Genomic DNA, 54,297 nt, shown 5'->3' with positions numbered 1-54,297 from the left:
TACCTGGTGATGCCGATCCTCGGTGTCCTGATGGCCGGCGTCTACCGCTATTACCGCGACGTCGAGAAGGAGATCGAGGTCGACCCGACCACGACCTTCGGCGCCAACGGCGACCACGCGATCGTGCTGGTGGGCCGGATGAACAAGCCCACGCTGAAGGCTCTCGACTACGCCATCGCGGCGCGGCACGAGACGCTGGAGGCGGTGCACTCCTCCATCGACGACGCGCAGACCGCGCAGCTGAAGGCCGACTGGGCGCAGATGGACATCGAGGTGCCGCTGCGCTGCGTGGCCTCGCCCTACCGCGACATCTCGTACCCGCTGATCAAGTACATCAAGGCCCACCGCCTCGAGCACGGCTCCGAGATCACCACCGTCTACATGCCGCAGTACATCGTCGGGCACTGGTGGGAGGCGTTCCTCCACAACCACAAGTCGCGGCGGATCCGCCAGAAGCTCCTGCTGGTGCACGGAGTGACGGTGGCGCTGGTGCCGTGGCTGCTCGACTCGTCCGAGCTGATCTACGGACGCCGCTCCCGGCCGATCCCCGGCCAGACGCGCCGCGGCGAGCCGGTGCGCCCGGTGACCCGCCGCCCGATCCCGCCCGCGTCCTCGCTCCCCCAGGGAGCCGCCGGCGAGGGCGCTCCGCGCATCCCGCAGCGCCCGGCCGCGCAGAACCGGCCGCGCTCGAAGCGGCGCTGAGGCGGCGGGAGCTCCCGGCCGGCGGGGGCCCGGAAACGGGTAGAGGGCCCGCGGCGTGTGCCGCGAGCCCCCGATTTCCCCTTAGTGCCTTCCCCCGAAGGCGGCCCGCCCCAACGGGCCGTGTCCGACGCTATCGGTGGGCTATGCACCGGCGCATCCTCCTCGCGACGGATGCCCGTGCTCCCTTGAGACGACAGGCTCGTCCTCCGTCGTCTCAGACGACGGCCCCGCGCACCCCTCGGCCGGTCAGCCACCAGACCGCCGCGACGGCGACCGCGGCTGCCGCGCCGCCGCCCACGAGCAGGATCGCCGCCCGCACCACGTGCGCCCGGTAGGCGGCGTCGAGCGGATCGATGCCCGCCCCCGCCAGCACGATCCCGGCGGGAACCACCGCGGCCGCGAGCACCACGGCCGCGGCCGCGATGCGCACCGGCTGCCGGCCGTCGGAGCGGAGCTTCCGGGGACGGCGGCCGACGTACCAGACCACCGCGCCGATCCCGAGCCCGAGCAGCCCGAGCACGCCGCTCGCGTACTGCGCCCATCGGAAGCCGGGGAAGGGCCCGAGCTCCTGCTGCAGCAGGGGGATCGCCGAGACGAAGAGGCCGCCCCGGTGGGTGAAGCCGTCCCACATCACGTGGCTGGCGGCTCCGATCGCGATGCCGGCGGCCGCGAAGACGAGCACGCGGATCCATGCGGCGGCCCCGCGGGGCGGCGAGCGCCGGGGACGCAGGCGCGAGCGGACCAGCGCGGGCGCGAGGTCGCGCCAGGCCGGAGCGACGACCGCGCTCCACAGCGCGAGGCCGAGCATTCCGAGCAGCAGGTCGACGGTGACGACGCCGAGGAGGGAGTGGGTGGACTCGCGGGCGACGGCGATCGGGAGGTACATGCCGATGTCCGGGACCATCGCGCCGATGGCCACGGCCGCGGCGGGGATCCGGCCGTTCGAGAACGCGAGCGCGACGACGGCGTGGCTCGGCGTGAAGGGCATGACACGCACGCTATCCCGGCAACGCGGCCGGCGAGTGTCCGCGTCGCGAAGCGCGCGTCACCGATCGCGGTCCGGCTCCTGGGCTCCGCTCCGGCTCGTCGGCCTCCCGGGGCCGGCGGTCAGCCCGAGGAACGTGATCCCCAGGACGAGGAACACCGGCCAGACCGGATTCCCGAGGACCGCGAAGACCGCTCCCGCCGCGAGGAACAGCGGACCCGTGACCGCGTTCCAGCGTCGGGACGCCTCCTCCGACGACATCCGACCCGAACCCTTCCCGTCCTGTGCGCGCGCCATCACTCCACGCTAGATTGCCTCCGCGGGGCCCGCCTCCCCCGCTCGGTGGAGCCGCGCGCTCGGGGAGCTCCGAGCGCGGCGACCGTAGAATCGTCCGGAAGTCCGGCCCTCCGGGCCCAGCGGCGACGGATCGGAGCGGGTGTGCGGAAGGCGTTCGCGATCCTCCGCCTGGCCCTCGCCGGGCTGGGCGCGGTCGGACTCGTCGGCGACTTCTTCTACACGCTGGGCTTCCGCGCGTTCCAGATCGACAACTTCTTCGCCTACTTCACGACGCAGTCGAACATGGCCGGGGTCGTGGTGCTGGGCCTGTCCGGCCTGGTCGCCCTCGCGCGCGAGCGGGAGCCGCGCTGGCTCAGCACCGTGCGGGCGCTCGTGCTCACCTACATGGTCGTGTCGGGGATCGTCTTCGGGCTGATCGCGGTCGAGGCCGACAACCGCGGCGTGCGGGTCGACGTGCCCTGGTCGAGCGCGCTCCTGCACTTCGTGATCCCGACGCTCGCGATCCTCGACTGGATCCTCGGACCCGGCCGCCGCCCGGTCGCCTGGCGCGGGGCACTGACCGTGCTCGGCTTCCCGATCGTCTGGGGCGTCATCACCCTGGTCCGCGGGGCCCTCATCGGCTGGTACCCGTACTTCTTCCTCGACCCCGGCCAGGTCGACGGACCCGTGATGTTCGTGCTCTACGACGTGATCGTGCTGAGCCTGATCTCCGGCATCGCGGCGTTCGTCCTCGCGCTCAGCCGGGTGCGGCCGCTCGGGGCGGCGCACGCGTCTGAGTGGCGGGGGCCGCTGGCGCGGCTCCGCGAGCTCGTCAGCCGGGGACGACGGCGAACGGCTCGAGCGCCGTCTGCGCGAGGGTGACCAGCTCGTCGTCGCTGAGGTCCTGCAGCGAGAGGGCCTGATCCGCTCCGACCAGCCCGACGAGCACCGCCTCGCCGGTCGACGGCTGAAGATTGAGCCACTCGGTGATGCCCGCCTCGGAGCCGACGAGCGACCAGCGCGCGGGGGCGTCGGCCTCCCAGAACGCCTCGTCGAAGCGCAGCCACAGCGTCTCGACGACACCGGAGCCGAGGGCCGCGACGGCCGCGCGCTGCGCGAACGGGAGCGGCGGGTCGAAGGCGATCGCGTCCGTCTGGAGCACCCCGATCGGCACGGTGACCAGCACCCGGTCGGCTGTGAACGACTCGCCGGTGCCCAGCCGGATGCTGACCCCGGTGTCCGTGTAGCCGATCCCGCTCACCACGGCGCGCAGCGAGACCTCGACGTCGGCGAGCAAGGTGTCGACCAGCGGCGCGAGCCCGTCGGTCAGCAGCGCGTCGCCGGAGTCGTCGCTCAGCTCCTCCGCGGTCGTGGCGGCGGAGGCGTCGCCCAGTCCGTACCAGGAGGAGAGCTCCTCGGGAGCGGCGCCGGTGCGCAGCGCGGTCGTCCCGGCGAGGTGCGCCGCCACGCGGGCGGCGTCGCCGTCGCCGGAGCCCGGCTCGGCCTCGGCGGGATCGGGCGCTCCGGAGCCGGCGAACGACTCGGCGAGCGCCAGATCCTCCGGCTGCTCCGCTCCCCACTCGAGAGCACGGGTCAGGGCGTCGGCACCCGTGGTGCCGGTGTCGAGAGCCGCGCCGTCGGCGTCGCTCGAGCGGACGTCGGCGAGGTCGACCGCGGTCGTGACCACGCCCGCGTCCGCGATGCTCTCGCGCAGGGCGGCTCCCGCGCCGGTGAGGGCCCAGGCTCCGGTCTCGACGGCGATCGGCCAGCCGTCCGGAGTCGCGGTGGCGATGCGGCCGCCGGTGCGCTCGCGCGCCTCGACCACGGTGACGTCGAAGCCCGCGTCGGACAGGCGCCGCGCGGCGACCGCTCCGGCGAGACCGGCCCCGACGATCGCGATCCGCTCGCCCTCGTCGGCGACGGCGCTGATCTCGGCGGCCGCGCGGACCCCGGAGCTCCAGGCGCCCTGGAGCGTGCCGGGCGCCTCCGTGTCGGTGGCCTCGCCCGCGAGGAAGACGCGGTCGAGGACCGCGGTGCCCAGGTCGGTGCGGTGCTGCGGCGTCGCGCCGACGGGCAGGTAGGAGACGGAGCCGAGCGCGTACGGATCCTCGGCCCAGGCGGAGCGCACGAAGGCGGCCGGCGCGGGGACGGCGGTGGTGCTCGGCGTGGGCACGGGGGCCTTCGTGACCGAGCGGGTCGGCGTCGGACGCGACGGCGTGCAGCCCGCGAGGGCCAGGAGCCCGACTCCCGTGGCGGCTCCCGAGAGGAAGAGGCGGCGTCCGATCGTCATCCCGGACATCCTACGTTCTCGGCGTTCGGCCGGGGCGGCGCGGTGCTGACGCCACCCGGGCACGCGGCCCGCTTCGAGGTGCGGGGTGACGGCGGGACGGCGAGCGGATAGCGTCGGGGCAGCGCGGACCGGACCGCGGCTACGGGGGACGCGGCATGGACACGACTCGGACGCGGACCGCGACGACGACGGCCGGTGCCCCTCCCCGCAGTCACCTCCACGCGGTGCTGCTCGGCGCGCTGGGCATGATCGTGGTCCCGCTGCTCATCGTCCTCGCGACCACGGCCTGGTCCTCCCCCGGTCCCGAGGAGTACGTCCGCATGGCGCTCGGCTCGGTGGTCGCGGCGTGCGTCTCGGTGGTCGGCGCCTGGTGGCTCGCCTTCGAGCGGCGCAGCGCCGGGGCACCCGGTCGCACCTGGTTCTGGGGAATCGCCTGCCTCGTCACGGTCAGCGCGGTCTCGACCGACGGAGCCGCCGCCGACCACCTCACCGGCCTGATCACGGGCTGAGCAGGTGGACGTCCAGGCGCGGTCACCGCGCTCGCCTCACCCCTCAGCGACCGCGCCGGTGGTCGCGAGTCCCCCCTCGAGCGAGCGGCGGCACCATCGGCGCCGGTGATCGCCCCGACGAGACGACCGAGCGGCTCCGGCTGTTCCGTCCCGCCGAGAGCGATCTGGACGAGCTGTGGCGGCTGTACTCCGACGAGCCGATCGCGGCGGGCGACCCCCTCCTCCGACACGGCTCCGTCGAGCAGACCCGGGCGGTGCTCGCCCGACGGACGGCGCAGTGGGAACGGGACGACCTCAGCAGCTGGGTCGTCCGGCTGCGGAGTCCCGAGGGCGGCGCGGACGGCGCGATCGGGATCGGCGGATGCAGCCTCCTCGCCGACACGGCCTGGAACGTCGCGTTCACCGTCCATCCGGACCACTGGGGCAGGGGGTACGCCCAGGAGGTCGCCTCCGCAGGGATCGCTCGGGCGCGGCGGCTCCGGCCGGAGCTCCCCGTGACCGCGGTCGTCGCGGAACGGAACGAGCGATCGCACCGCGCGGTCGCTCGACTCGGGCTCGACCGGAGGTGGGCGGGCCCCGACGCGCACAGCCCCGACCCCGCGGCTCGCATCGTGCTCTACTCCGACCGCCTCCTCTCCGATGACGAGATCGGCCGCCTCACGAGCTGAGGGGCGCCGCGTGGCGCTGATCGCCGCCGGCAGCAGCGGAGCCGAGACGCCTGTGCGAGACCGCGACGTCTCGTTCCGGTGCGCCTCCTGGCCCCATCTTTCTTCCCGGCGGGCGGCGCTGCGCACGAGTGGGTGGGTGGGCGGCACTCGCGCCGACCCTCCTCACGATCGCGCTCGGTGGCCAGCCGGCGAGTCGGGGCAGGAAGGGCGCGGAGGTACTCGCCGGACCGGGCATCCGAAGCCGGTCGCCGCGAGGGGCGTTAGCGTCGTCGGATGGCGAGCATCACGTACCCCGCGCCCCTTCGCGTCGGAGGCCGGGTGGAGGTGCCCGCGCCCTCGATGGGAGTCCCCGCGCACCTGCACGACCGGCTGCAGGACGCCGCGCGCCGACTCGGCTCGGCGGGATACGACGTCCGGGTCCGGCCGCACGCCCTCCTCGGCGGACTCGCTCCGGCGTCCGCCGCGGATCGGGCGGCCGACCTGCACGACGCCTTCCGGAGCGGGGACGCGGTCCTTCCTCCATGGGGCGGCGAGCTCGCCGTCGAGCTGCTGGAGAGGCTCGACTGGCACGCCCTCGCGGAGGCCCGGCCCTGGTTCGTCGGCTGGTCGGACGTCTCGACGCTGCTCCTGCCCCTGACGACGACGACCGGGCTCGCGACGATCCACGGCGCCAATCTGATGGACGAGCCGTGGGAGCTGCCGGTCGGGTTCCACCGCTGGACGGAGGTCGCCGGCCTCGAGCCCGGAGCCGCGTTCACGCAGCACGCCGCGCCGCGACGCCGGAGCCGTCCGTGGGGTGCGTGGGCGGACGAGCCGCTCGACCGCGATCGGGCCTACGAGGAGCCGACCCGCTGGCGCTCGCTCGACGGGGCAGCGGACGCGGCGATGTCCGGCCGCTTGATCGGCGGATGCCTCGAGACGGTGTCCCTGCTCGCGGGCACGCCCTACGGCGACGTGCCGGGCTTCGCTCGCCGGCACGCGCCGGAGGGCACCGTCGTCTACCTGGAGGCGGCCGGGTCCGACTCCGTCTCGGTGCTCCGGATGCTCACCTCTCTCCGACTCGCGGGCTGGTTCAAGCAGGCGACCGGCGTCCTGATCGGCCGGACCGAGGGCGCCTGGCTGCCCGAGCTGAGCCAGGAGGACGCGGTGCGGCGGGCTCTCGGCGATCTCGGCGTGCCGGTGATCCTCGACGTCGACATCGGGCACCAGCCGCCGCAGATGCCCCTGGTCAACGGCGCGCTCGCCGAGATCGCGCTGAGCGGGCCGACGGCCTCGATCACGCAGCGGCTCGTGCCCTGACGGCGCGTGCGGAGAGATCCCGTCGAGCAGTGCCACCTCGCGGCACGGCCGCCGCCGCTCCCGGCCCTCCTCCGCCCGTCGAGCGCAAGGCCGAGCGGCGGGAAGGCGCCGAGTGGTAGACCTGGGGGCATGAGCAACGACATCCGCGCACTCGCCGAGGGCGAGAGCTACCTCGCCTTCTTCCAGGGCGGGCCGTTCGACGGCCAGACCGAGAACCGCGTCAGCACCGAGGGGGGCTACGAGAAGGAGGTCGACGTCTACGCCGCCGTCGACGGCCAGGAGACGCACCTCGTCTACAACGCCGTCTCCGCGAAGGAGGTCGGCGAGGCGGTCCACGTGACCTACTCGATCGACACTCCCGACTCCGACCCGATCGAGGACCCGGAGGACCGTGGCGGCGGATTCCAGTAGTCCGCACCACCCTTCGGATGCCGCTCCGGCGTCGCGCTCAGCGCGGCCGGGGCGGCATCGGCATGTGAGGACGCGCCACTCCGGAGACCACGCCTCCCGCCGCTCCTAGGATGATGGTTCCTCACTGTCTCGGCCGATTCAGGTCCGCGTTCCTCGGGAGCCGCCGTGTCCGATCCGCTGATCCGCCCGATGCCCCTCCGCGGCGACTCCGCCCGGCACTGGCTGCGGGCCCGCCACGCCGAGGCCGGGCCCGACCCCGCGTTCGCCGTCACCGGGCAGGAGGCGGCCGTCGAGGGCGTGCTCCTCCGGCGGATCTGGCACACGGCCGGCACGATCGACTTCCGCCCGAGCCCCCGCGCCGACCCGGGGTCGGTGGTGCTCCTGCTCCCGCTCGAGGGCGCGTTCACCGTCGCCAGTCGGGAGGAGCGCGAGTTCGTCGGCCGCGGCACCCTCGCGGTACTGCCCGCCCGATCGGGAGCGTCGATCAGCACGAGCGCTCCCAGCTCCCGGCTCGTCCTGGTCGTGCGGCCCTCGGGCGACACGGATCCGCCCGTCGGCCTCACCGTGGTCTCCTCCCCCGCGGCACCGGTGCTGGTCGCCGCCGCGAACGCCGTGCTCGACGCCGGGCTGCCCCTGAGCGCTGGGCTGCACGCGGCGCTGCAGGGGCTCGCCGCGGCCGTCGTTGCGGACTGACGGGAGCTGTCAACCCTCCCCGCCCCGGCCATCCGCTCGCAGGGACGTCCTCGAACATCGAGTGACGCCGATCGTCGGCGCCGGAAGGAGCACTCGCCATGGCCGAGATCACCGCCCACCACGGACTCTTCAAGGACACGGACCTGCACGTCGACGACACCGGCGGATCGGGCCGCCCCGTGGTCCTCATCCACGGCTGGCCCCTCTCGGGCGAGTCGTGGAAGGAGCAGGTCCCCGCGTTCGCCGAGGCCGGCTACCGCGTCGTCACCTACGACCGCCGCGGCTTCGGGCGCAGCGACAAGCCGCTCACCGGCTACAGCTACGACACGCTCACCGAGGACCTGCACACCCTCCTCACCGAGCTCGACCTGCAGGACGTCACCCTGGTCGGCTTCTCGATGGGCGGCGGCGAGGTCGCCCGCTACTTCACGAAGTACGGCGCCGATCGCCTGCACAGCGTCGTCTTCGCCTCGGCCGTCCCGCCGTACCTGATGAAGACGGACGACAACCCGGACGGCCCGCTCGAGAAGGCGCAGGCCGCGCAGATGACCGCGGGCCTCACGAAGAGCGAGGACGACTTCTACGACCAGTTCACCACCGACTTCTTCTCGGTCGACGGCGTGCTGAAGGTGACGGAGGAGCAGCGCCAGGAGGCGATCGCTCTGGCGAAGCAGTCGGCCAAGCACGCGGCCCTCGCCTGCATGACGGCGTTCGCGACCACCGACTTCCGCGAGGACCTGCCCAACGTGTCGGTGCCCGCGCTCGTCATCCACGGCGACGGCGACGGCACGGTTCCGTTCGAGGGCTCCGGCGCCCGCACCCACGCGGCGATCCCCGGTTCCGAGCTGCACGTCGTCCACGGCGCCCCGCACGGAGTGACCGTGAGCCACCCGGAGGAGTGGAACCGCGTCGTCCTGGAGTTCCTCGCGAAGTAACGGCGGCACTCCCGCATGCTGGTCGAGCAGCCCCGCAGGGGCGTATCGAGGCCCGTCGCACGGACACGAATCTCGATACGCGCCCTGTGCGCTGCTCGATCAGCAGGAACCGGTCACCCACGCGCGATGCTCGATCAGCAGGAGCCGGAGCCCCCGCGTCAGCCCTTCTCCGCGCCCTCGGTCATGTTCATGATCCGCCGCTGGAAGACGAAGAACAGCACGGCCACCGGGATCGACATCAGCACCGCGGCCGCGAGCTGCAGCGGGTACTGGTTGCCGGCGCCCAGCTGCTGCCCGCTCTGGAGGCGGCGCTGCGCTGGCTCCCCGACGACGGCGACTCCGACGGCGACGGGTTCCTCGAGTACGTCGACACCACGGGGCACGGCCTCGCCAACCAGGGCTGGAAGGACTCGGGCGACTCGATCCAGTGGCGCGACGGCACGCTCGCGGAGGGTCCGATCGCGCTCTGCGAGGTGCAGGCCTACGCCCACGAGGCCATGGTCGGCGGAGCGGCGCTGCTCGAGCACCTCGGCCGCGACGGCTCGGAGTGGCGCGAGGCGGCGTCGACGCTGAAGGCGCGCTTCGCGGAGGCGTTCTGGATCGACGACGCCGACGGCGGCTACCCGGCGATCGCGCTCGACGCGGCCGGGCGCCCGGTCGACACGATCACCAGCAACCTCGGCCACCTCCTCGGCACCGGCATCCTCTCCCCCGAGCACGCCGCCCGGGTCGCCGAGCTGCTGGTCTCCCCCGGGCTCGACTCGGGCTTCGGCCTGCGCACCCTGGACACCGGCTCGGGCGGCTACTGGCCGCTGTCGTACCACGGCGGCTCCGTCTGGGCCCACGACACCGCGATCGCCGTCACCGGGCTCGCCCGGGAGGGCTTCGGGGCGGCGGCGACGACCCTCTCGCGCGGACTGATCGCCGCGGCCGAGGGCTTCGGCTACCGGATGCCCGAGCTGCACTCGGGCGACCCCTCCGCCGAGGTGCACGCGCCGGTGCCGTACCCGGCGGCCTGCCGACCGCAGGCCTGGTCGGCGGCCGCCTCCGTCGCCGTGCTGTCGGCGGCGCTGAGGCTCGCTCCCGGAGGCGACACCCTGGTCGTCGCGCCGCTCTCGCCCGCGCTCGCCGGGCCGATCCGCGTGGACGGGATCCGCTACCGCGGCTCCGTGGTGCCGGTGGACTGGGACGGCAGGATCTGAGGCGCCGCGCCGCTCAGGGCGGACCGGCTCAGATCAGGCCGGCTCAGGGCAGGCGCGCTCAGGGCAGGCGCGCCACGACCGCGCGCGCGATGCGCCGGCCCGAGCGGTTCGCCCCGATGGTCGAGGCCGTCGGGCCGTAGCCGGCGAAGAAGACGCGCGGATCCGTCAGCGAGGCTCCGTCGGCGACCGCGATGCCGCCCTCGCGCTCGCGCAGCCCGAGCGGAGCGAGGTGGCGCAGCTCCGGCCGGAAGCCCGTCGCCCAGATGATCGCGTCGGCGCGCGTGAAGGAGCCGTCCGGCCAGCGCACGCCCTCCTCCTCGATCGACGAGAACATCCCCCGCTCGTGCAGGAGCCCGCGCTCGATCCCGGCGACCACCCGGCGGGTGCGCTGCACGCCCGTGCCGCCGACGATGCTCGGGAGGGGCAGCCCGGCGCGGGCGGCGCGGTCCTGCTCGGCCACCGCCTCCACCGCCGACTCCATCGCCAGCTGCTCGCCGTCGTGGTAGACCACCGGTCGCCGCGTCGCCCACGTCAGCGAGCGCGCCACCCGCTCGAGCTCCAGCAGGAAGCCGATCGCCGAGGTGCCGCCGCCGACCACGAGCACCTGCTTCCCGGCGAAGTCCTCGGCGCGGACGTACTCGGTCGGGTCGATCTGCACGCCGCGGAAGCGGTCGCGCCCGGGGTAGTGCGGGACGAAGGGCGATCCCCAGGTGCCGGTCGCGTTGACGAGCAGGCTCGCGCGCTCGACCGCGCGGTCGGACTCGACGACGAGCGGCGACCCCGTGTCGTGCGGCGTCGCACTCGTGACGCGCCGCACCGACTCCGGACGGCGGATCTCGAGACCGAGCTCCTCCTCGTAGCGCCCGTAGTACTCGCGGACCACGTCCCGTGCCGGTCGCCGGTGATCGGCCGTGCGGAACGAGAGCCCCATCCGCTCCATGCCCGGGAGATCGTGCACGCGGTGCGCCGAGCCGAGCCGCAGGGCCTCCCAGCGGAACTGCCAGGCCCCGCCGGGCTCCGGACCGCGGTCGAGGACGATCAGGTCGCGCCCGGGGACGAGGCCGAGACGGCGCAGGTAGTAGGCCACGGACAGACCCGCCTGGCCCGCGCCGATCACCACGACGGGACGCGGTGGGGCGACGCTGTCCACGGTGCTCCTGACGCGGTCGAGGATGGGCGGCCGTCCGGCAGATCGAGGCCCGGGGTGGCGTGTCCCCCGTCTGCTAAACTACCGCGTAGATTTCAACTTTCCCTGTCTGCTCTTTTCCCCAGCCGGCTCACTGCCCGTCTGGCCTGTCATCGTGAGGGGGTCACCCATGGGGCGCGGCCGTCAGAAGGCGAAGAACACCAAGATCGCCCGTGAGCTGAAGTCGTTCAGCCCGGCGGTCGATTACAGCGCGCTCGAGCGCGAGCTCAGCCACCCGGACGAGCCGGACTACTCGAAGTGGATCGACGCCGAGGACGACGGCGACGACACGGACCTCGTCGAGGAGCCGCACCAGAAGCGTGCGTGACTCCTCCCGTGAATCGGGGCCGCTCCCTCGGGGCGGCCCCGTTTCGCGTGCGGGCGGCGATCCGGCGGGCGAGCGACCCGACCTGGAGCGCGGGACGCTCGGCTGAGCACGTTCTCCCGCTTTCCGCCACTGAGTGCAGAATGTCGGTGCCCCCTGGGACACTGACCGGATGAGCACTTCCCCGCCCGCACGGCTGCCCGTGTGGCAGTCGGAGCGTCGCGGGAACGACCTCGACGAGGCGCGCGACTTCTACGCCGGCTCGTACAACGGCTCCGGCTTCCGGGCCGAGCGCTCGGTCGTGCCGTTCGCGTTCCGCTACACGACGACCGGGCCCGGGCCCGTGAGCCTCCACTCCGCCTCCTTCCTCGGCCGGGTGCGCGGCACGGTGGCCCCGAGCGACGTCTACGTCGCCCTCTGGCTGACCGCGGGGCGCGCCTCCCTCGACCTGGGGCGCGACGAGCACCGCCTCGTCGTCGGGCGCCCGGCCATGTTCCCGAGCGGCCGGCCCTTCGGCTTCGAGGCCCTCGAGTACCGCGACGCGCTCGTGCACTTCGAGGCCGCCCACCTCGAGGCGATCGCCGCCGAGCTGCACGGCACCGAGCCCGGCCCGCTGCGGTTCGCCCCCGTGGCGCGCGACACGACCGCCTGGTGGGCGGCGATCCGCCTCCTGCGCGACACCCTCGCCTCCGCGCACACGCCCACCGCGCTGCAGCGCGACGGCGTCGCCCGCATCGCCGCGCTCGCCGCCCTGCAGACCTTCGCCCACCGCATCGCCCCGCTGCCGGCCGTGCCGCCCTCGGTCAGCGCGCGGCGCCTCCGCCGGGCCGTGGAGTTCGTGCAGGCCAATGCCGACCTGCCCCTCGGAGTGGCCGACATCGCCGACGCGGCCGGGCTCACGGTCCGCGGCGTGCAGCTGGCGTTCCAGCGCGCCTTCGGCGAGACCCCGCGGCACTACCTGCGCGACGTCCGCCTCGAGCGCGCGCACGAGGAGCTCTCGGCCGGATCGATCGGCTCGCTGGTGGTCGGCGACGTCGCCGCACGCTGGGGGTTCATCAGCGGCGGCCGCTTCGCCCAGCACTACGCGACGCGGTTCGGCGAGCTCCCGAGCGAGACCCTCCGGCGCTAGCCCCGCCGATCCCCGACGACGGTTCCGCCGAGGGGCGTTCGGGCGTACTGTCCGAGGACCGCCCGCTGCCCCGCGGGCCGCGTCGATGGAGCCGCGAATGTTCGAACCCGGAGGATCCGCGCGGCCTGTCGCGCGGGTCGGCTACGTCACCGCCGCCCTGCTGGTCGGCGCGATCCTGGTGGGCGGCGCGGTCGGCGCCGCCGTCGCCCTGGTCCTCTACCTGCCCGGCGTCCTCGCCGCCGACGGCCCGCCCGGGCTGGTGAGCTTCGGCCTGCTCATGGGAGCGGCCTCCGGCGCGGGCATCGGAGTCGTCGGAGGCGCGGGAGCGGTCGCCGGCATGGTCGCGGTGCGCGTCGCGAGCCGCCGCGACGGCCCGTTCGTGCTCGGCACCAGCGCGGGCGCCGGTCTCGGCGTGCTGGTCGCCTCCGCGAACCTGCTCGTCAGCCGCGACGCCCCGACCTGGGCGACCGCCCTGCTCGCCACCGCGGCCGCCTGCGCCCTCTGCGCGGCGGGCTCGTGGCTGCTGACCCGGCACGAGCACTCCTGGGAGCGCGCGCACGCCGCACCGCGCTGATCCGCGGCGCCTCCGGGGATCAGCCCGCGTAGGACCCGACCAGGCGGACCGCTCCGCCGTCGACGCCCTTCGCGCCCTGCTCGAAGCCCTCGAACCCGCGCGCGGCGGTCGAGACGCGGCCCGCGACCCACGACGGGACGCCCGAGCGCTCGAGGCGCGCGATCACGCCGTCGGCCGCCTCCGCCGCGACCACGGCGAACATGCCGATGCCGAGGTTCCAGGTGCCCTCGGTGCTCTCGAGCGTCGCGCCGGACATCGCGGCGAGCGCGCGGAACACGTCGGACGGGCTCCAGCTCGCCCGCTCGACCTCGACCCAGGAGCCGCGCGGCAGCACCCGGGCGAGGTTCGCCGCGATCCCGCCGCCGGTGACGTGGCTGATGGAGTGGACGGCCGGGCCGAGCTCGGCGTCGTCGAGCAGGTCGAGGAGGGGCCGGGTGTAGAGGCGGGTCGGCTCCAGCAGCACCTCGCCGACCACGCCGCCCAGCTCCTCGGAGCGGTCGGTGAAGCCGATGCCGCGCTCGGCGAGGATGTGGCGCACGAGCGAGTAGCCGTTCGAGTGCAGTCCGGAGGAGGCCATCGCCACCACGACGTCGCCGTCGCGCACGCGGTCGGCGCCGCGCACCTGGTCGGCCTCGATCGCGCCGACCGCCGCGCCCGCCACGTCGTAGTCGTCGGGTCCGAGCAGGCCCGGGTGCTCGGCCGTCTCGCCGCCGACGAGCGCGGTGCCCGTCTCGGAGCAGGCGCGCGCGATGCCGGCGACGATGTCGGCGATGCGGGCCGGGACGACCTTGCCGCACGCGATGTAGTCGGTCATGAAGAAGGGGCGGGCGCCGACCACGACGATGTCGTCGACGACCATGCCGACGAGGTCCTGCCCGATGGTGTCGTGCTTGTCGATCGCCTGGGCGAGCGCGACCTTGGTGCCGACGCCGTCGGTCGAGGTCGCGAGGAGGGGGGCTCGGAAGTCGCGGAGGAAGGAGACGTCGTAGAGGCCCGCGAAGCCGCCGACCCCGCCGAGGACCCGGCTGTCGTGCGTCGCCGACACCGCCGACTTCATCAGCTCGACGGCGAGGTCCCCCGCCGCCGTGTCGACTCCTGCGCGGGCGTAGCTGCTCGTCTCATCACTCACGCGACGACCCTACCGACTGCCCTCTCCCGCCGCGGCGCGGATCCGGATCCGCCGCACCGGCGGCTCCCGCTCCGCGCCCGCGGTCACGCGTCCCAGGCCACGTAGTGCAGCTCGGCGCGGTCGCGGCTGCGGTGGAGGTCGAGGTAGGACCGGGCGATGACCTCGGCCGCCGCGTCCGGGTGGCCGCCGTCGATGAGCGCGGTGATCGCCACGTGGGCGGCGTAGACGCCCCGGGGCTCGAGCGCGGAGTGGAGGTTGAGGACCCAGTTCCGCAGGCCCCCGACGCAGTCGCCCGCATCGACGCCTGCGACCGCTCGATCGAGCTCGGCCGGGATCTCGTCGAGGCCGCCCACCGCGACGGATCCCTCTCCCCCGACTTCACCCACGACGACCTGATGGCCCTGCTCTGGATGGCGGGCACGACCAGCCGCGAGTCCGCGGCTCCGCAGGGCTGGCGCCGCGTCCTGGACCGCAGCCTCGCCGGCGCCTGGACGGCTCCGAGCAGCTGAGCGGCCGCGCGGCTCCCCGACCGACCGCCCGGCCGATCCGCCGGTCGACGCCGCCCTGAGTACCCCCACGACCACGGATCCGCCCACGGCGAACCATTAGGGGATGAGTCCCCCGCGTGCCAGGATGGACCGTCAAACCCCCCTGCTATCCCCTTGGGAGCCCCTCCGGCATGTGCGGAATCGTTGGGATCGTGTCCTCCGGACCGGTCAACCAGTCCATCTACGACAGCCTCTCCCTCCTGCAGCACCGCGGCCAGGACTCGACCGGCATCGCGACCGCCGACGGCAGCACCCTGCACATCAAGAAGGCCGCGGGACAGGTCCGCGAGGCCTTCCGCACCCGCGACATGCGCTCGCTGCTCGGATCCATGGGCCTCGGCCACGTGCGCTACGCGACGAAGGGCAACGCCGAGCGCGAGGAGGAGGCCCAGCCGTTCTACGTGAACGCGCCGTACGGCATCATCCTCGTCCACAACGGCAACCTCACGAACACGCGCGAGCTCACCGAGGAGCTCTTCCGCATCGACCGCCGCCACCTCAACACCACCTCCGACACGGAGCTGCTGGTCAACGTGCTGGCGAACGAGCTGCAGGCCTCGATGTCGGGCCGCGACCTCGACGCCGACGAGGTGTTCGACGCCGTCGCCCGCGTGCACGAGCGCGTCGAGGGCTCCTACGCCACGATCGCGCTGATCGCCGGCGTCGGGCTGCTGGCGTTCCGCGACCCCTTCGGCATCCGCCCGCTCATCGTCGGCCGCCGCAGCAACACGGGCGCGCCGGACGACTGGGTCGTCGCCTCCGAGTCGCTCGTGCTCGAGGCGCAGGGCTTCGAGATCGTCCGCGACGTCGCTCCCGGCGAGGCGGTCTTCATCACCCCCGACGGCCGGATGGCCAGCCGCCAGTGCGCGAAGGATCCGCGACTCATCCCGTGCTCGTTCGAGTACGTCTACCTCGCCCGCCCCGACTCCGTGATGTCGGGCATCTCGGTCTACGAGGCGCGCCTGCGCCTGGGCGACCGCCTCGCCGACACCATCGCGCAGTACACCCCGGGCGGAGCGATCGACGTCGTCATGCCGATCCCCGACTCCTCCCGCCCCGCCGCGATGCAGGTCGCGCAGAAGCTCGGGATCGAGTACCGCGAGGGCTTCTACAAGAACCGCTACGTCGGCCGGACGTTCATCATGCCCGGGCAGGCGGTCCGCAAGAAGTCGGTGCGGCAGAAGCTCAACGCGATGTCGAGCGAGTTCAAGGGCAAGAACGTCCTGATCGTCGACGACTCGATCGTCCGCGGCACCACCTCCAAGGAGATCGTCGACATGGCCCGCGCGGCCGGCGCGAACACGGTCACCTTCGCATCCGCCGCGCCTCCCGTGCGCTACCCGCACGTGTACGGGATCAACATGCCCTCGCGCCAGGAGCTCGTGGCCCACAACCGCCGCATCCCCGAGATCTCGGAGGCGATCGGCGCCGACCAGCTGATCTACCAGGAGGTCGCCGACATGAAGGCGGCGATCCTCGAGGGCTCGGACGTCACCGACCTCGAGACCAGCTGCTTCACCGGCGAGTACGTCACGGGCACCGTCACCCCGGAGTACCTCGACTGGGTGGAGCGCACGCAGCTGAGCTGAGCTCTGCACAGCGCCGGGCGCGGCGCAACGGGTGCCGCGGATCCGTGCGCCGCTCCATGATCGGAGGGTGCGCGGCCCCGCGCGCATGCACCCGAGGAGTCCCCCGTGATCTACCGAATCCTTCCGTTCCTGCTCACCTTCGTGGCCAAGAAGATCTCGAAGTCGCAGAAGGCCAAGCGCGCCGCCGCCAAGCGCCCGACGTCCAGCGCGAGCAGCAGCCGCCGCTCCTCGTCGCGCCGGGGACGCTGACGCCGCGGTCCCGTCCGCGAGCGCGAGCCGCGGGCGGGACCTTCAGCGCAGGGCGAAGTGCAGCGGCCGCAGGGCGGCCCGCCTCCGCCGGCTAGACCCGGTCGGACCCCGTCTGCGGGTCGTCCTCGTCGGACGTCGTCCGCACGTCGGGCAGGGCCTCTTCGGCCACGGGCTCCTCGGCCGCGTCCTCGCGCTCGACGATCCGCTCGGCGGTGGTCCGGACGACCTTCCGGCCGACGACCCGGTCGAGCAGCACCACGACGAGCCCCGCGAGAGCGCCGAACAGCGTCACGAAGAGCAGCAGGCTGAAGCCGAAGACCTGCCCGCGGGAGAAGCCCTGCGTCTCGGGCAGCGCGAAGGTCAGCACGAAGGCCGCGATCGCTCCGAGCCCGACGCCGAGGGTCAGGATGCGCCAGACGCGCGGGGAGCGGCGGACGTCGACCTCTTCGCGGGTGACCTCGGGGCGGGCGGGATCGCTCATGCCTCCATTCTCCCCCGCGCGGGCGAGGGCACGGCACCGTGATCGCTCAGAGCGCGTGCACGAGCCGGCCCGCCTGCGCGCGCAGCTCGCGGACGACGGTGCGGACCGAGAGCCGCTCCGCCCGGTCCGGCCGCATCAGCGCGACGATGTGCCGCACGGAGTTCACCCCGCGGAGCGGCTTCACCACCACTCCCGCGCCGCCCGCCGTGTAGCGCGGGAGCACCGCGATGCCCAGGCCCGCCGCGACGAACGCCTCCGTCACGCGGGTCGACGCGAAGCGCTGCTCCACCCGCACCGCCTCGCCGGACGCGGTCTCGATGTCCTGCATCACGCGCTCGAACGGGAACCCGTCCGGGACGCCGATCCAGGTCTCGCCGACCAGATCCGCCGCCGACACCGTCGCCCGGTCCGCGAGGCGGTGCCCGGCCGGCAGGCCGATGTCGAGGGGCTCGATCATCAGCTCCGCCATCGCGAGTCCGCGGCCGGCCCAGGCGCTTCTGCCGGTGGGCGAGTGGGCGAGCACGATGTCGAAGTCGGCGGTCAGGTCGGCGAACTCGTCGGTGCCGGGGTCCGCGTCCTCGCACTGCACGACGAGCCCCTCGACGCTCCGGAGCGCCACCAGCGCGTTCGGGAGGAGCATCTGGCCCGCAGTGGGGAAGGTCGCGATGGTGACCTCGCCGATCGGGTTGTTCTTGAACGTCTGCCAGACGGCGTCGGCCCGCTCGAGCGCGATCGCGATCTCGGTGGCGCTCCGGGCGAGCTCGCGTCCCGCCGCCGTGAGCACCACGCCGCGGCCGGAGCGCTCGATCAGCGGCACGCCGGCCTCGCGCTCGAGCACCTTGAGCTGCTGCGAGACCGCGGAGGGCGTGCGGTGCGTCGCCTCCGCCACGGCCGTGATCGAGCGGCGCATCGAGAGCTCGCGGAGAAGTTCCAGCCGTCGCACGTCCATGTAGAGAAACTACACGTCAGGGCAAGAACAGTTCGATTGTCCTACGGAACACGCGGCCGGACACTGGACGTTGTACACAGCATCCCGGCGGATCGATCAGAAGCCGCCGCAACGAAAGGCAGAACACTCATGAGCATCGCAATCCTCGTCGTCCTCAGTGGCCTCGCCGCGTGGGGCACGGTGTCGACGGTGCTCGTCGCCAGCCGCGACGGCTACCGTCAGGTCCCCGCGCAGCACTGAGCCCCGCCGCTCCGCGACAGCACCTCATCGCGTTCCGACGCCGCCTCCCGACCGGGAGGCGGCGTTCTCGCGTCTCCGGGGGCTGCTGCCGCTCCTCGGGGAGCGCCCCCCGCCACGGCTCCCGCGGGTCGACCATCGGCTCGCCCGCACACGACGACGGGCCCCCGACCGGAGTCGAGGGCCCGTCGTGCGCGCGGTGCGGCTACTTCGCGGCGGTGCGGCGGCGCAGGCGCGCGACCGTCATGCCCAGACCGAGCAGCAGAGCGGCGATCCCGGCGGCGAACGCGGGGGTCGCGTCCACTCCGGTCTCGGCGAGGTGGTGCGAGCCGGCGACCGGAGCAGTGGTCGGCGTCGGCGCGGGGCCCGTGGTGGGCGGCGTGGTCGGCGCGGGCGTCGGCTCCGTGGTCGGTCCGGGAGTCGGGGTGCCCGCTCCGGCGCCGGCCGCGACGGCGAAGCCGACGCTGATCTCGGTGCCGGTGGTGTCGAGCACGAACGTCGCGGTGTGCGCGCCGCCCGCCAGACTCTCGTCGATCGGGACCGAGAACGAGGCGCGACCGGTCGAGTCGTCGGTGACGGCCCGGGTCGGGTCGATCGTCGCGGTGCCGACGACGGTGCCGTCGACGCTCGCGGTCACGGTGGTGTCGGCCGCGGCTCCGGTGCTGAACAGGAGCGAGGAGAGGTCGACGGTCATCGTGTCGCCGACCGCGTACTCGCCCGAGTCCGGGACGTTGTCGGTCAGGCCGATCGTGCGCTGCACGGGGTCGGGGCTGACGGTGCCGAGGTCCTGGATGTAGCCGACGAAGGCGTCCAGGTCGATGCGGCCGGAGTCGGCCGTGCCGGTGCCCTCGGTGAAGGTGCTGAAGCCGTCGCCGCCGCTCGCGAGGAAGCTGCTGGTCACGACGGTGAAGGTCGCGGCCGGGTCGATCGGCTCGTTCTGGAAGAACACCTGCGAGATGCGCGAGCCCTCGGGCGCCGTGGCGTCGAAGACGTAGGTGAGGTCCTTCGAGGTGGAGAGGTTCAGCTGCGGGTGGCTGGAGCTGCCCACCCACTGCTCCTCGAGCAGGTCGGAGATCTGCTCGCCGGTCAGCTGCAGGGTCACCAGGGTGTTCGCGAAGGGCTGGGCGTCGGAGGCCTCGGCGTAGGTGACCACGCCGTCCGCGTCGCCGGGCTGGTCCGGAGTCGCGGTGTAGGAGAGGTCGTCGCGCAGGCCGCCCGCGTTCGAGAAGGCGATCTGCGTGCCGAGCTCACGGGTGGCCCACAGCTGGGCGTCCGAGACGAGGTTGCCGAGGGTCGACTCCGAGCCGCGGTTGGTCGTGGTGCCGTCCGGGCGGTAGGCGCGCGAGATGTCCTCGGTGATGGTGCCGACCTTCACGCTGCCCTCGCGGACGGCGACGGCCTGGGCGTCGGCGACGATGGTCTCGACCTCGGGGTCGGGCTCGAAGGCGCCGACGACGATCGTCTTGGCCGGGTCGTCGGAGGTCGGGTCGTCGACGACCTTCGTCAGCGGCACGACCTCGCTGGTGAGCGACGTGAGCTGCTTGGTCGCCGGGTCGACGGTCAGGGACATGCGGCCGATGTTCTCGGCGTAGCTGCCGGTCTGCGACACGACGGTCGGGAAGGCCCGGCCCGCGTCGATGCCCGCGTCGTACTCCTGGTGGCTGTGGCCCGAGACGATCGCGTCGACGTTCGGGGCGACCGCGTTGACGATCGCGCCGAACTTGGGGTCCGCCTCCGGAGTGTTCAGCTCGGCCGCGTCGGCGTCGGCTCCCTCGTGCAGGAGCAGGACGACCACGTCGGCCTCGTCGTTGGCCGCGTCGCCGTCCTGGAGCTGCGCGGCGACCTCGTTGACGTTCTCGGCGATCGGCTCGATGGAGAGCGTCGAGATCGTGGCGGGGCTGACGAGCTTGCCGAGGTCCTCGGTGATCGCGCCGATGAAGGCGACGGAGACGCCGTCCTGCTCGGTGATCACGTACGGGGAGTAGGCGCGCTCGCCGGTCGCGGTGTCGTAGAGGTTCGCGTTCACGTAGGGGAACGCCGAGGCGTCCACGACGCGGCCGTCGACGTCGGCGCGGCCCTGGTCGAACTCGTGGTTGCCCAGGGTGCTGACGTCGAGGCCCATCGCGTTGAGCGAGTCGAGCGTGGGGATGTCGCCCTGCACCTTCGACACGAAGGTCGAGGCGCCGATGTTGTCGCCGGCCGAGACGAACAGCGTGTTCGGGTTGGCGGCGCGGTAGGAGTCGACGGCACCGGCGAGCACGGCGGCTCCGGCGACGGCGCGGTCGGCGGCGAGCCGCCCGTGGAAGTCGTTGATCGAGAGGATGTCGATGGCGACATCGCCCTCGGCCGCCACGGCGGGCGTGGCGCCGAGGAGGGCCGCTCCGGCGACGGCGCCGACGGCGGTCGCGGAGAGGAGTCGGGTGAGGCCGCGTCGGCCCGGGGAAGTACTGCGCATCGTGAAGGGGACTCCAAGCATCGAGCGGTGGATCCGGAGAGGATTCGTGCCGCGTGAGGGGGTTATTCCCAGACAACCCGACGGCGGACCCCAGGTCAAACGATCCGACGACGGCTCGCCGCCGCGTTTACGAGAAGTTAACTCGCCGACGCTCAGCCGACGCGCAGGATGGGGAGGAACGGCGTGAGGTCCGCGCGCACTCCGGAGGCGTGGATCCGCCCGCTCGCGAGACCCTCGCTCCACGGCAGGGAGCCGGTCGCGAGCGGCAGCCAGGTCGCCGCGTCCATCTCGATCACGTTCGGCGGAGTCCCGCGGGTGTGGCCCGGTCCCTCGACGCACTGGGCCGCGCCGAACGGCGGAACGCGCACCTCGACGCTGCGTCCGGGGACGTTCGTCTCGATGATCTGCAGGAGGAACCGCACCGCCGTCGCCGTCGTGTTCCGGTCCGCTCCTCCGGCGAGCGCCGCCCGCACCGCGGACTGCCCGCTCGCCTCGTCGATCCTGCCCTTGGCCATGCATCCATCCTGCCGCCGCCGCTCGCTCCCGGAGGCCTCCCGCCGGCTCCGCCCGGCGTGTCGGCGTCCGCAGCGCCGCCCTGCGGAGGAGGACGTCACAGGGACCAGCCCCGGGGCGGGGCGCCCTATCCTGTCAGGGTGAAGATCCTCGTCCTCGGTTCGGGTGCCCGTGAGCACGCCATCATCACGGCTCTCCTCGCGGAGGAGGAGCACCACGAGATCATCGCGGCGCCCGGCAACGCCGGCATCGCGCGTGACGTCGAGGTCATCCACTTCGACACGAACAGCCCCCGGCTGGTCAGCGACTTCGCGGTGGAGCAGGGCATCGAGCTCGTCGTCATCGGCCCCGAGGCGCCCCTGGTCGCCGGAGTCGCCGACGCGCTCCGCAAGCGCCGCATCCCCACCTTCGGCCCCGACCGGGCCGCCGCCGCACTCGAGGGCTCGAAGACCTTCGCGAAGCGCGTGATGGACATGGCCCGCGTGCCCACCGGCCGCGCGACCCGCGTCTCCACCCTGGTCGACGCCACCCGCGCCATCGACGAGTACGGACTCCCCTCGGTCGTCAAGGCCGACGGCCTCGCCGCGGGCAAGGGCGTCCTGGTGACGGAGTCGCGCAGCGCGGCGATCGCGCACGCCGAGTTCTGGCTGCAGTCCGGCGACGTCCTCATCGAGGAGTTCCTCGCCGGCCAGGAGGTCTCCCTCTTCCTCCTCTCCGACGGCCACGACGTCGTCCCTCTCTCCCCCGCGCAGGACTTCAAGCGCCTGGGCGACGGCGACGAGGGGCCGAACACCGGCGGCATGGGCGCCTACTCCCCGCTCCCCTGGCTCGCCGACCGCTGGGAGAGCGAGCGCGCCTTCGTCGACGAGGTGATCGACACGGTCGCCATCCCGACCATCCGCCAGCTCGAGCGCGAGCGCACCCCCTTCGTCGGACTCCTCTACTGCGGCCTCATCGTGACCGACGCGGGCCTGCGCGTGATCGAGTTCAACGCCCGCTTCGGAGACCCCGAGACCCAGGTCGTCCTCCCCCGCCTCGCCTCCCCGCTGTCCGCGCTGCTGCACGCGGCGGCGACCGGCGCGCTCGCCTCCGTCCCGTGGCCCGCGTTCACGGACGAGGTCGCCGTCACCGTCGTCCTCGCGAGCGAGGGCTACCCCGAGAACGCCGTCACCGGACGGACCATCACCGGACTCGACGCGGCGGCGGACGTCCCCGGCGTCACCATCGCCCACGCGGCGACCCAGCTGGTCGACGGGAGCTTCGTCGCCACCGGCGGCCGCGTGCTCAACGTCGTCGCGCGCGGCGCCGACTTCGCCGAAGCGCGGGAGCGGGCGTACCGCGCGCTCGACCTGATCCACCTCGACGGCGGGCTGTATCGGAGCGACATCGCGGCGAAGGTCGCGCAGTAGCGCGACCTCAGCGTGATGTCGGCCACGCCGCTCCCCGCGCGGCGTGGCGCAGTCAGCTGGGAGAGTGGCCGGGTCTCGGGGAGCGATCGGCGCGTCCGAGACGCTCGGCACGCGTTCCGGTCGACGCCTCGAGGGTGGCCGGGGGTGGAGTGGACCCGCGCTCGGACTCGGACCTCCGCGACGCGGGCTCGCGGCGGAGGTCGGTCGCCTCGCGGGGGGCGGGTCAGGCCAGGGTGCGGAGGGCCTCGGCGAGGTGGGGGTGCGCGAAGGTGAAGCCGGCGTCCTCGAGGCGGGCGGGCACGACCCAGCGGGACTTGAGCAGGAGCTCGGACTCGGTGCGGAGCAGGAGCGTCGCGGGCTCGAGGACGAAGCGCGGAGCCGGCACGCCGATCCGGCGGCCGACGGCGGCGCGGAGCAGCCGGGAGAGCTCGGTGTTGTCGCTCGGATTCGGCGACGCGAGGTTCACCGGCCCGTCGAGGGTCGACTCCTCGAGGAAGCGGATCGACCGGTGGACGTCCTCCACGTGGATCCAGCTGAAGTGCTGACGGCCGCGGGTGCGCCGGTGCTCGTGGTGCACACCGGCCTCGCGGCGCGCGCGCGTCGAGGGCCACGGCCCGTCGAACTGCGGACCGCCGAGGCCGAGCCGCGCCAGCCGCAGCAGGATCGCCGTCGCCGGACCGTCTCCGAGCACGATGGACATCCGCAGCGCCACGCGCCGCACGCCGGGCGTCTCCCCGGCGAAGAACTCCGACTCCCACGCCCGCGCCACGTCGACCGAGAAGCCCTCGCCGAGCACGCCCTCGTCCTCGGTGTTCGCCCGCTCCTCCTCGTGCCGGTAGATCGTGGCCGTGCTCGCGTTCATCCAGACCGGCGGAGGAGTCGCGGCCGCCGCGACCGCCCGGTGCAGCTCCGCGGTGGTCGCCACGCGCGAGCGGAGGATCTCGGCGCGGTTCGCCGCGGTGTACCGGCAGTCGACGCTCTTGCCGGCCAGGTTCACCAGGAGGCGCGCACCGTCGAGCACGCGGGTGATGCCGACGGTGTCGCCCCAGCGCGCGTCCGGCCCGGAGCGGCCGATCCTCCGCACCGTCCAGCCGTCGGCGGTGAAGCGGCGGGCGAGGTCCGTCCCGAGGAATCCGCTCGCACCGGCGAGGACGACGACGGGGTCAGCGGTGCTGCTCATCGCCCCATCGTGCCGCACGGCGCCGGAGTCACGGGGAGGACTCGTCGCAGGCGCGCTGCCGGGACGCGGAGTGGGTGGAGGCGGGCCTCGATCAGCCGCCGAGCGACCCCGCATCGCGGAGGAGACGCGCCGCGGCGAGCGCCCCGGCCAGCCGCTCGGCGAACCCCGGCGGCACCTCGGCGGGCAGCGCGTCGACCGGCCACCAGGCCACGTCGTCGCTCTCGTCGCTGACGGTCACGGGAGCGTCCGGATCGGCGATCGCACCGTAGCCCACGTCCCAGTGGCGGGAGCAGCGGCCGAAGCCGTCGCCGAGCGCGTGCCGGTCGAGGTCGAGGGGCAGGACGCCGAGCGGCTGCAGTCGTGCCGCTCCGCTCTCCTCCTGCGCCTCGCGGAGGGCCGCGTCGGCCGTGGAGTCGTCACCGGGCTCGACGTGACCGCCGAGCTGCACCCAGAACCGGCCCTTGCGGTGGAAGCAGAGCAGCACCTGCGCCAGATTCGGCGAGAGCACGAAGCAGCTCGCCGTGACGTGCTCGGGGCCGCCGTCGCGCTCGAGCGCCGACTCGCCGCGCTGCTCGAGGAACGCCAGGTACTCGTCCCGCAGGTCCGCGAGCGCGCCCGCGTCCCACTCCCGCAGCTCGTCCGCCAGCCGCGTCCCTCGCTCCCCCGTCACGCGATGGACCCTACCTCCCCTCCGCGAGCTGCCACTCCGGTGCGCGACACGGCGTGCGTGGCGTAACGGAGCGGCAGCTTCCGGGGAGGGAGCAGGGACGGGAGCGTCAGACGGAGAGGCCGGAGAGGCCCTCGCGGTCGACGCGGCGGTGGAAGCGCATGCCGGCGAGACCGCCGAGCACGGCGCCGACCAGCGCGACGACCAGGGCGGCGAGCGCCGTCACGACCGCCGCGGCCGTGGCGTCGCCGGCGTCGAGCGGGATCGTCGGGAAGCCGCTCACCGCGGAGAGCGCCTGGCTGCCGCCGGTGATCGCCGAGACGATGCCCACGACGATCGCGACGACGACCGCCCAGGCCCACACTCCGACGCCCTGCTTCGCTCCGCTGAAGCGGGCCATGCGGCCTGCCACGTAGCCGCCGCAGTAGTAGGCGACGAGGAGGATGACCAGCAGTGCGATCGCGCCCGCCCAGCCGAACGCGGCGGGGTCGGCCGCGAGGTCGCCGGTGACGTCCTGGGTGCCGATGACGGCGGCCCCGATCGCGGTGACGAGGGCGGTCAGGAGGACGGCGAGTCCGGTGGCGGCGAGCCAGCCGAAGAAGGCGCAGCCGATCTTGAAGCCGCCGAAGCGGTCGCGCTCGCGCTGGTGGATGTCCTTGCGCGCAGCCGCACGGGCCTGCTTCGCCTCGGCGGAGTCGGGGTCGACGGGCGCGCGGTGCTCGGGGGCCGAGTGCGCCGAGTCGGAGCGGTCCGTCGAGGCGGAGCGGTCCGTCGAGGCGGAGCGGTCCGTCGAGGCGGAGCGGCCCGGAGTCGCGGAGCGGTCCGAGGAGGCGGAGCGGTCCGGAGTCGCGGAGCGGTCCGGAGTCACGGAGCGGTCCGTCGCCGCAGCCGCTCCCGTATCCCCCGCGGAGTCGATGCGCGCCGTGCCGCCCGCCGCCGAGCCCTCTGCCCGTCGCGGCAGTCCGCCGTCAGCCGGATCCCTGTCTGTCGTGCTCATGTCGAACCTCCTGGCCGAGCGCCCCGAAGAAGGGCGACACGCTCAGTCAAGACCCAGGGAGCCCTCGGTGTCGCGGGCTTGACGACACGACGGAGCGGTCCGGGCGTCAACCCCCTGCGCCCCCTCCCTCCCACCCGCTTGCATGGAGGGACCGACCGACGACACGAGAGGGAGAGTCATGACTCCGGAATCCCCCGAGCAGACACCGCCCGGCACCGAGGCCGAGCTGACGCCGAAGGCCGACCACGGCGAGACCAGCTACCGCGGCACCGGCCGCCTCAGCGGCAAGGTCGCCCTCATCACGGGCGGCGACAGCGGCATCGGCAAGGCCGTCGCGATCGCGTTCGCGCGCGAGGGCGCCGACGTCGCGATCTCGTACCTCGACGAGCACGACGACGCCGAGGACACCGCCAAGTGGGTCCGGGAGGCCGGCCGCGAGGCGCTGCTCCTCCCCGGCGACCTGCAGGACCCGGCGCACTGCCGCGCCGTCGTCATCGAGACCGTCGAGCGCTTCGGCCACCTCGAGGTGCTCGTCAGCAACGCCGCCTTCCAGATGAGCCGCGAGAGCGTCACCGACATCCCGGACGAGGAGTGGGACCGCACGATCGCGACGAACATCAGCGCCTACTTCCACCTCGTGAAGTCGGCGCTGCCCCACCTGAAGGAGGGCGCGTCGATCATCGCGACGAGCTCGGTGCAGTCCGACCAGCCGTCGTACCAGCTGCTTCCCTACGCCGCCACGAAGTCGGCGATCCTCAGCCTCACCGCCTCGTTCGCGCAGGCGCTCGGCGAGAAGGGCATCCGCGCCAACTCGGTCGCGCCCGGCCCGATCTGGACGCCGCTGATCCCCTCGACCATGCCGGAGGAGGCCGTCGCCGAGTTCGGCGAGCAGGTCCCGCTGGGCCGCCCCGGGCAGCCGGCCGAGGTGGCCCCCGCCTACGTCCTCCTCGCCTCCGACGAGGCGAGCTACATCAGCGGGTCGACGATCGCCGTCACCGGCGGGAAGCCGATCCTCTGATCACGCTCCAGGGCACCGCTCACCCGCAGGATTCCGCGATAGGTTCCTGCGGGTGAGTGTCCACATCCGCAGCATCGAGACGGCGGTGCCGACCACGGTCCTGCGCCAGTCCGAGGTGCGCGACCTCTTCGCGTCCCAGCCCGCGATGACCCGGCTCGGGTCCCGCCTGATCGGCGCGGCCTTCGACGCGTCCGGGATCGACACCCGCAGCACGGTGGTCGACGAGCTCGACCGGGTCGAGCGGGAGGGTGCGAGCGTCTTCTACGACGCGGGGAGCGGCCTGGTGCTCGACCCGGGGACGGCCGCGCGCAACGCCGTCTACACCGAGCGCGCTCCCGAGCTCTTCACGGAGGCGGCCCGCCGCGCCCTCTCGTCCGCGTCGATGACCCCCGAGGACGTCACCCACGTGGTGACGGTCTCCTGCACCGGCTTCTACGCCCCGGGGCCCGACTACCAGCTGGTCCGCCGCCTCGGCCTCGCGCCCTCGACGCAGCGCTTCCACCTCGGCTTCATGGGCTGCTACGGCGCCTTCCCCGGCCTGCGCGCCGCCCGCCAGTTCTGCGAGGCCGACCCGGAGGCGGTCGTCCTCGTCGTCGCGGTCGAGCTGTGCACCATCCACCTCACGAGCTCCAACGACCCGGAGCAGATCGTCGCGACCTCCGTCTTCGCCGACGGCGGTGCGGCGGCCGTCGTCACCGCCCGCGAGGCCGCGCCCGGCACCTCGGTGCTCGAGCTCGACGCGCTCGCCACGACGCTCACCGACGAGGGCGAGACCGAGATGGCGTGGACGATCGGCGACCACGGCTTCTCGATGCGGCTGAGCACCTACGTGCCCTCGATCATCGGAGCGAACATCGAGGCGGCCGTCGCCCCGCTGCTGGCCGGCGCCGAGGTCGAGCGGAGCGACGTGCAGCGCTGGGCGATCCACCCCGGCGGCCGCAGCATCCTCGACAAGGTGCAGGCCTCGCTCGCCCTCAGCGACGAGCAGCTGGCCCCGTCGCGCGAGGTGCTGCGGACCAACGGCAACATGTCGAGCGCGACCGTCCTCTTCATCCTGCGGCGCCTGCTGCACGGCGAGGCGGCCGACGGCGAGCGGATCGGCGCGATGGCGTTCGGCCCCGGCCTCACCGTCGAGCTCGCGCTGCTCACCAAGCGGGGCGGGGAGTGACTCCGCGAGCCCCTCTCGCGCCGGACCTGCGCCACCGCGAGGTCTCCGAGCAGGAGCTGATGGACGACCCGGACTGCGACCGCACCCTGCTCGACGCCACCTACGCCCGCTTCGGCACCGTGAACCGGCTGGTCTCGGGGTGGCGTGGCCTCTACCGCTCGCGCCTGCGTCCGCTGCTGCGGCCCGACGAGCCGTTCCGCCTGCTCGACATCGGCTCCGGAGGCGGCGACGTCGCCCGCTCCCTCGCCGGCTGGGCCCGCGAGGACGGCCTCCGCCTGGCGATCACCGCCGTCGATCCGGACGAGCGCGCCTCCGCCTTCGCCACGTCGACGCCCGCGCCGCCCGGAGTCGAGTTCCGCCGCGCGAGCAGCGCCGACCTGGTCGCCGAGGGCGAGCACTTCGACCTGGTGACCTCCAACCACGTGCTGCACCACCTGTCGCCGGACTCACTCGCCGACCTGCTCGCCGACAGCGAGCGCCTGGCCCCGCGCGCACTGCACAACGACATCGAGCGCTCGCGGCTGGCCTACACGGCCTACCTGCTGGCCACGCGACCGATCGCGGCCGGCTCGTTCCTCCACTACGACGGGTCGCTGTCGGTGCGGCGCAGCTTCACCGCCGCCGAGCTGCGGGCTGTGGCGCCCGAGGGGTGGCGGGTCGAGCGCGCGGCGCCCTACCGGCTGCTGCTCGCGCGGGGCGAGGTGTGAGGACGCGGCGGAGGGTGAGCGCTTCCGGTCCGCTCTGGCTGCGCGCCGCCGCTGTCAGCTACTCCGCCAACTGCGCCCTCGGCACCGCCGTCGCCACCGGCGCTCTCCGCACGGGCCGCTGGCACTGGATCCATCACGCGCTCTACATCTGCACGTCGACGCTCACCGCTCTGGCCTGGGCGACGCTGCGGCGGTCGGACCCCCGCGCCGCGTCCGCGCTGGCTCCCGCCGCCGTCCCGCTGGCGGTGATCCCCTTCGCGGGGACGCACGGACGCCGGCACCCGGCGATCGCGCTGGCGGCGGCTCCGTTCGTGCTCGCCGCTCTCGGGCGGACGCGGCGGCCGGCGCGGCACCGAGGCGTGCTCCAGCGTCTGAGGGCCGGGTCGGCCCTGCGCTGACGCGCCCCGGCTTCTAGCGCGGGGGCTCGACGTCGCGGTCGGGGTCGGAGCGGTACGAGCGCAGCGCCTGCCAGCCGGCGATCGCGAGGATCAGCGCGCCGCAGAGCATCGTCAGCAGGTTCGGCACCGAGAAGCCGCTGCCCACGACCGAGTTGATGCCCGCGCCGAGCACGAACACACCTCCGAGGAGGTAGAAGATGACCCTCGTCTTCACCGTTCCACCGCTTCCCTCGAGCCTGCACAGGACCCTCGATGCTACCGCGCGCGCCCCGGGCCGCCGCCGCTCCCCCCTCTGCGCGATCGATCGGGGCAGGATCGAGGCATGGAGTTCCTCGATGTCGTCCGGCGCCGGAAGACCACCAACGGCGCGTTCCTGCCCGACCCCGTCTCCGAGGAGCACCAGCGGCTCCTGATGGAGGTGGCCGGCCGGGCGCCCTCGCAGCTCAACAGCCAGCCGTGGCGGTTCGTGCTCGTCGAGGAGCGCGAGACGATCGACCGGATCGCCGCGATCAGCGGCGAGAGCATGACCACCGCGATGTCGAACGGCACGTTCTTCGAGCGCTACAAGCCCTACTTCCGCTTCAGCAGCGAGGAGATGGAGCAGCGGCGCGACGGGATGCTGTTCGACAAGCTGCCGGCTCCGCTCCGCCCCTTCACGAAGCAGGTCTTCACGAAGCGCGGGCAGTTCCTGATGAACTCCCTCCGCGTCCCGCAGACGCTCGGCGAGGAGAACCGCCGGCTCGTCGCGGGATCGCCGCTGCTGCTCGGGGTGATGCTCGACCGCTCCGAGTACCGGCCGGGCGAGCTCTCCTCCTTCTACTCGGTGTTCAGCATGGGCGCCGCGATGGAGAACGTCTGGCTGAGCACGGTCGAGCTGGGGATGGGGATCCAGTTCGTGTCGTTCCCGATGGAGGTGCCGGGAGCGTGGGCGCGGATCGAGTCGCTGCTCGCCGTGCCCGACGAGCTGGAGCTGATGGCGGTGTACCGGCTCGGCTACCTGCCTCCGGATCAGCGTCGGCCGGCGATCGACTGGTCCTCGCACCAGCGGAAGCTTCCGTCGCAGTACGTCTTCCGCGGCACCTGCGCGACTCCGCAGGAGGGGTGGGACGCGCCGGCCGGGCCGTGACGGGATCCTGAGCGGCGCGGCCGGCAGCCGGAGGTGCCCGCGCTCGCTCCCGGGCCGGCCCCGGCCGACGGGAGATCCGCGACGGAACATCGACTCTCGCTACATGCGTCGGCTAACGTGGCGCCCAGCACGCCCGGCAGTGCTACGTCCCGTCCGCGGGACTGTCAATGGGGGTCCGGCGTGTCTTCCGCCCGATTCCCCGCACCGGGGTCCGAGCGGATACCGTCCCCCGAGGAGCCGTCCGCCAGGGCCGGCCCGATGAACGAAGGGGGCCCGTGGCCACGCTCATCTACGGACCGCAGAACCTCGAGATCGAATTCGAGGAGCGCGTCCTCGCGCACCTGAAGGTCGCCGTCCTCTCGAAGCTGCGCCGCAACGAAGCCTTCTCGCTCTCGTGGATGGAGGACGCCTCCACCGGACACGGCCGGAGCTCCGTCTGGCTGCACCCGTCGGTGCCGCTGCACTTCCGCTTCACCGAGGCGCACCAGCCCAAGCTCAACCGCGCGTGGATCGAGCAGATGCTCAGCGTCGCCAGCATGCACGGCGAGCTCTCGGTCCTGCCGGAGCCCGAGGAGCAGCGCCAGGGCTCCTGAGCTCCGCCGCTCCTGGGCCCCGCTGCCCCCTGATCGCACGGCCGTCAACCCCGTCCCCTCTGCGGGGGACGCGAAGTACCGTCGAGAAGACGTCCCCGGAACCATCGGCGGACGTCGACGGACGGAGACGACCATGACGGACACCGCGCGAGCGACCGGCCTGCCCACCCTCACCCCGGTGCGGACCCTCCGCAAGGAGCAGCCGATCGAGCCGCGCCGCGTGCCGGACTCCGTCTCCGTCGGCTCCCAGCCGGTCATCGGCTGCCGGATCGACGTGAGCGGCCGCTCCTTCGTCGTCGAACTCGACATGGCCGGCATCTTCCTGCGCCAGGTGCGCCGGAGCCTGCGCGAGGGCGAGGGCGGCCTCGTGCTGCTGCGCCACGTCGACGGGATCGAGATGATCCCGTTCTCGCGCGCGACGCCGTTCGACGTCTCGGACATCGTCTGCCCCGAGGGCGTCGAGCCCGCGGACGCCCGCTCGGCCCTGGGGCTCCGCGACCGCTGATCCGCGACGGGTGGCGTGCTCCGCCCCGCGCCCGCCCCTGAGCGGGATCAGTTGGGGAGCGACGCCTCGATCAGGTCGACGATCCGCGGGTCGTCGGGCTCGACCGTCGGGCGGAACCGGTGGACCGTGCCGTCGGCCGTGATCAGGAACTTCTCGAAGTTCCACTTCACCCGGCCGGCCTTGCCGTTCTCGTCCTCCGCCTTGGTGAGCTCCGCGTAGAGCGGATGCGCCGAGCGGCCGTTGACGCGGACCTTCTCGAACATCGGGAAGGTGACCCCCCAGGTCGTCGAGCAGTACGCCTTGATCTTGTCCTCGTCGCTCAGCTCCTGGAGGAACTGGTTGCTCGGGAAGCCGAGGACCGTGAATCCGCGCTCCCCGTAGCTCTTCTGCAGGGCCTCGAGCTTCTCGTACTGCGGGGCGAGGCCGCAGCGGGAGGCGACGTTGACGATCAGCCGCACGGGCGGGTAGTCGGCGAGGGTCGACGTGGTGCCGTCGATCGTGGTGAGGGGGATGTCGGCGATCGTGTCGGGCACGGAGGGCTCCTTCGGACGTGGTGCGTCGACGCTACTCCCCGCCGCCGAGGGAACCCCGAGTCGTGGAGGCGGCTCGCTGCGGGTTCCCGCGACGGTCCGGGGTTCCCTCGGCGCGCACCTGCCTCCACCATGGGGGGATGGCCGCCTCGCAGCAGATCGTCTCGGTCGGCGGGCGGAGGCTGCGGCTGACGAACCTCGACAAGGTCGTCTACCCGGAGACGGGCTTCACCAAGGCCGACGTGCTCTCCTACTACGCCTCCGTCGCCTCCGCGATGCTTCCCCATCTCGCGCGCCGCCCGGTCACCCGGAAGCGCTGGGTCGACGGAGTGGGCACCGCCGAGCATCCGGGCGAGGTCTTCTTCGAGAAGAACCTCCCCTCCTCCGCCCCCTACTGGCTGAGCCGGACCCGGCTCGCGCACTCGTCGCGCGACGTCGAGTACCCGCTGGTCGACGACGTCGCCGGGCTCACCTGGCTGGCGCAGCAGGCGGCGCTCGAGCTGCACGTCCCGCAGTGGCGGGTGGGCTCCGACGGCGAGCGCCGTCCGCCCGACCGCCTCGTGCTCGACCTCGACCCGGGCGAGGGTGCCGGACTCGCCGAGTGCGCCGAGGTCGCGTTCCTCGCCCGCGACCTCCTGGAGGGGATGGGGCTGGCTCCGCTGCCGGTGACCAGTGGGAGCAAGGGGATCCACCTCTACTGCCCACTGGACGCCTCCGCCTCCAGCGACCAGATCTCGGCGGTCGCGCACGAGCTGGCGCGCGTGCTCGAGTCGGACCACCGCGACCTCGTCGTCTCGGGCATGAAGAAGACCCTGCGCGAGGGCAAGGTCCTCGTCGACTGGAGCCAGAACAGCGCGGCGAAGACGACCATCGCCCCCTACTCCCTCCGGGGGCGCCTCCGGCCGGCCGCCGCCGCGCCCCGCACGTGGGAGGAGCTGGGTGCCGACAACCTGCGCCACCTGTCGCCCGACGAGGTGGTGGAGCGGCTGCGGAGCGACGGCGACCTCCTCCGCCCGCTGCTCGCCGCCCGGGGTGCCGGGCTCGAGCCGACCCCGGAGCGGATGGCGGGCTTCGCCGCGACGGACGCCTCCTCCGACCGCCTGGCGACCTACCGCAGCATGCGCGACGCGTCGAGGACGCCGGAGCCGGTGCCCGAGGCGGGGTCCGCGGGCTCCTCCTCGGGCGACTCCTTCGTCATCCAGGAGCACCACGCGCGGCGCCTGCACTACGACTTCCGGCTCGAGCACGACGGCGTCCTGGTCAGCTGGGCGGTGCCGAAGGGCCCGCCGCTGGAGGGCGACCCGAACCGGCTCGCGGTGCAGACCGAGGACCACCCCCTCGAGTACGCGACCTTCGAGGGCACGATCCCGGCCGGCGAGTACGGCGGCGGCGAGGTGCGCATCTGGGACGAGGGCACCTACGCGCTCGAGAAGTGGCGCGAGGGGAAGGAGGTGATCGCGGTGCTGACCGGCCGCCCCGACGGCGGGCTCGGCGGCGAGCCCCGTCGCTACGCCCTGCTGCACACGGGCTCGAGGGAGGGCGCCGAGAAGAACTGGCTCCTGCACCTGATGGCGCCGGGTCCCGCTCACGGGCACGGGACGCAGCGACGGGGCCGGGCGGCCGCGTCCGCCGCGTCGCCCGCTCCCCGGCCCGCACCCTCCGCAGACCGCCCGGCCGAGGACTCCGCTCCGCGCCGCCACCGCCCCATGCTCGCCACGGCCGGACGCCGCGGCGACGTGGACCCCGGGGCCGCGATCGAGATGAAGTGGGACGGCTACCGCGCTCTCGTGCGGGTGCAGGGCGGCACCGCGACCCTCACGAGCCGCAACGGCAACGACCTGACCGCGGCGTTCCCCGACCTGCTCGCCCCGCTCGCCGAGGCCGCCGCCGACGCCGTGCTCGACGGCGAGATCGTCGCCCTCGACGCTCGCGGGCGCCCCGACTTCGGCGCCCTGCAGACCCGCGGCGGGCTGACGAAGCCGCGCGAGATCGAGGCGGCCGCCCGGTCCACTCCGGTGCACCTGATGGTCTTCGACCTGCTCGAGCGCGCAGGAGAGGACCTGACCGGGAGCGATTACGACACCCGTCGCTCGGCACTGGTCGAGCTCGTCGCCGAGAACGAGCGCGTGCACGTCCCGTCCGTGTTCGACGGCGACCTGGAGGAGGCGATGGCCACCAGCCGCACCCTCGGCCTCGAGGGCGTGGTCGCCAAGCGCCGCGACTCGCGCTACCAGGAGGGCAGCCGCTCGCGCGACTGGATCAAGCTCACCCACCACCGGCTGCAGGAGGTCGTGATCGTGGGCTGGCGCGAGGGCGAGGGCGGCCTCCAGGGGTCGGTCGGGGCGCTGCTGACCGCGATCCCCGGCGAGGACGGGCTCGCGTACTCGGGCCGTGTGGGCACCGGCTTCAGTGACCGCGAGCGCCGCGGACTGGTCGACCGCCTGGCCGAGCACGCCACCGAGGAGCCCGCCGTCTCCGTCCCTCCGCTCGAGTCGCGCGGCGTGCACTGGGTGTCGCCCGTCCTGGTCGGCGAGGTCCGCTACCGCGAGCGCACCGCCTCCGGCACCCTCCGCCAGCCGGTCTGGCGCGGCTGGCGCGCCGACAAGGCCGCCGAGGACGTCCGCGTGGAGGAGCCGGGCAGCTGATCCTCCGGTCTTCCGACGGAGAGGCCCGGGAACGCGGCGCGCGCCGGCGATCCGCTGCGCCCCCGGCACCTCAGTCCAGGCGCACCCCGCGCAGCAGGAGGAGGGTCGCGCCGACCGCGGCACCGGTGCCGATGAGGACACCGCCCGCTCCGGCCGCCGCCGCGAGGACGCCGAGGAGGCTGGGCAGGGCGATCAGCCCGAGGCGGTTCCCGGCCAGGCGCAGCGCGAGGGCGCGGCCGTGGCGGTCGGCGGGGGTGCGCTCGATCAGCCAGGACATCGTGATGGGCTGGCCGATCCCGAGGCCCAGGCCGAGGGCGGCGACCGCGACGAAGAGGAGCACGGTCGGCGCGGGCAGGGCGACCAGCACCAGGCAGAGCGCCGAGATCAGGATGCCGCCCACCATCACCCGGGTGCGCCCGAGCCGGGCGGTGGCCGCGCCGAGGAGGAGCCGCGAGGCCATCGACGCGAGCGCGCGCACGGTGAGCAGGGCTCCGACGACGCCGGCCGGGAGCCCGCGCTCGGCGCCGAGGGCGGGGAGGTAGACGACGGTCAGGTCGACGGCGGCGACGACGGTCGCGCTGGTCAGCAGGGCGCGCGCGAGGCCCGGCACCCGGAGGAGACCGAGCGTCGAGCCCGGAGCCGCCGCCCCTTCCGCCGCGGGTCCGCGCGGGGACGGGCTGCGGATCCCCGCCGTCGAGACGAGCAGCAGCACCGCGAGGATCCCGCCCACGAGGAACAGCGGCGCCGGGTCGGGCCGCACCGAGCCGCCCGCGAGCACCGGGATGAATGCGGGCCCGATCGCCTGCCCGAGCGACGCGGCGAACGTGTAGTAGCCGAAGCGGCTGTCGAGCCGCGTCCCTCCGGTGCCGCCCGCGACGACGGTCTGCTGCCCGACCACGCAGCCCAGGTGCCCCGCGCCGAGCAGGGCGATGCCGAGGAGCAGCCCCGCGACGCTCCCGCCCGCCAGGAGCAGCACCGCGGCCGCTCCCACCGCGACGAGCGAGCCGACGGCCATCACGGCCCGGGCGCCGACCCGGTCGACCAGCCCGCCCACCGGCAGCGCGATCAGCAGCGGCACCAGCGCGAACGAGGCGCCGAGCGCCCCGAGCGCCCAGGCCGGCACGTCGAGCCGGATCGCCTGGTAGACGGCGGCCGGCCGGAGCAGGAACGCGACGGCCTGGATGAGCACGGCGTGCGCGAGCAGGGACTGAGTCGCCAGGCGGTTCCGCACGCGCGCTCCTTCCCGCGGCGCTCGGCCGAGCACCCGCTCCCCCATCCTCCTCCCGGTGCCGCCGCCGAGTCGCCCGGGAAGGATCGTCCTGCCCCCTCGAGAACGGGCCTTCTCGTGCGACTCAGCCCTGCGGCGGCGGCGAGGGGAGCGCGTGCGCGGGCAGGGTGCCGAGGCGGTGCCGGCCGCGGAGGAGGAACCAGGCCAGGCCGATCCCGACGACCGCGGCGATCACGACGACCGCGCTCCAGCGCAGCTCCTCCCCGTAGACCTCGACGCGCGGCCACGCGAGGTCGACCGTCATCGCCGCGCCCCAGAGCACCGCGACGACGTTCACCGGCAGGCCCGCGCGGCCGAGCGAGAAGCGCCCGGGCGCGGCTGCGGGCCACCGGCCGCGGAGCCGGGCGATCAGCAGCGGCACCGTCACCAGCAGGTAGGCGAGGTAGATCAGGATGACCGCCACGCTCGTCACGGCCGTGAAGATCGCCGGCGTCCCGATGTTCACGACCAGGATCAGCACCGCGAGCACCCCCACGACCAGCGCCGGCGCCACCGGTGTCCCGCGCCGCGGGTCGACGCGGGCGAGCACGCGGCTGCCGGGCAGGGCGTTGTCGCGGGCCATCGCGAAGATCAGTCGGATGGCCGCCGTGTGCACCGCCAGCGCGCACACCGTGATCGCGACGACAACGCAGAGCAGGAGGACCGATCCGAGGGGGCCGCCGAGCACCTGCAGCACGATCCGCTGCAGCCCGCCCGACGCCTGCCCGAGCGCCGGGTCGGCGAGGTCGGGCGCCGAGAGGATGCCCAGCAGCAGGATGAGGCCGCCGAGGACGAAGGAGGCGGTCACCGCCCGCAGGATCGCCGTCGGCGCGGTCCGGCGCGGATCGACCGTCTCCTCGCCGAGCGAGCCCGCGGTGTCGAACCCGTACATCACGTACGCCGACGCGATCGCGGCGATGAGGAACGCGCCGGCGTACCCGCCCGGCGTGCTCCCGCCGTAGCCGCTGGTGTCGAGCAGCACGGTCGGCGGATGCACCACGTTCACCGCGAGCACCGCCACCAGCAGCACCGCCGCGACGAGCTCGATCAGCACGCCGACTCTGTTGATCCGGGCCATCAGCCGCACGCCGCGCGCGTTGACCGCGGTGGTGAACGCGATCAGCAGTCCTCCCCAGACCACCGCGCTCACCCCCGCGGAGCCGCCGAGCTGGAACCCGCTCCAGATCTGCGGGAGCGTCGCCTGGTACGCCAGCACGACGGCCGCGAGCGTGACCACGGACGCGGTGGCCATCAGCCAGCCCGCCAGCCAGCTCACCGTCGGCCCGGCGAGGCGCTTGCTCCAGTTGTAGACGGAGCCCGCGACCGGGTAGCGGGCGGCGAGCTCAGCGAAGCACAGCGCGACCATGAGCTGCCCGGTGAACACGATCGGCCAGGACCACCAGTAGGCGGGACCGCCGAGCGCGAAGCCGAAGGAGAAGAGCTGGAATGTGCCGGTCAGGATCGAGATGTAGCTCACGCCCGCGGCGAAGCTGCCGAAGCGGCCGATGCCGCGGGTGAGGGAGGGGCGGTACCCGAACTCAGCGGTCCCGTCGTCGACGTCCTCGGTGGTGCTCATCGGGCTCCCCCTCGCGGGCGCGCTCGTCGCACCGAGGTCAGGATGCCAGCCGCCGCCCGGCCGCACGACTCCCCCGTCCCGGGCGTCCGTGAGCGGGTGCTCAGCGCTCGCCCCGCTCCCGGTGCACAGGACTCGGGCGGCCCCCGCGGACGGGAGCGGCGTCAGCCGTGCGCCGCGAGCCGGGTGCGCTGGGGCACCAGGAGCTCGAGCAGCTCCTCGACCCCGTCGACCCGCTGCGGCTCGACCGGGTGCCCGGGTCCGCACGGCTTGTAGGCGGGCGGATCCACGTTCAGGACGTGCCCGACGGGCCGCCCCTTCTCCCAGACCGTGAGGAGGAAGGCGCCGTCCCGCTCGTCGGGGGCGCCGATCTCGAAGACCCGGCCGCGCACGATGGCGCACTGCGGCTCCTTGCGCGCGAGGCGCACCCAGAAGGGATGGTCTCCGGTCATGGTGTCCGTCCTCCCCGGCCGACCCGCGGCCGTGCCCGTAGCGGTCGACCGGTGATCGTGTCGTCGGCGACCCGCAGGGCCACGGTACGTCCGCCTCCCCTCAGCCGATCAGGGGGTTCACTGCGGAGCCTCGCAGTGGTAGCGGACGCCGGTCGCGCCCGGACGCGCACCACGGGGAACCACTCACTGCTCGTAGGAGTCCTCGTAGTCGGCACCACTGGTCAGCTCGCCGTCGCCGGGCTGCACGGGATGCTCGCCGGTGAGCGCGTCGATCCGCTCGCGCAGCCGTGCCACCTCCGCCGCGTTGTCCGGCTCGGGCAGGTCGCTCGGCGTGGTCTCGACGATGAGGGCGGCCGCGGCGTTCACGAGGAAGGTGGCGTCGACCGTCCCGCCGTCCGCGCCGATCCCCGTGTACTCGACGGTGTCGGCCGCGCCTTTCGCGGCGAGGGCGACGGCGTACTCGACGAGCGCGTCGGCCGCCTCGTCCCCCACGAGGATCGTCTTGTCGGCGAAGAGGATGTGCTTCATGCCGCCCATGCTCGGCAGCGCCGGCTGCGTGGAGGGAGGAGGTTGACAGAGGACCGCCGCTGACGGAAGACCTGGACAGATCGAGCAGAGAATGGCAGACCTGGTTGTCGGATCCGTCCGGTCTGCGGAAGGGTGGAGGCAACGGCGGGCGTCTGCCTGCCGGAGATCAGGGGCTGGAGACGCCGATGGGGAAGCTGCACTACGACGGGACCGTCGAGATCGACTTCGAGGACCGCGTGCTCGCGCACCTGCAGATCGTCATCACCGCGAAGCTGCGCCGCAACGAGTCGTTCCTGCTCAGCTGGCGCGACGACCACAGCATGGGCGACGGCCGCAGCGCGATCTGGATCCACCCCTCCCACGCGCTCCGCTACAAGTACTTCGGCGGCCGGATGCCCCGCATCAACCCCGCCTGGATCTCCGCGCTCACCGACCTCGCGAACTCCGCGGGCGGGCTGTACGTGATCTCGGAGCCCGCCGAACCGGTGCGTCCCCCGGCGAAGGGCGATCAGCTGTGAAGCGCATCGACCTGATCTACAACGGCACCGCCTACACGGTCAACAACAGGAGCCTCGAGGAGTTCCGCGCCGAGGTCGAGGCCGCCCTCGCCTCCCCGACCCCGCAGTGGCTGACCGTCAACTACGGCGAGGGACGCGCGAATCCGGCGCTTCTCCTCATCACGCCGTACACCCCGCTGTCGATCATCACGAACGACTTCGACGAGCTCAACGCAGAGCACGAGTAGCGGCGGACCTCGGGGAGGTCAACCACGTCGTCCGGTCGATCCGCGCCCCGTACCGTCGGGCAGGACCTCGTCGACGTCGTGCGCGGACCCCGCACGGCGGCACCCGATCGACACCTCCCGCGCCTCGGCGCACGACAACGGCCGCGGACACCCGGCCAGGAGCCGTGATGACAGATCCCGCCTTCGCCGTCCTCGACGACCTCATCGCCGCCCTCGAGCGTCCCGGCTCGATCGACCCCGGCCTGAGCCGCTCCGTCGCCGTGCAGGCCGCCGTCCTCCGGCTCCCGTCGCCCCGCACCATGCACCGTCCGCGCCCGACGAGCCGCTTCACGGGCCGTCGCCTCGTGCGCCCGGGCAGCGCAGCCAGGCGGGCCCGCGCGCGTCACCGCGTCGTGGTCCCCGCCGGTCCGGCGGAGCGTCGCTCCGAGCGGAGCCGACGGCTAAAATGGGCGCGGTGACCGACTCCGACGCTCTCTGCGACCCGTATCTGCGCGGGTATCCGATCGACGGCGTCGCGATCTCCACGCTCGGCAGCCCCTTCGGCGGCGAGACCGTCGCCGCGAGCGACAGCACCGCGAGCCGGCTGGACGAGATCCAGATCGACCTCGGCGAGGGCCCGTGCTGGGAGGCGATCCGCGCTGCCGGCCCCGTCTCGGTGCCGGACACCGGCGCGGAGGAGCGCTGGCCGCTCTTCACCGAGGCGATCGGCCCCACGGCGGTGCGCGCGGTCTTCGCCTTCCCGCTCTCGATCGCGGGGCTCTCGATCGGCGCGGTCGACCTCTACTCCCGCCGCCCCACGTCGCTCAGCGACTCCCTCCTCGGCCGGATCAGCGCCTCGACCACCGCGACGGCGCTGCTGGTGCTGGCCGCGGTGCTGCGCGACAACGAGGTCGAGGAGAGCACGAATCCGCGCTCGCGACGCGTGGTGCACCAGGCGACCGGCATGATCATCGCGCGCTACGGCAGCACCGCCGAGGAGGCGCAGCTGCTGCTGCGCGCCCACGCCTTCGCCCAGCAGCGCTCCGTCGTCGATGTCGCCTCCGGCATCGTGGCCCGGCACGACGGGTTCCCCGACCGCCCTCTCACCGCCCAGGACGACACATGGTGACGAACTCCCGCGAGCGCAGCGTCATCCAGACGTTCGTCGCCCTCTCCGACACACTGGTCGACGACTACGACGTCGTCGACTTCACCCAGACCCTCGTGGAGAGCAGCGCGACCCTCTTCGACGCCGTCTCGGCGGGGCTCGTCCTCGCCGACTCCACCGGCTCCCTCGAGGTGCTCGCCTCCACGGACGAGGACACCCGGCTGATCGAGCTGCTCCAGCTCGACAGCGGGTCGGGCCCGTGCATCCAGTGCTTCGAGACCGGGCGGCCGGTGATCGTCGAGGACGCCCGCGCCGTGGGCGAGGAGTGGGCGGAGTTCCGGACGCTGGCGGTCGAGCTCGACGTGCTCTCGGCGCACTGCGTGCCGATGCGCTCGGCGGGGACGACGATCGGCTCCCTCAACCTCTTCCAGGCCCGGCCGGGGCGGCTCGATCCGGACGACATCGCGGTCGTGCAGGCGTTCGCCGACGTCGCGACGATCGGGATCCTGCACCAGCGCGCGCTCCAGCAGAGCACGGTCACCCAGGAGCAGCTGCAGCACGCCCTCGACAGCCGGGTGCTGATCGAGCAGGCGAAGGGGATCCTCGCCTACGCCCACCGCACCACGGTCGAGCAGGCCTTCGAGGTGCTGCGGGTCCGCGCGCGAGCGACGTCGACTCCGATCACGACGCTCGCCCAGGAGATCATCCGCGGCTACCGGCGCTGACGCTCCGCGCCAGCGGAGCAGGAGCGGGGCGGATCCGCGCCGGCAGCGCCGCGGCTCAGAGCTCAGTACTCGTTCTCGAGCTCCCACGTCGCGCGGGGGTCGACGTCCGAGGCGGGCACCGGTCCGCCCGCACTGTCGAGCGCGTCGAGGCGCTCGAGGATCTCGGTGCTCGACTCCGCCGCTGCGCCATCGCTGCCCGCGACGACCAGGGGGACGCCGAGCCCGACGGTGAGCGTCACGATGGAGGAGGGGGCCGAGTCGTCGGCGACGCTGACCGTGCTCATCCGGTGCCGCTGCGCGAGCGCGAGCGAGTACCGGACGACGGCGTCGGCGGTCGCGTCGTCGAGGGAGAGGGAGCCACCGGTGTGGAAGAGCGTCGTCATGGTCAAGTCCTCGCAGGGCAGGCGGATGGGCATGGTTCCGTCACCGGGGGCCAGGATGCGGTGCGCTCACGCTACGCCCTGGGCGCTCGGGGGTGCAGGTCTTGCGCCGAAGCGCTCCCCTGTCGCATGGTTCGCTCTCGCCGCCGGAGCAATTCCCCCATGGCTCTGAGGCGGCTCACATGTTAACGTGAACACACGCGTCGGTCCCCTCGGCTCGACGCATCCCTCCCCTGAAGGAAAGGTCTCGACGATGAGACGACGCTCCCCGGAGCCCCCTGCCGCCGCGCCTCGGCGCCGCGTGCGATCCCTCTTCCTCTCCGCTCTCGCCTGCACGAGCGTCGCCCTCACCGGCGCTCTCGTCCCCGTCTCGGCGCAGGCCGTCGACGTCCCGGCGCCCACCGCGCACTACGACATGTCGCACGCCGGCTCGGCCCTGCTCGACATCTCGGGCAACGGACGCAACGCCACCCTGACCGGCCTCACCGACGCGTCCTTCGCGAACGCCGGCGGCGACCAGGTCGCCCGGTTCAAGAACGACGGCTACGCGAGCCTCCCCCAGGGCCTGGTCACCGGAGCCGACAACGCCTTCGCCGTCGAGTACACGGTGAAGACGCAGACCACCGCCAACCAGTTCGGCTGGGTCATCGGCGACGGCGTCGGCCCGTGGAACACCACGCAGCTCGGCAACCACGTCTTCGTGAACCCGCGCAACCCCGACGGCTCGCCCAGCGGACAGGTCCTCGCGGGCATCCGCGTCAAGGAGCCCACCAACAACGGCGAGACCCGCATGCCGTTCGGCGGCACGCTGAACCCCGGGTTCACGACCCTCACGCTCGTCGGCACCGGCACGGGGTCGAGCACCGTGCTGACCCTCTACCGCGACGGCACGCAGATCTCGACGGCGAACACCACGAAGTCGATGGCGAGCATCGTGCCGACCGGGTCCACTCTCGGCTACCTCGGCCGCTCGCTCTACTCCGGCGACGCGCTCGTGACCGCCGACGTCACCGACGTGAAGTTCTGGGACACCTCCCTCACCGCCGAGCAGGTCGCCTCGAGCATGCCGACCGCCACGGCGAAGGCGTCCGCGACCTCCGCCCTGCTGCGCTCGGACATCCAGCCCGTCCTGCTGGCCGGCAACCCGTCGCTGACCCAGGTCTCCTCGAACCTGACGCTACCCGCCTCCAGCAGCGGCGTCCCGCTCACCTGGACCTCCTCGAACAGCGCGGTCGTCTCGGCCACCGGCGTCGTCTCGCGCTCGATCGCGCAGAACACCCCGGTCACCCTGACGGCGACCACCGCCCAGGGCGCGACGATCGCCTTCGAGGTGGTCGTGCTCGCCCCGAGCATCAACGACGACCTCGACGCGCTGAAGCTCGCCACGCGCACCACCGAGAACCTCCCCCTCGCAGTGAAGGGCGCCCGTAACGGCACCGACATCACCTGGACCTCCTCGGACCCGGCCCTCGTCACTCCGACGAACACCTCCTACGCGGCTCCGGCGGTCGGCGCGGCCGACCCCTACCGCGGCGGCGGCGTCGTCACCCGGCCGGCCTACGGCTCCGGAGACAGGACCGTCACCCTCACCGCGACGGCCACCCTCAACGGCGTCGCCGAGACGCGCGCCTTCACGCTGACGGTCGCCGAGCTCGGCCGCACCGCTCCCGACGCGGGCTACGCCTCGGCGTACTTCAAGTCGGACGGCGACGAGAAGATCTACCAGGCCGCGACCTCGGGTAACGACTTCTTCACCTTCTCGCCGGTCAACGGCGGGAAGGCGGTCATCACCTCGACGACCGACACGAAGGGCCTGCGCGACCCGTTCATCCTCCGCTCGCACAACGGCGACAAGTACTACATGGTCGCCACCGACCTCTGCATCTCCTGCGGCACCGGCTGGGGCGACGCCCAGTCCAAGGGCAGCCTGAAGATCGAGGTCTGGGAGTCGACCGACCTGGTGCAGTGGACCCGCACCAACGGCGCCGACACCGGCATCACGGTGAACCAGCCGGCCGCCGGAATGACCTGGGCGCCCGAGGCGTACTGGGACGACGCCCTGCAGTCCTACGTCGTGTTCTTCTCCTCGCGCCTCTACTCCGACGCGACGAAGACCAACAACGACAAGCTCTACTCCCGCGTCTTCTCCGTGATCACCCGCGACTTCCGCACCTTCACCGCTCCTCCCGCCACCTGGCAGGACACCGGCTACGCGCGGATCGACTCGACGATCACGAAGATCGGCGACTACTACTACCGCTTCACCAAGAACGAGGAGGGCGGCGCCGCCGGCACCCTCGAGGCCGGAAAGGACATCTTCCTCGAGAAGTCGAAGGTCCTGACCGCCGGGACGACCTCCTCGAACTGGAGTGCCGACCCGAACACCACCTGGCAGCTCACCGACACCCGGATGACCTCGCTCGAGACCGGCCAGGCCGGTGAGGGACCCGAGATCATCAAGCTGAACGCGGGCGACCCGAACGACACCACCGGCGCGGGCGACGGCTACGCGTTCCTCGTCGACAACTACGGCGACGGCGGCTACAAGGCCTTCATCACCTCCGGAGCGGCCATCGCCGGCAGCTCGCAGACGAACCGCCTCTCGCAGTCGGCCGACTGGAACGTCTCGCCCAAGAGCCGCGCCGGCCTCCCGGCCAGCCCGCGGCACGGCGCGTTCGTGAGCGTCCCGCAGACGGTCCTCACCGCCATGAAGAACTGGACCGGCGTCACTGCCGTCGACTCCACCACGACCCTCACCGCCGACGGCCGCACGGTCACGGCGACGGTCGCGGCGGCCGACAAGGGCGACGTCGTCGGCTCGGTCACCTTCACCGGCGGCTCGTGGACCTCGACCGTCCCGCTCTCCGGCGGCTCGGCGAGCGTCTCGGTCCCGGCGGACGTGACCGGCGTCACGGCCTCCTACACCGGGTACGCGGACAAGCTGGTGCGCACGTCGGTCTCGGCCGCCGTCCCGCTGGACACCCTCGAGCTCGTCCCCGCGGTCGCCACGCGCTGCGTCGCCGGGAAGATCGTGCTCACCGCGACCGTGAAGAACACCGACACCGCTGCCGCGGCCGTCACGATCGCCTCGGCCTACGGCTCGAAGTCGTTCACCGCGGTCGCACCCGGATCGTCCGCCTCCGCCGCCTTCACCACCCGCCTGGCCTCGATGCCGGCCGGCACGGTGACGGTGACCGGATCGGCGACCGGCCAGCCCGCGTTCACCGCGACGGTCCCCGTGGCCGCCGCGCGCTGCTGACGCACTGACGACGAAGGGCCCCCTCCTGCGCTCGCGCGGGAGGGGGCCCTTCGTCGTTCCCGGGTCAGACGGTGGGAGCGAGCAGGTCCGCGTGGTGGGCGGCCGCCACGTTCGGGTGGGCCCGGAGCCGGTAGCGCAGCGCGTTCTCGCCGTAGGTCTCGAGGATCGGCGCGTTCGTCGGGTCGACCGAGAGGCCGGACTTGAGCTCCTCGGGCAGCGGGAGCGAGGGCATGGTGGCCGAGAGCGCGGGATTGAAGAAGAACGGGATCGAGATCCGGTCCGTTCCGATCAGCGGCGAGATCACGCGGTGCAGCGTGGCCTTGAGGTAGCCGCCCGTGGCGAGCTCCAGCATCTCGCCGATGTTGACGACGAACGCGCCCTCCATCGCGGGTGCCTCGATCCACGAGCCGTCGTGCTCGACCTGCAGGCCGCCCTTGCCGGGCTCGACCAGCAGCAGCGTCAGCACGCCGCCGTCGCGGTGCGCGCCCACGCCCTGCTTGGGCTCCGGGTCGGAGGTGCCCGGGTAGCGGACGACCTTCACCAGCGAGAACGGCCGCTCGGCGAACGCCTCGTCGAACACGTCCTCCGGGGCGTCGAGTGCGACGGCCCAGGTGCGCAGCAGCCGGATCGCGACCGCAGCGAGCTCCGCGTGCCAGCGCTCGAAGACCTCGCGGAACTCCGGCAGCGCCTCGGGCCAGAGGTTCGGCCCCTCGAGGCGCTCGTAGTCGGCGACGCCGGGCCCGGCGGGAACGGCCGGTCGGTCGATGCCGATGTCGACCTGCTCGCGGTAGTCGACGTCGCCGTTGGTGAGCTCGGCGCCGAAGCGGGTGTAGCCGCGGAACTGCGGGCTGAGGGTGTTCTCGATCGCGAGCTTCTCCTCCTCCGGCAGGTCGAAGAAGCGGCGGGAGACGGCGACGACGTCGTCGAGGAGGTCCTGGGGCACGCCGTGGCCGACGAGGTAGAAGAATCCCACGTCGTGCGTGGTCTCCCGGAGGTCGCGGCGGAAGGCGGCGGCCTCCGCCTCCCCCTGGTCGAGGCGGGACAGGTCGAGGATCGGCAGGGAATCGGTCATGCACCGACTCTCGCGCACGAACCTGCACAGCAGTCGATTGTTACGACAACCAAAACGGCGGGCCCCGCCACGGCGCGGAAGAGGGTTCCTCCGCGCCGCGACCGGGCCCGCCGTGAGCGCCGAGTGTTACGGCGTGGGCATGCCGCCGTTGACGTGCAGCGTCTCGCCGACGACGTAGCTCGACTCCGGGGAGGCGAGGAACACGTAGGCGGGAGCGAGCTCGGCCGGCTGGCCCCAGCGTCCGAGCGGCGTCTGCGAGCCGACCTCGGGCAGCTTGTCGGACGGCTGGCCGCCCGCGGTCTGCAGCGGCGTCCAGATCGGGCCCGGGGCGACGACGTTCACGCGGATGCCCTTGGGCGCGAGCTGCTGCGCGAGCGCCTTCGAGAACGTGTTGATCGTGGCCTTCGTGCTGGCGTAGTCGACCAGCATCGGCGACGGCTGGTAGGCCTGGATCGACGAGGTGCTGATGATCGCGGAGCCCGGGGCGAGGTGCGGCACGGCCGCCTTCGTCATCCAGAACATCGCGTAGACGTTGGTCTTGAAGGTCTCGTCGAACTGCTCGTCCGAGAGCTCGAGGAAGTCCTCGACGTGCTGCTGCTTGCCCGCGTTGTTGACGAGGATGTCGAGTCCGCCCAGGCCCTCGACGGCCTTCGCGACGGCGCCCACCGCGAAGTCGTGGTCGGTGATGTCGCCGGGGATGGCGACGGCGGTGCGGCCGGCCTCCTCGATCAGCGCGACGACCTTCTTCGCGTCGGACTCCTCCTCGGGGAGGTAGACGATCGCGACGTCGGCGCCCTCGCGGGCGTAGGCGATGGCGACGGCCGCGCCGATGCCCGAGTCGCCTCCGGTGACGAGCGCCTTGCGCCCGGTCAGGCGGCCGGAGCCGCGGTAGGTCGACTCGCCGCGGTCGGCGGGGTCGTCCATCTTCGAGTCGAGGCCGGAGCCCTCCTGGTACTGGGCCTCCGTGTCGATGTCGGCGAACATCGCGGTCGGGTCTTGGAACGTGTACTGGTCGTTCTGCGGAGTCTGGTCGTTCTGCGAGGTCATGTCTCGACGCTAGGCGCGCGGGATCGGCGACCGCGCGTGCTTGACAGCCCCGATCCGCCAGGACACAGGAGGTCTTCAGGAGCCGCGGAGCCCCCCGGATCGGGGAGAATGGTGCGGTGACCCGCGACGACTCCCTGTCCTTCGACACCACGGCGCCGCTGCCCGGCTGGCAGCACGCCTACTCCGGCAAGGTGCGCGACCTCTACACCCCCGACGACGCCGACCCCGTGCTCGGCGCCGACCGCATGCTCGTCGTCGCCAGCGACCGGGTCAGCGCCTACGACGCGGTCCTCGAGCCAGGGATCCCCGGCAAGGGCGAGCTGCTGACCACGCTCTCCCTCTGGTGGTTCGCGCAGCTCTCCGACGTCCCCAACCATCTGATCCCGGGCGCGATCCCCGAGGCGGTCCGCGGCCGGTCGATGCTGGTGAAGACGCTCGACATGTTCCCGATCGAGTGCGTCGTGCGCGGCTACCTCTCCGGCAGCGGCTGGAAGGAGTACCGGGAGACGGGCTCCGTCTGCGGCGTCCCGCTCCCCGAGGGCCTCCAGGACGGCGACGCGCTCCCCGAGCCGATCTACACCCCCGCGTGGAAGGCCCCGCAGGGCGAGCACGACGAGAACATCACCTTCGAGCGCACGGTCGAGATCGTCGGGGAGGAGGCCGCGGAGGCGCTGCGCACCCTCTCGCTCGCGGTCTTCCGCGAGGCGTCCACCATCGCCCTGGCCCGCGGCGTGCTGCTGGCCGATACGAAGTTCGAGTTCGGGGTCGACCGCGGGACCGGAGTCGTCACCCTCGGCGACGAGGTCCTCACGAGCGACTCCTCCCGCTACTGGGACGCCGACGACTACGACGCCGGCATCCGCGGCCGCTCGTTCGACAAGCAGATCGTGCGCGACTGGCTCTCCGACAACTGGGACGGCCAGGGCCTCCCGCCGACCCTCCCGTCCGAGATCGTCGAGCGCACGGCCGCGCGCTACCGCGAGCTCATCGAGCGCCTCACGCGCTGAGGCACCGGAACGACCTGTGGACGATCACCACCCTCGCGTCCGGCTGGAGGCCCGCGGCGAGGATCCGGACGAGGCGCGGCACAGCCTCGCGCGGCTCTACAACGGCGACGAATGGCGCGCCGCCACCACCGCGGCCGACTTCAGCTACCGCTACGCCGCCATCGGCGACGGCGGGATGACCCTCCGCACCTCGCGGATGTCCGGGCGCCTCGCGGGCGGCGTGGGCGACTCGGACGACGTCGTCGTGCAGTGGATCGTCGGCGGCTCCGCCCGGATCGATGTCGGCCGCGCCTCGATCGCGATGGAGGAGAACCGTCCCGTCCTCTTCCCCGTCGGTCGGCCGTTCGCCTTCGACTACGTCGACTTCGACCAGCGCCTGGTGCACCTCGACCGGGGAGTCGTCGACCGGGTCGCCGCCGAGCGCGGCCTCGTCGGCTCCCTCGTCTTCGACTCCGAGCACCGCCCCGACGCCGCGGCGATCCGCCGCTGGCGCACGGCCGTCGCCGACTCCGCCCGCGCGCTGCGCAGCGAGCGCGTCGAGCCGCTGCTCTGGGACGAGCTCACCCGCGCCACGGCCTCCGCGCTGCTCGACCTCTACCCTCCGGAGTCCGCTCCGGTCCCGCCCGAGCTCCTCGCCCCCCGGAACGCACGGATCCGCACGGCCGTCGAGTACGTGCACGCCCACTGCAGCGAGCCGATCGGCCCCGCCGAGATGGCGGCGGCGTCGGGCCTGACCGTCCGGGGCCTGCAGTCCGCGTTCCAGCGGGTGCTCGGGATGCGCCCGATCGCCTACCTGCGCCTGGTGCGGCTCGACCGCGCCCGGGTGGAGCTCGCCGTGAGTCCGCCCCTCGGGACGACGGTCGCCGCCGTCGCCCGGCACTGGGGCTTCGGGAACGCGGGCCGCTTCAGCGCGGCCTACGCGGAGCGATTCGGCGAGTCGCCGAGCGCCACGCTGCAGCGCTGATCAGTCGACGAGCTCGGGCGGCGGCTGCCCCTCGAGGATGCGGCTGAGGCCGTCGAGCAGCACCGCGACGGTCGCGGCCTCCGATTCGGGCACCTTCGCGACCATCGCGCGGATCTGCTCGTAGGTCGGGTCGTCGGTGCCGACGATGGCCTTCTGCGCGCGCTCCGTCAGGCAGAGGATGCGGCCGCGGCCGTCGGACGGGTCGGGAGTGCGGTTCACGTAGCCGGCGCGGGCGAGGCGGTCGACGAGGAGGGAGACGGCCGCCGTCGTGATCGACAGGGCCGCGGACAGGTCGACTGCGCGGACGATCTCGTCGCGCCGCTCCCCGACCCCGATCAGCCGCAGGGCCGCGAGATCCGTGGCGCCGATGCCCAGGCGGCGCTCCACGCGGCCGTCGTAGTCGCGCTCCGCCGTGCGCAATCGCGCGAGCAGAGCGAACAGGTCTGGCCGAGCGTCCATCGAGGTGCACCTTCCGAGCGGCAGGCGCCCCGGACGGGAACTCGCTGCCCCCATCGAACCACTTCTCCGGCGTTCGGACGGCGTGTGTCCCGAAAGCGCAGTCGGCGCCGAGACTGTTAGTCAACCGACTTAGCAATACCTAGTGTCGACGGTGCGGCACGCCTTCCGTGCGCCGCCGACGGTGAGGAGGTGCGCGCGATGGGACGACTGCTCTACGGCGCACCCGCCAGCTCGCACTCCTTCGAGGACCGCGCCCTGGCCCACCTCCAGACCGTGATCACCTCGCGGTTCCGCCGCGGCGAGGGCTTCCTCCTGACGATCGAGGACGCCGAGGGCCGCCGGTCCGAACTGTGGCTCCACCCCGGCATCCCCACCCGCTACGAGTACGACGGCACCGCCGCGATCGAGCTGAACCCGCACTGGCTGCGCGAGCTCTCGAACGCCTCGAACGGCCGCCTCGGCCTCCACCTCCTCCCCGAAACCTCGTCGCCCGACGACCTCTCCGTGAAGAAGATCCCCGCATGAGCGACCACAACGGCACACTGTTCCGGCGCGGAGGCACCGTCCGCTTCGTCCGCTGGATCTCCTCCCGCGACGGCGGCTGGGCCCCCGAGATCGTGCAGGGGCGCTACCTCGAGCGCGACGACCGCGGCTGGCTGGTCGAGATCGAGGGCACCCCGACGGTGCTCGCGAAGGACGACTGGGCCGTCTACCGCTGACCGGCCGTGCGCTCGGCGTACTGTTGAGCAGGTGCGTTCTCGTGATCGCCGCGGCATCACCTCGGCTCCCCTCCTCCTGACGACCATCGGAACGACGAGCCTCGTCTTCCTCTGCGCGTTCGAGTCGCTCGCCGTGACGACGATCATGCCGATCGTCAGCGCCGATCTCGACGGCCGCGCCCTCTACCCCCTGGCCTTCGCGGCGACGCTCGCCGCCGCCGTGGTCGGGATGGTCGCGGCCGGATCCTCCGCCGACCGCCGCGGCCCGACGCCGTCGCTCGTGGTCGCGATCCTGCTCTTCACCCTGGGCCTCGTGGCCGCGGGCGCCGCGCAGGCGATGCCGGTCTTCGTGGCGGCCCGCCTGCTGCAGGGGCTGGGCAGCGGAGGGATCACCGTCACCCTCTACGTGCTCGTCGCGCGGGTCTACCCGAGCGAGCTGCATCCGAGGATCTTCGGCGCCTTCGCCGCGGCCTGGGTCGTACCGTCGCTGGTGGGGCCGCTGGTGGCCGGAGTCGTCGCCGAGCTCGCGAGCTGGCACTGGGTCTTCTTCGGAGTCGTCGCCCTGGTGGCCCTCGCGAGCGCCGCGATCGCGCCGACGCTCCGCTCGCTCGAGCCGCGCGAGCGCCTCCCCTTCGATCGCCGGGCCGTCGGCCGCATCGCCCGCGCCGTGGTCGTCTCGGCCGGAGTCGTCGTGCTGAGCACGAGCGCCGAGCTCGCGCCCGACCTCGCCGGGCTCCTGGCCGCGGCCGCCGTGGCGGTTCGCGCGCTCCTGCCCGCCGGCACGCTGCGCGCCCGGGGCGTCCTGCCGTCGGTGATCCTCCTCCGCGCCCTCGTCGCCGCGGCGTTCTTCGGCACCGAGGTCTACCTGCCGCTGCTGCTCTCGGAGCAGTACGGCCTGCCACCCTGGCTCTCGGGCGCCATGCTCACCGCGGGCGCCGTCTCCTGGGCTCTCGGCTCGAACCTCCAGGGACGCCCGGGCACCCGCCTCAGCCACGGCGGAGCGATGCGGCTCGGCTCGTCGCTCGTGCTCGCCGGCATCGGAGTCGTGCTGCTCGTCACGGTGCTCGCCCTCAGCCCGATCGTCGCGGGCGTGGGCTGGTTCCTGGCCGGCGGCGGCATGGGCACGATGTTCCCGCGGATGGGGACGATGACGCTCGCGCTCTCCGCTCCGGGCCGGGAGGGCTTCAACAGCTCGGCCCTGCAGATCGCCGACTCGACCGGCGCCTCGGTCTCCCTCGCGCTGACGGGCCTCCTCGCGGCGGCGGTCACCGGCCTGATCGGGGCCGGGACCGGGGTCTTCGCCGCGACCTTCTCGTACGCCGCGCTGATCGCGATCGTCGCGGTCGGTCTGGCCGGCCGGCTCGACGGGCTCCTGCGCCGCGAGGGACGCCGGGAGCCCGCCGAGCAGGCTCAGCTGTAGAGCGACTCCGGCACGTCGAGGCCGTAGATCGCGCGGCCGGACGACCAGATCACCGAGCAGGCGGCCCGGAGCAGATCGGTCGCGTCGTCGCCGGCGTCCACGATCACCACGGAGTCGCCGTCGAGGCGGACTTTGGCGCCGCGGACGGCGTGCGTGCCGTTCCGCGAGACCGTCGTCGCCGGGTAGGGCAGGTGCAGCTCGCGCAGGTCGCCGAGGATGTACGTCGGCCGGAGCTTGGGCTCCGCGGCGAGGAGCTGCTTGGCCCGGTCGATCCCGGTGAGCACATGGGCGCTCTCCATGTCGGCGCCGTTCGCGCCGGCGATGTCGGTGTCGAGCCGGTCGCCGAGGAACAGCGGGTTCGTCGAGCCGAAGCGCGCGGTCGCCGCGTCGAAGATGGCCCGCTCGGGCTTGCCCGCGACGACCGGGAGCCGGCCGACCGCGGTGTGCACGGCCGAGACGAGGGTCCCGTTGCCCGGGGCGATGCCGCGCGCGACGGGGATCGTCCAGTCGGTGTTCGTCGCGACCCACGGGATCCCCGTGTGGAGCGCGAACGAGGCCTCGGCCAGCTGCTCCCAGCCGACCGTGGGCGCGAAGCCCTGGATGACCGCCGCCGGCGAGTCCTCCGCGCTGCGCGTCACGGTGAACCCGGCGCGCTCGACCTCGGAGGTGAGGCCCTCCGCCCCGACGACGAGGATCGTCGAGCCGGCCGGCACCAGGTCGGCGAGCAGCACGACCGCTGCCTGCGGGGAGGTGACGACGTCCTCGGGCCGGACGCTCAGCCCCAGCTCGGAGAGGTGCCCGGCGACGGAGGCGTCCGTGCGGGAGGCGTTGTTGGTGATGTAGCCGACCCGCAGCGTCTCGGCCGCTCGGTTGAGGCTCTCGACCGCGAAGGGGATCGCGTCGGCACCCTTGTAGACGACCCCGTCGAGGTCGGCCAGGACGGAGTCGCGGCCGTCGAGCGGAGTGGGCTCAGTCCTGCTGCTGCGGAACATCGGCGTCCTCCTCGGTGGTGTCGGCGGATTCGACCGAATCGTCGGCGGTCGGGTCAGCCGAGTCGAGAGCCTCATCCGGGTCCGTCTCGGCGAGATCGTCGGACTCGAGGGACTCGTCTGCGAAGGTCGGCTCGTCCGTGTCGACGAGGTCGGCCTCGGCGTCAGCGCTCGCATCGGCGTCGTCCGCGTCCGCGTCGTCGTCGTCGTCGATCTCCTCGGAGACGGTCCGCCGGGCGTCGTCCTCGTCCGCGTCGTCGCCGGCGGTCGGGCCGTCCTCGTCGTCCAGGTAGTCGTCCGCGTCGTCGACCGCGGTCCCTTCCTCGGCGCGATCGGGAGCGGACGTGGCGTCGGCCGACTCGTGCTCCTCCTCGATCACCTCGATCGTCTCGTCGTCACCGCCGCCCTCGGCCGCGAAGACGGCCTGCGCCGCGATGTCGGCGCGACGCTGCCACTCGGCCGCCTCCTCGGAGCGGCCGACCTCCTCGAGGACGAGCGAGTAGGCGGCGAAGAGATCCCGGCTGTACGAGAACGCGCGGTCCGGGTCCAGCTGCGGGATCTCGAGCTCCATGAGAGCGAGCTCCGCCTGGCCGAGGTCAAGGCGGGCGCCGGACATGGCGATGGCCAGCGACACTTGCGCGCCGGGACTCAGCGTGGTGCGGTCGATCGACCGACCCAGCTCGAGCGCCTTGTCGGGCCGGCCCACGCCGCGCTCGGAGTCGACCATCAGCGGCACCTGCTCGTCCGAGCCGGAGATCCGACGGAAGGTCCGCAGCTCGCGCAGCGCCAGGGCGAAGTCGCCCGTCGCGTACGCCGAGATGGCCAGCGACTCGCGGACAACGGCGATGCGTCCCGCGCGGCGGGCCGCCGAGAGCACGTGGCGGTGCGCCAGCTCGGGGTCCTCCTCGAGGAGGCGGCCGGCCATCACCAGGTGACGGGCGACCCATTCGGCGTTGTCCTTCGAGAGCGTGCGCAGCTCGTTGCGGGCGACCTTGTCGAGGTCCTTGGCCTGCACGTCGTCCGGAAGGTCCGGGTCGTCGTGGCGCGGACGCACCGACTGGAGGGAGCGCCGCTCGCGCTCCTCCTCGGTGAGCTCCGGCTCCTCGCGGGGGCCGCCGCGTCCGCCGCCGAAGCCCTCGCGTCCGGGTCCGCCGCCCTGGCGGTCTCCGCCGCCACGACGATCGTCCGACCACGGCCTGCTTCCCCCATCGCGCGATCCACCGCGGAACGGCGGACGCGAGTCCCCGTCACGCTGCGGACGAGAGTCGCCGCCTCCACGGTAAGGAGGCCGGGAGTCACCGTCACGCTGCGGACGCGAGTCGCCACCGCGATAGGGAGGACGCGAGTCACCGTCCCGCTGCGGACGGGAGTCCCCACCTCCACGGTAAGGAGGACGGGAGTCCCCATCCCGCTGAGGACGGGAATCCCCACCCCCGCGGTAAGGAGGACGAGAGTCACTGTCACGCTGCGGACGAGAGTCGCCGCCACCGCGGTAAGGAGGACGTGAGTCACCATCACGCTGCGGACGCGAGTCGCCGCCACCGCGATAAGGAGGACGTGAGCCACCATCACGCTGCGGACGCGAGTCGCCGCCACCGCGATAAGGAGGACGAGAGTCCCCATCGCGCTGCGGACGGGAATCCCCACCACCACGGTAAGGAGGACGCGAGTCACCATCACGCTGCGGACGGGAATCCCCACCACCACGGTAAGGAGGACGCGAGTCACCATCACGCTGCGGACGCGAATCCCCACCGCCACGGTAAGGAGGACGCGAGTCCCCGTCGCGCTGCGGACGGGAATCGCCGCCACCGCGGTAAGGAGGACGCGAGTCACCATCAGACTGCGGACGGGAGTCCCCGTCGCGCTGCGGACGGGAATCGCCACCACCGCGGTAAGGAGGACGCGAGTCACCATCACGCTGCGGACGGGAGTCGCCACCGCCACGATAGGGAGGACGAGCATCACCGTCGCGGCGGGGGCGGGAGTCGCCCGAGCCGCCGCGATCGTTCGAGGAGCGGCCGGGGCCGCCGGCGCGAGGCGGCCGCTCGTCACGACGTCCGGAGTCCCGGTCGTTGCGGTCGGATCCTGAGTCGTCCATGCGTTCCTCGCCTGTCGTGGTGATGCTCTGTGGAGTTGACCCGCCCGAGGGCGGGGAGGACGGCCGTAACCGTCGCACCACCCTAACCCGCACCGCGCTCCAGTGAGCAGCGGGGATCCGAGGTGGTGGTTAAACAGCGATGGCCACCCATTTCTGGGTGGCCATCGTGAATGGTGTCCGGCGGTGTCCTACTCTCCCACAGGGTCCCCCCTGCAGTACCATCGGC

The 54,297-nt window shown here is 73.2% G+C and carries 59 protein-coding genes and 1 pseudogene (1 of these 60 only partly in view); 34 read left to right on the top strand and 26 right to left on the bottom strand.

Features of this window, described 5'->3' with window-relative positions; genetic code table 11:
• Positions 1–702 carry the 3' end of an APC family permease gene (locus tag C5C46_RS11925; RefSeq protein WP_374952928.1) on the top strand. It extends 1,437 nt beyond the left edge of the window, so only the last 702 of its 2,139 coding nucleotides appear in the window; its start codon lies off the left edge, out of view; it ends in the stop codon at positions 700–702.
• A gap of 214 nt (positions 703–916) precedes the next feature.
• Here C5C46_RS11925 and C5C46_RS11920 read toward each other — a convergent pair whose 3' ends face one another.
• Positions 917–1,690: a DUF4184 family protein gene (locus C5C46_RS11920; protein ID WP_104223752.1), complete on the bottom strand. Its 774-nt coding sequence runs from the start codon at positions 1,688–1,690 to the stop codon at positions 917–919.
• 57 nt (positions 1,691–1,747) lie between these two features.
• On the bottom strand, positions 1,748–1,984 hold the full coding sequence (locus tag C5C46_RS11915; RefSeq protein WP_146076574.1) for a hypothetical protein: 237 nt from the start codon (positions 1,982–1,984) through the stop codon (positions 1,748–1,750).
• Between the two features lie 141 nt (positions 1,985–2,125).
• Between C5C46_RS11915 and C5C46_RS11910 the strand changes: the two genes are divergently transcribed.
• On the top strand, positions 2,126–2,845 hold the full coding sequence (locus C5C46_RS11910) for a Pr6Pr family membrane protein (protein ID WP_104226823.1): 720 nt from the start codon (positions 2,126–2,128) through the stop codon (positions 2,843–2,845).
• Here the strand turns inward: C5C46_RS11910 and C5C46_RS11905 are convergent.
• Complete coding sequence (locus C5C46_RS11905) at positions 2,796–4,253, bottom strand: NAD(P)/FAD-dependent oxidoreductase (RefSeq protein ID WP_181068386.1); 1,458 nt, start codon at positions 4,251–4,253, stop codon at positions 2,796–2,798. The genes C5C46_RS11910 and C5C46_RS11905 overlap by 50 nt on opposite strands.
• A 155-nt stretch (positions 4,254–4,408) precedes the next feature.
• Here C5C46_RS11905 and C5C46_RS17270 point away from each other — a divergent pair, with 155 nt between their 5' ends.
• The 6 genes from C5C46_RS17270 (at position 4,409) to C5C46_RS11880 (ending at position 8,768) form a co-directional block, all read left to right on the top strand.
• Entirely contained in the window at positions 4,409–4,762 is a 354-nt protein-coding gene (locus tag C5C46_RS17270) for a hypothetical protein (RefSeq protein ID WP_258059462.1), read from the top strand.
• Entirely contained in the window at positions 4,669–5,430 is a 762-nt protein-coding gene (locus C5C46_RS11900; RefSeq protein ID WP_258059464.1) for a GNAT family N-acetyltransferase, read from the top strand. Before C5C46_RS17270 ends, C5C46_RS11900 begins: the two co-directional genes overlap by 94 nt.
• 273 nt (positions 5,431–5,703) lie before the next feature.
• On the top strand, positions 5,704–6,729 hold the full coding sequence (locus tag C5C46_RS11895) for a S66 peptidase family protein (RefSeq protein WP_104226820.1): 1,026 nt from the start codon (positions 5,704–5,706) through the stop codon (positions 6,727–6,729).
• Positions 6,730–6,858: 129 nt separating this feature from the next.
• Positions 6,859–7,140 (top strand): oligoribonuclease, encoded by a 282-nt coding sequence (locus tag C5C46_RS11890; protein ID WP_104223758.1) that lies wholly within the window; start codon positions 6,859–6,861, stop codon positions 7,138–7,140.
• 165 nt (positions 7,141–7,305) lie between these two features.
• Positions 7,306–7,833 (top strand): hypothetical protein, encoded by a 528-nt coding sequence (locus tag C5C46_RS11885; RefSeq protein ID WP_104226819.1) that lies wholly within the window; start codon positions 7,306–7,308, stop codon positions 7,831–7,833.
• A 98-nt stretch (positions 7,834–7,931) separates the two neighbouring features.
• Positions 7,932–8,768, top strand: a complete 837-nt coding sequence (locus C5C46_RS11880; RefSeq protein WP_104223760.1) for an alpha/beta fold hydrolase — start codon at positions 7,932–7,934, stop codon at positions 8,766–8,768.
• Between the two features lie 158 nt (positions 8,769–8,926).
• On the opposite strand, the pseudogene C5C46_RS11875 reads toward C5C46_RS11880, so the two are convergent.
• Positions 8,927–9,073, bottom strand: a pseudogene (locus tag C5C46_RS11875) (carbohydrate ABC transporter permease); the annotation flags it as partial.
• Between C5C46_RS11875 and C5C46_RS11870 the strand changes: the two are divergent.
• Positions 9,026–9,970, top strand: coding sequence for an amylo-alpha-1,6-glucosidase (locus C5C46_RS11870; protein ID WP_374953796.1), 945 nt, complete (start codon positions 9,026–9,028; stop codon positions 9,968–9,970). The pseudogene C5C46_RS11875 and the gene C5C46_RS11870 overlap by 48 nt on opposite strands.
• A gap of 58 nt (positions 9,971–10,028) precedes the next feature.
• Here C5C46_RS11870 and C5C46_RS11865 read toward each other — a convergent pair whose 3' ends face one another.
• The gene (locus tag C5C46_RS11865) at positions 10,029–11,120 is read right to left on the bottom strand and encodes an FAD-dependent oxidoreductase (RefSeq protein ID WP_104226818.1); all 1,092 of its coding nucleotides are present in this window, start codon (positions 11,118–11,120) and stop codon (positions 10,029–10,031) included.
• Positions 11,121–11,286: 166 nt separating this feature from the next.
• Between C5C46_RS11865 and C5C46_RS11860 the strand changes: the two genes are divergently transcribed.
• The 3 genes from C5C46_RS11860 (at position 11,287) to C5C46_RS11850 (ending at position 13,184) form a co-directional block, all read left to right on the top strand.
• A complete protein-coding gene (locus C5C46_RS11860) occupies positions 11,287–11,484 on the top strand; it encodes a DUF3073 domain-containing protein (RefSeq protein ID WP_097167615.1) in 198 nt (65 codons plus the stop codon).
• Between the two features lie 169 nt (positions 11,485–11,653).
• Positions 11,654–12,610: a helix-turn-helix transcriptional regulator gene (locus C5C46_RS11855; protein WP_104337536.1), complete on the top strand. Its 957-nt coding sequence runs from the start codon at positions 11,654–11,656 to the stop codon at positions 12,608–12,610.
• A gap of 97 nt (positions 12,611–12,707) precedes the next feature.
• Positions 12,708–13,184, top strand: a complete 477-nt coding sequence (locus tag C5C46_RS11850) for a hypothetical protein (RefSeq protein WP_104226816.1) — start codon at positions 12,708–12,710, stop codon at positions 13,182–13,184.
• 19 nt (positions 13,185–13,203) lie between these two features.
• Here C5C46_RS11850 and purM read toward each other — a convergent pair whose 3' ends face one another.
• Both purM and C5C46_RS11840 read right to left on the bottom strand, forming a co-directional pair.
• Complete coding sequence (gene purM, locus C5C46_RS11845) at positions 13,204–14,313, bottom strand: phosphoribosylformylglycinamidine cyclo-ligase (protein WP_104226815.1); 1,110 nt, start codon at positions 14,311–14,313, stop codon at positions 13,204–13,206.
• An 83-nt stretch (positions 14,314–14,396) separates the two neighbouring features.
• Positions 14,397–14,699 carry a hypothetical protein gene (locus C5C46_RS11840; RefSeq protein ID WP_146078984.1) on the bottom strand — a complete coding sequence of 101 codons (303 nt, stop codon included), beginning with the start codon at positions 14,697–14,699 and terminating at the stop codon, positions 14,397–14,399.
• Between the two features lie 293 nt (positions 14,700–14,992).
• Between C5C46_RS11840 and purF the strand changes: the two genes are divergently transcribed.
• Both purF and C5C46_RS16975 read left to right on the top strand, forming a co-directional pair.
• Positions 14,993–16,450 carry an amidophosphoribosyltransferase gene (gene purF / locus C5C46_RS11835; protein WP_104223766.1) on the top strand — a complete coding sequence of 486 codons (1,458 nt, stop codon included), beginning with the start codon at positions 14,993–14,995 and terminating at the stop codon, positions 16,448–16,450.
• A 105-nt stretch (positions 16,451–16,555) separates the two neighbouring features.
• Positions 16,556–16,699: a hypothetical protein gene (locus C5C46_RS16975; protein WP_181028791.1), complete on the top strand. Its 144-nt coding sequence runs from the start codon at positions 16,556–16,558 to the stop codon at positions 16,697–16,699.
• A gap of 91 nt (positions 16,700–16,790) precedes the next feature.
• On the opposite strand, the gene C5C46_RS11830 is transcribed toward C5C46_RS16975, so the two are convergent.
• From C5C46_RS11830 to C5C46_RS11815, 4 genes are all read right to left on the bottom strand, one after another.
• Positions 16,791–17,180, bottom strand: a complete 390-nt coding sequence (locus tag C5C46_RS11830) for a hypothetical protein (protein ID WP_104226813.1) — start codon at positions 17,178–17,180, stop codon at positions 16,791–16,793.
• Between the two features lie 46 nt (positions 17,181–17,226).
• Positions 17,227–18,129 (bottom strand): LysR family transcriptional regulator, encoded by a 903-nt coding sequence (locus C5C46_RS11825; protein WP_104223768.1) that lies wholly within the window; start codon positions 18,127–18,129, stop codon positions 17,227–17,229.
• Positions 18,130–18,571: 442 nt separating this feature from the next.
• On the bottom strand, positions 18,572–20,821 hold the full coding sequence (locus tag C5C46_RS11820; RefSeq protein ID WP_181136517.1) for a bifunctional UDP-sugar hydrolase/5'-nucleotidase: 2,250 nt from the start codon (positions 20,819–20,821) through the stop codon (positions 18,572–18,574).
• Positions 20,822–20,973: 152 nt separating this feature from the next.
• Positions 20,974–21,336, bottom strand: a complete 363-nt coding sequence (locus C5C46_RS11815) for a sterol carrier family protein (protein WP_104223770.1) — start codon at positions 21,334–21,336, stop codon at positions 20,974–20,976.
• A gap of 138 nt (positions 21,337–21,474) precedes the next feature.
• Between C5C46_RS11815 and purD the strand changes: the two genes are divergently transcribed.
• Positions 21,475–22,743, top strand: coding sequence for a phosphoribosylamine--glycine ligase (purD, locus tag C5C46_RS11810; RefSeq protein ID WP_104226811.1), 1,269 nt, complete (start codon positions 21,475–21,477; stop codon positions 22,741–22,743).
• A 223-nt stretch (positions 22,744–22,966) separates the two neighbouring features.
• On the opposite strand, the gene C5C46_RS11805 is transcribed toward purD, so the two are convergent.
• The 3 genes from C5C46_RS11805 to C5C46_RS16970 form a co-directional block, all read right to left on the bottom strand.
• On the bottom strand, positions 22,967–23,923 hold the full coding sequence (locus C5C46_RS11805; protein ID WP_104226810.1) for an epimerase: 957 nt from the start codon (positions 23,921–23,923) through the stop codon (positions 22,967–22,969).
• 91 nt (positions 23,924–24,014) lie between these two features.
• The gene (locus C5C46_RS11800; protein ID WP_258059461.1) at positions 24,015–24,593 is read right to left on the bottom strand and encodes an NUDIX hydrolase; all 579 of its coding nucleotides are present in this window, start codon (positions 24,591–24,593) and stop codon (positions 24,015–24,017) included.
• Between the two features lie 106 nt (positions 24,594–24,699).
• Positions 24,700–25,587, bottom strand: a complete 888-nt coding sequence (locus C5C46_RS16970) for a hypothetical protein (protein ID WP_219812298.1) — start codon at positions 25,585–25,587, stop codon at positions 24,700–24,702.
• 178 nt (positions 25,588–25,765) lie between these two features.
• On the opposite strand from C5C46_RS16970, the gene C5C46_RS11790 reads away from it, so the two are divergent.
• From C5C46_RS11790 to C5C46_RS11775, 4 genes are read left to right on the top strand one after another with little or no spacing between them, the layout of a single operon-like run.
• Complete coding sequence (locus C5C46_RS11790; protein ID WP_104226809.1) at positions 25,766–26,605, top strand: SDR family oxidoreductase; 840 nt, start codon at positions 25,766–25,768, stop codon at positions 26,603–26,605.
• 52 nt (positions 26,606–26,657) lie between these two features.
• Positions 26,658–27,773: a type III polyketide synthase gene (locus C5C46_RS11785; protein WP_104226808.1), complete on the top strand. Its 1,116-nt coding sequence runs from the start codon at positions 26,658–26,660 to the stop codon at positions 27,771–27,773.
• A complete protein-coding gene (locus C5C46_RS11780; protein WP_258059460.1) occupies positions 27,770–28,480 on the top strand; it encodes a class I SAM-dependent methyltransferase in 711 nt (236 codons plus the stop codon). Before C5C46_RS11785 ends, C5C46_RS11780 begins: the two co-directional genes overlap by 4 nt.
• Positions 28,481–28,494: 14 nt before the next feature.
• The gene (locus C5C46_RS11775) at positions 28,495–28,878 is read left to right on the top strand and encodes a hypothetical protein (protein WP_104226807.1); all 384 of its coding nucleotides are present in this window, start codon (positions 28,495–28,497) and stop codon (positions 28,876–28,878) included.
• 13 nt (positions 28,879–28,891) lie between these two features.
• Here the strand turns inward: C5C46_RS11775 and C5C46_RS11770 are convergent, their stop codons facing one another.
• Positions 28,892–29,092: a hypothetical protein gene (locus C5C46_RS11770; RefSeq protein WP_104223776.1), complete on the bottom strand. Its 201-nt coding sequence runs from the start codon at positions 29,090–29,092 to the stop codon at positions 28,892–28,894.
• Positions 29,093–29,200: 108 nt separating this feature from the next.
• Here C5C46_RS11770 and C5C46_RS11765 point away from each other — a divergent pair, with 108 nt between their 5' ends.
• From C5C46_RS11765 to C5C46_RS11755, 3 genes are all read left to right on the top strand, one after another.
• A complete protein-coding gene (locus C5C46_RS11765) occupies positions 29,201–30,004 on the top strand; it encodes a nitroreductase family protein (RefSeq protein WP_104226806.1) in 804 nt (267 codons plus the stop codon).
• Positions 30,005–30,279: 275 nt separating this feature from the next.
• Positions 30,280–30,597, top strand: a complete 318-nt coding sequence (locus tag C5C46_RS11760; RefSeq protein WP_244229547.1) for a hypothetical protein — start codon at positions 30,280–30,282, stop codon at positions 30,595–30,597.
• A gap of 133 nt (positions 30,598–30,730) precedes the next feature.
• Positions 30,731–31,102 (top strand): hypothetical protein, encoded by a 372-nt coding sequence (locus C5C46_RS11755; protein WP_104223778.1) that lies wholly within the window; start codon positions 30,731–30,733, stop codon positions 31,100–31,102.
• Between the two features lie 47 nt (positions 31,103–31,149).
• Here the strand turns inward: C5C46_RS11755 and C5C46_RS11750 are convergent, their stop codons facing one another.
• The gene (locus C5C46_RS11750; protein WP_258059459.1) at positions 31,150–31,635 is read right to left on the bottom strand and encodes a glutathione peroxidase; all 486 of its coding nucleotides are present in this window, start codon (positions 31,633–31,635) and stop codon (positions 31,150–31,152) included.
• A gap of 137 nt (positions 31,636–31,772) precedes the next feature.
• Here C5C46_RS11750 and C5C46_RS11745 point away from each other — a divergent pair, with 137 nt between their 5' ends.
• Positions 31,773–34,277 (top strand): ATP-dependent DNA ligase, encoded by a 2,505-nt coding sequence (locus C5C46_RS11745; protein ID WP_104226805.1) that lies wholly within the window; start codon positions 31,773–31,775, stop codon positions 34,275–34,277.
• A 70-nt stretch (positions 34,278–34,347) separates the two neighbouring features.
• Here C5C46_RS11745 and C5C46_RS11740 read toward each other — a convergent pair whose 3' ends face one another.
• The 4 genes from C5C46_RS11740 to C5C46_RS11725 form a co-directional block, all read right to left on the bottom strand.
• Complete coding sequence (locus C5C46_RS11740; RefSeq protein WP_258059458.1) at positions 34,348–35,508, bottom strand: MFS transporter; 1,161 nt, start codon at positions 35,506–35,508, stop codon at positions 34,348–34,350.
• A gap of 121 nt (positions 35,509–35,629) precedes the next feature.
• Positions 35,630–37,120 carry an APC family permease gene (locus C5C46_RS11735; protein ID WP_104226803.1) on the bottom strand — a complete coding sequence of 497 codons (1,491 nt, stop codon included), beginning with the start codon at positions 37,118–37,120 and terminating at the stop codon, positions 35,630–35,632.
• A 161-nt stretch (positions 37,121–37,281) separates the two neighbouring features.
• On the bottom strand, positions 37,282–37,569 hold the full coding sequence (locus C5C46_RS11730; protein WP_104223782.1) for a hypothetical protein: 288 nt from the start codon (positions 37,567–37,569) through the stop codon (positions 37,282–37,284).
• 183 nt (positions 37,570–37,752) lie between these two features.
• Positions 37,753–38,097, bottom strand: coding sequence for a hypothetical protein (locus C5C46_RS11725; protein WP_104226802.1), 345 nt, complete (start codon positions 38,095–38,097; stop codon positions 37,753–37,755).
• 185 nt (positions 38,098–38,282) lie between these two features.
• Between C5C46_RS11725 and C5C46_RS11720 the strand changes: the two genes are divergently transcribed.
• The 5 genes from C5C46_RS11720 to C5C46_RS11700 all read left to right on the top strand — a co-directional run bounded on the left by C5C46_RS11720 (position 38,283) and on the right by C5C46_RS11700 (position 40,654).
• On the top strand, positions 38,283–38,615 hold the full coding sequence (locus C5C46_RS11720) for an ATP-dependent DNA ligase (RefSeq protein ID WP_104223784.1): 333 nt from the start codon (positions 38,283–38,285) through the stop codon (positions 38,613–38,615).
• Positions 38,612–38,842 carry a hypothetical protein gene (locus tag C5C46_RS11715; RefSeq protein ID WP_104226801.1) on the top strand — a complete coding sequence of 77 codons (231 nt, stop codon included), beginning with the start codon at positions 38,612–38,614 and terminating at the stop codon, positions 38,840–38,842. The genes C5C46_RS11720 and C5C46_RS11715 overlap by 4 nt, the downstream gene beginning before the upstream one ends.
• A 167-nt stretch (positions 38,843–39,009) precedes the next feature.
• Positions 39,010–39,300, top strand: a complete 291-nt coding sequence (locus C5C46_RS11710; protein ID WP_104226800.1) for a hypothetical protein — start codon at positions 39,010–39,012, stop codon at positions 39,298–39,300.
• Entirely contained in the window at positions 39,297–39,950 is a 654-nt protein-coding gene (locus C5C46_RS11705; protein WP_104351715.1) for a GAF and ANTAR domain-containing protein, read from the top strand. Before C5C46_RS11710 ends, C5C46_RS11705 begins: the two co-directional genes overlap by 4 nt.
• Positions 39,944–40,654, top strand: coding sequence for a GAF and ANTAR domain-containing protein (locus C5C46_RS11700; RefSeq protein ID WP_104226799.1), 711 nt, complete (start codon positions 39,944–39,946; stop codon positions 40,652–40,654). The genes C5C46_RS11705 and C5C46_RS11700 overlap by 7 nt, the downstream gene beginning before the upstream one ends.
• A gap of 62 nt (positions 40,655–40,716) precedes the next feature.
• Here the strand turns inward: C5C46_RS11700 and C5C46_RS11695 are convergent, their stop codons facing one another.
• Positions 40,717–41,037, bottom strand: a complete 321-nt coding sequence (locus C5C46_RS11695; protein ID WP_104226798.1) for a hypothetical protein — start codon at positions 41,035–41,037, stop codon at positions 40,717–40,719.
• Positions 41,038–41,335: 298 nt separating this feature from the next.
• Here C5C46_RS11695 and C5C46_RS11690 point away from each other — a divergent pair, with 298 nt between their 5' ends.
• The gene (locus C5C46_RS11690) at positions 41,336–44,293 is read left to right on the top strand and encodes an immunoglobulin-like domain-containing protein (RefSeq protein WP_258059454.1); all 2,958 of its coding nucleotides are present in this window, start codon (positions 41,336–41,338) and stop codon (positions 44,291–44,293) included.
• Positions 44,294–44,357: 64 nt separating this feature from the next.
• Here C5C46_RS11690 and C5C46_RS11685 read toward each other — a convergent pair whose 3' ends face one another.
• Together C5C46_RS11685 and C5C46_RS11680 are read right to left on the bottom strand one after the other, a co-directional pair.
• A complete protein-coding gene (locus C5C46_RS11685) occupies positions 44,358–45,365 on the bottom strand; it encodes an isopenicillin N synthase family oxygenase (RefSeq protein WP_104223790.1) in 1,008 nt (335 codons plus the stop codon).
• Positions 45,366–45,491: 126 nt separating this feature from the next.
• Positions 45,492–46,412 (bottom strand): glucose 1-dehydrogenase, encoded by a 921-nt coding sequence (locus tag C5C46_RS11680; protein WP_104223791.1) that lies wholly within the window; start codon positions 46,410–46,412, stop codon positions 45,492–45,494.
• Between the two features lie 116 nt (positions 46,413–46,528).
• Here C5C46_RS11680 and C5C46_RS11675 point away from each other — a divergent pair, with 116 nt between their 5' ends.
• Positions 46,529–47,419, top strand: a complete 891-nt coding sequence (locus tag C5C46_RS11675) for a phosphoribosylaminoimidazolesuccinocarboxamide synthase (RefSeq protein WP_258059453.1) — start codon at positions 46,529–46,531, stop codon at positions 47,417–47,419.
• A gap of 16 nt (positions 47,420–47,435) precedes the next feature.
• Positions 47,436–48,383, top strand: coding sequence for a helix-turn-helix domain-containing protein (locus tag C5C46_RS11670; protein ID WP_104226797.1), 948 nt, complete (start codon positions 47,436–47,438; stop codon positions 48,381–48,383).
• On the opposite strand, the gene C5C46_RS11665 is transcribed toward C5C46_RS11670, so the two are convergent.
• Complete coding sequence (locus tag C5C46_RS11665; RefSeq protein ID WP_181027163.1) at positions 48,384–48,842, bottom strand: MarR family winged helix-turn-helix transcriptional regulator; 459 nt, start codon at positions 48,840–48,842, stop codon at positions 48,384–48,386.
• Positions 48,843–49,040: 198 nt separating this feature from the next.
• Between C5C46_RS11665 and C5C46_RS11660 the strand changes: the two genes are divergently transcribed.
• From C5C46_RS11660 to C5C46_RS11650, 3 genes are read left to right on the top strand one after another with little or no spacing between them, the layout of a single operon-like run.
• A complete protein-coding gene (locus C5C46_RS11660) occupies positions 49,041–49,367 on the top strand; it encodes a hypothetical protein (RefSeq protein WP_104223794.1) in 327 nt (108 codons plus the stop codon).
• Positions 49,364–49,561 carry a hypothetical protein gene (locus C5C46_RS11655; RefSeq protein WP_068256013.1) on the top strand — a complete coding sequence of 66 codons (198 nt, stop codon included), beginning with the start codon at positions 49,364–49,366 and terminating at the stop codon, positions 49,559–49,561. The genes C5C46_RS11660 and C5C46_RS11655 overlap by 4 nt, the downstream gene beginning before the upstream one ends.
• 31 nt (positions 49,562–49,592) lie before the next feature.
• The gene (locus C5C46_RS11650; protein ID WP_258059452.1) at positions 49,593–50,981 is read left to right on the top strand and encodes an MFS transporter; all 1,389 of its coding nucleotides are present in this window, start codon (positions 49,593–49,595) and stop codon (positions 50,979–50,981) included.
• Here the strand turns inward: C5C46_RS11650 and C5C46_RS11645 are convergent.
• Entirely contained in the window at positions 50,972–51,973 is a 1,002-nt protein-coding gene (locus C5C46_RS11645; RefSeq protein ID WP_104226795.1) for an HAD-IIA family hydrolase, read from the bottom strand. The genes C5C46_RS11650 and C5C46_RS11645 overlap by 10 nt on opposite strands.
• Complete coding sequence (locus C5C46_RS16965) at positions 51,951–53,024, bottom strand: hypothetical protein (RefSeq protein ID WP_258059451.1); 1,074 nt, start codon at positions 53,022–53,024, stop codon at positions 51,951–51,953. Before C5C46_RS16965 ends, C5C46_RS11645 begins: the two co-directional genes overlap by 23 nt.
• Positions 53,025–54,297: the final 1,273 nt, after the last annotated feature.

The organism is Rathayibacter sp. AY1E6 (assembly GCF_002931115.1).
GTDB lineage: Bacteria > Actinomycetota > Actinomycetes > Actinomycetales > Microbacteriaceae > Rathayibacter.
This window is presented reverse-complemented; position numbering and strand designations above follow the sequence as displayed.

What these genes read in the sequence shown, in the direction of transcription:
- C5C46_RS11710 (WP_104226800.1), top strand. Translation starts at nt 39,010, where the DNA reads ATGACAGATCCCGCCTTCGCCGTCCTCGACGACCTCATCGCCGCCCTC.
- C5C46_RS11860 (WP_097167615.1), top strand. Translation starts at nt 11,287, where the DNA reads ATGGGGCGCGGCCGTCAGAAGGCGAAGAACACCAAGATCGCCCGTGAG.
- C5C46_RS11735 (WP_104226803.1), bottom strand. Translation starts at nt 37,120, where the DNA reads ATGAGCACCACCGAGGACGTCGACGACGGGACCGCTGAGTTCGGGTAC.
- C5C46_RS11830 (WP_104226813.1), bottom strand. Translation starts at nt 17,180, where the DNA reads ATGAGCGATCCCGCCCGCCCCGAGGTCACCCGCGAAGAGGTCGACGTC.
- C5C46_RS11790 (WP_104226809.1), top strand. Translation starts at nt 25,766, where the DNA reads ATGACTCCGGAATCCCCCGAGCAGACACCGCCCGGCACCGAGGCCGAG.
- C5C46_RS11805 (WP_104226810.1), bottom strand. Translation starts at nt 23,923, where the DNA reads ATGAGCAGCACCGCTGACCCCGTCGTCGTCCTCGCCGGTGCGAGCGGA.
- C5C46_RS11890 (WP_104223758.1), top strand. Translation starts at nt 6,859, where the DNA reads ATGAGCAACGACATCCGCGCACTCGCCGAGGGCGAGAGCTACCTCGCC.
- C5C46_RS11700 (WP_104226799.1), top strand. Translation starts at nt 39,944, where the DNA reads ATGGTGACGAACTCCCGCGAGCGCAGCGTCATCCAGACGTTCGTCGCC.
- C5C46_RS11820 (WP_181136517.1), bottom strand. Translation starts at nt 20,821, where the DNA reads ATGCGCAGTACTTCCCCGGGCCGACGCGGCCTCACCCGACTCCTCTCC.
- C5C46_RS11725 (WP_104226802.1), bottom strand. Translation starts at nt 38,097, where the DNA reads ATGAAGCACATCCTCTTCGCCGACAAGACGATCCTCGTGGGGGACGAG.
- C5C46_RS11815 (WP_104223770.1), bottom strand. Translation starts at nt 21,336, where the DNA reads ATGGCCAAGGGCAGGATCGACGAGGCGAGCGGGCAGTCCGCGGTGCGG.
- C5C46_RS11660 (WP_104223794.1), top strand. Translation starts at nt 49,041, where the DNA reads ATGGGACGACTGCTCTACGGCGCACCCGCCAGCTCGCACTCCTTCGAG.
- C5C46_RS11680 (WP_104223791.1), bottom strand. Translation starts at nt 46,412, where the DNA reads ATGACCTCGCAGAACGACCAGACTCCGCAGAACGACCAGTACACGTTC.
- C5C46_RS11825 (WP_104223768.1), bottom strand. Translation starts at nt 18,129, where the DNA reads ATGGACGTGCGACGGCTGGAACTTCTCCGCGAGCTCTCGATGCGCCGC.
- C5C46_RS17270 (WP_258059462.1), top strand. Translation starts at nt 4,409, where the DNA reads ATGGACACGACTCGGACGCGGACCGCGACGACGACGGCCGGTGCCCCT.
- C5C46_RS11855 (WP_104337536.1), top strand. Translation starts at nt 11,654, where the DNA reads ATGAGCACTTCCCCGCCCGCACGGCTGCCCGTGTGGCAGTCGGAGCGT.
- C5C46_RS11920 (WP_104223752.1), bottom strand. Translation starts at nt 1,690, where the DNA reads ATGCCCTTCACGCCGAGCCACGCCGTCGTCGCGCTCGCGTTCTCGAAC.
- C5C46_RS16970 (WP_219812298.1), bottom strand. Translation starts at nt 25,587, where the DNA reads ATGAGCACGACAGACAGGGATCCGGCTGACGGCGGACTGCCGCGACGG.
- C5C46_RS11905 (WP_181068386.1), bottom strand. Translation starts at nt 4,253, where the DNA reads ATGACGATCGGACGCCGCCTCTTCCTCTCGGGAGCCGCCACGGGAGTC.
- C5C46_RS11695 (WP_104226798.1), bottom strand. Translation starts at nt 41,037, where the DNA reads ATGACGACGCTCTTCCACACCGGTGGCTCCCTCTCCCTCGACGACGCG.
- C5C46_RS11745 (WP_104226805.1), top strand. Translation starts at nt 31,773, where the DNA reads ATGGCCGCCTCGCAGCAGATCGTCTCGGTCGGCGGGCGGAGGCTGCGG.
- C5C46_RS11755 (WP_104223778.1), top strand. Translation starts at nt 30,731, where the DNA reads ATGACGGACACCGCGCGAGCGACCGGCCTGCCCACCCTCACCCCGGTG.
- C5C46_RS11765 (WP_104226806.1), top strand. Translation starts at nt 29,201, where the DNA reads ATGGAGTTCCTCGATGTCGTCCGGCGCCGGAAGACCACCAACGGCGCG.
- purF (WP_104223766.1), top strand. Translation starts at nt 14,993, where the DNA reads ATGTGCGGAATCGTTGGGATCGTGTCCTCCGGACCGGTCAACCAGTCC.
- C5C46_RS11665 (WP_181027163.1), bottom strand. Translation starts at nt 48,842, where the DNA reads ATGGACGCTCGGCCAGACCTGTTCGCTCTGCTCGCGCGATTGCGCACG.
- C5C46_RS11655 (WP_068256013.1), top strand. Translation starts at nt 49,364, where the DNA reads ATGAGCGACCACAACGGCACACTGTTCCGGCGCGGAGGCACCGTCCGC.
- C5C46_RS11850 (WP_104226816.1), top strand. Translation starts at nt 12,708, where the DNA reads ATGTTCGAACCCGGAGGATCCGCGCGGCCTGTCGCGCGGGTCGGCTAC.
- C5C46_RS11720 (WP_104223784.1), top strand. Translation starts at nt 38,283, where the DNA reads ATGGGGAAGCTGCACTACGACGGGACCGTCGAGATCGACTTCGAGGAC.
- C5C46_RS11730 (WP_104223782.1), bottom strand. Translation starts at nt 37,569, where the DNA reads ATGACCGGAGACCATCCCTTCTGGGTGCGCCTCGCGCGCAAGGAGCCG.
- C5C46_RS11915 (WP_146076574.1), bottom strand. Translation starts at nt 1,984, where the DNA reads ATGGCGCGCGCACAGGACGGGAAGGGTTCGGGTCGGATGTCGTCGGAG.
- C5C46_RS11880 (WP_104223760.1), top strand. Translation starts at nt 7,932, where the DNA reads ATGGCCGAGATCACCGCCCACCACGGACTCTTCAAGGACACGGACCTG.
- C5C46_RS11645 (WP_104226795.1), bottom strand. Translation starts at nt 51,973, where the DNA reads ATGTTCCGCAGCAGCAGGACTGAGCCCACTCCGCTCGACGGCCGCGAC.
- C5C46_RS11895 (WP_104226820.1), top strand. Translation starts at nt 5,704, where the DNA reads ATGGCGAGCATCACGTACCCCGCGCCCCTTCGCGTCGGAGGCCGGGTG.
- C5C46_RS11685 (WP_104223790.1), bottom strand. Translation starts at nt 45,365, where the DNA reads ATGACCGATTCCCTGCCGATCCTCGACCTGTCCCGCCTCGACCAGGGG.